The sequence below is a fragment of the Candidatus Accumulibacter sp. ACC003 genome, from assembly GCF_907163085.1.
Classification (GTDB): domain Bacteria; phylum Pseudomonadota; class Gammaproteobacteria; order Burkholderiales; family Rhodocyclaceae; genus Accumulibacter.
Genome location: NZ_CAJQTX010000002.1, coordinates 172657 through 228483, shown reverse-complemented (window position 1 = coordinate 228483; position 55827 = coordinate 172657). Strand labels below are relative to the sequence as shown.

The 55827-nt window shown below is 64.2% G+C and carries 55 protein-coding genes and 1 CRISPR repeat array (2 of these 56 cut by a window edge); of the genes, 42 read left to right on the top strand and 13 right to left on the bottom strand.

The window, feature by feature from the left end; translation table 11 throughout:
- From QZ656_RS04755 to ribD, 4 genes are all read left to right on the top strand, one after another.
- Nucleotides 1-460 carry the final stretch of a cation diffusion facilitator family transporter gene (locus QZ656_RS04755; protein WP_291992308.1) on the top strand. Its footprint begins 731 nt before the window's first position, so 460 of the gene's 1191 nt are visible here — the last part of the coding sequence; its start codon lies off the left edge, out of view; the stop codon is at nt 458-460.
- An 84-nt stretch (nt 461-544) separates the two neighbouring features.
- Complete coding sequence (gene glyA / locus QZ656_RS04750; protein WP_291992307.1) at nt 545-1804, top strand: serine hydroxymethyltransferase; 1260 nt, start codon at nt 545-547, stop codon at nt 1802-1804.
- Nucleotides 1801-2271 (top strand): transcriptional regulator NrdR, encoded by a 471-nt coding sequence (gene nrdR, locus QZ656_RS04745; protein WP_291992306.1) that lies wholly within the window; start codon nt 1801-1803, stop codon nt 2269-2271. Before glyA ends, nrdR begins: the two co-directional genes overlap by 4 nt.
- Nucleotides 2271-3395 (top strand): bifunctional diaminohydroxyphosphoribosylaminopyrimidine deaminase/5-amino-6-(5-phosphoribosylamino)uracil reductase RibD, encoded by a 1125-nt coding sequence (ribD, locus tag QZ656_RS04740; RefSeq protein ID WP_291992305.1) that lies wholly within the window; start codon nt 2271-2273, stop codon nt 3393-3395. The genes nrdR and ribD overlap by 1 nt, the downstream gene beginning before the upstream one ends.
- Here the strand turns inward: ribD and moeB are convergent.
- The 4 genes from moeB to QZ656_RS04720 are packed head-to-tail and all read right to left on the bottom strand — an operon-like array spanning nt 3388 to nt 7687.
- On the bottom strand, nt 3388-4146 hold the full coding sequence (gene moeB / locus QZ656_RS04735; RefSeq protein WP_291992304.1) for a molybdopterin-synthase adenylyltransferase MoeB: 759 nt from the start codon (nt 4144-4146) through the stop codon (nt 3388-3390). The genes ribD and moeB overlap by 8 nt on opposite strands.
- 10 nt (nt 4147-4156) lie before the next feature.
- On the bottom strand, nt 4157-4582 hold the full coding sequence (locus tag QZ656_RS04730; protein ID WP_291992303.1) for a hypothetical protein: 426 nt from the start codon (nt 4580-4582) through the stop codon (nt 4157-4159).
- A 26-nt stretch (nt 4583-4608) separates the two neighbouring features.
- Nucleotides 4609-6036: a S41 family peptidase gene (locus QZ656_RS04725; protein ID WP_291992302.1), complete on the bottom strand. Its 1428-nt coding sequence runs from the start codon at nt 6034-6036 to the stop codon at nt 4609-4611.
- 22 nt (nt 6037-6058) lie between these two features.
- Nucleotides 6059-7687 (bottom strand): peptidoglycan DD-metalloendopeptidase family protein, encoded by a 1629-nt coding sequence (locus QZ656_RS04720; protein WP_291992301.1) that lies wholly within the window; start codon nt 7685-7687, stop codon nt 6059-6061.
- A 156-nt stretch (nt 7688-7843) separates the two neighbouring features.
- On the opposite strand from QZ656_RS04720, the gene QZ656_RS04715 reads away from it, so the two are divergent.
- From QZ656_RS04715 to QZ656_RS04675, 9 genes are all read left to right on the top strand, one after another.
- Entirely contained in the window at nt 7844-8152 is a 309-nt protein-coding gene (locus QZ656_RS04715; protein ID WP_291992300.1) for a metalloregulator ArsR/SmtB family transcription factor, read from the top strand.
- A 91-nt stretch (nt 8153-8243) separates the two neighbouring features.
- On the top strand, nt 8244-8663 hold the full coding sequence (locus tag QZ656_RS04710; protein ID WP_291992299.1) for a rhodanese-like domain-containing protein: 420 nt from the start codon (nt 8244-8246) through the stop codon (nt 8661-8663).
- A gap of 32 nt (nt 8664-8695) precedes the next feature.
- Nucleotides 8696-8947, top strand: coding sequence for a glutaredoxin 3 (grxC, locus tag QZ656_RS04705; RefSeq protein ID WP_291992628.1), 252 nt, complete (start codon nt 8696-8698; stop codon nt 8945-8947).
- Between the two features lie 49 nt (nt 8948-8996).
- Nucleotides 8997-9482, top strand: a complete 486-nt coding sequence (gene secB / locus QZ656_RS04700) for a protein-export chaperone SecB (RefSeq protein ID WP_291992298.1) — start codon at nt 8997-8999, stop codon at nt 9480-9482.
- Between the two features lie 22 nt (nt 9483-9504).
- Nucleotides 9505-9939, top strand: a complete 435-nt coding sequence (locus QZ656_RS04695; RefSeq protein WP_291992297.1) for an SH3 domain-containing protein — start codon at nt 9505-9507, stop codon at nt 9937-9939.
- Between the two features lie 6 nt (nt 9940-9945).
- Nucleotides 9946-10935, top strand: coding sequence for an NAD(P)H-dependent glycerol-3-phosphate dehydrogenase (locus QZ656_RS04690; protein WP_291992296.1), 990 nt, complete (start codon nt 9946-9948; stop codon nt 10933-10935).
- 40 nt (nt 10936-10975) lie between these two features.
- Complete coding sequence (locus QZ656_RS04685) at nt 10976-11332, top strand: hypothetical protein (protein ID WP_291992295.1); 357 nt, start codon at nt 10976-10978, stop codon at nt 11330-11332.
- A gap of 68 nt (nt 11333-11400) precedes the next feature.
- On the top strand, nt 11401-12525 hold the full coding sequence (locus tag QZ656_RS04680; protein WP_291992294.1) for an alkene reductase: 1125 nt from the start codon (nt 11401-11403) through the stop codon (nt 12523-12525).
- Nucleotides 12526-12733: 208 nt separating this feature from the next.
- The gene (locus QZ656_RS04675; protein ID WP_291992293.1) at nt 12734-13558 is read left to right on the top strand and encodes a glycosyltransferase family 2 protein; all 825 of its coding nucleotides are present in this window, start codon (nt 12734-12736) and stop codon (nt 13556-13558) included.
- A 9-nt stretch (nt 13559-13567) separates the two neighbouring features.
- Here QZ656_RS04675 and QZ656_RS04670 read toward each other — a convergent pair whose 3' ends face one another.
- Both QZ656_RS04670 and QZ656_RS04665 read right to left on the bottom strand, forming a co-directional pair.
- Complete coding sequence (locus QZ656_RS04670) at nt 13568-14986, bottom strand: hypothetical protein (protein WP_291992292.1); 1419 nt, start codon at nt 14984-14986, stop codon at nt 13568-13570.
- Nucleotides 14987-15051: 65 nt separating this feature from the next.
- Nucleotides 15052-15969 (bottom strand): glycosyltransferase family 2 protein, encoded by a 918-nt coding sequence (locus QZ656_RS04665; protein ID WP_291992291.1) that lies wholly within the window; start codon nt 15967-15969, stop codon nt 15052-15054.
- Nucleotides 15970-16523: 554 nt separating this feature from the next.
- Here QZ656_RS04665 and QZ656_RS04660 point away from each other — a divergent pair.
- The 3 genes from QZ656_RS04660 to QZ656_RS04650 all read left to right on the top strand — a co-directional run bounded on the left by QZ656_RS04660 (nt 16524) and on the right by QZ656_RS04650 (nt 19743).
- Entirely contained in the window at nt 16524-17420 is an 897-nt protein-coding gene (locus tag QZ656_RS04660; protein WP_291992290.1) for a GNAT family N-acetyltransferase, read from the top strand.
- A gap of 79 nt (nt 17421-17499) precedes the next feature.
- Complete coding sequence (locus QZ656_RS04655) at nt 17500-18900, top strand: PIG-L family deacetylase (RefSeq protein WP_291992289.1); 1401 nt, start codon at nt 17500-17502, stop codon at nt 18898-18900.
- Between the two features lie 96 nt (nt 18901-18996).
- Nucleotides 18997-19743, top strand: coding sequence for a zf-TFIIB domain-containing protein (locus tag QZ656_RS04650; protein WP_291992288.1), 747 nt, complete (start codon nt 18997-18999; stop codon nt 19741-19743).
- Nucleotides 19744-19855: 112 nt separating this feature from the next.
- On the opposite strand, the gene QZ656_RS04645 is transcribed toward QZ656_RS04650, so the two are convergent.
- The gene (locus QZ656_RS04645; RefSeq protein WP_291992287.1) at nt 19856-20308 is read right to left on the bottom strand and encodes a DUF2501 domain-containing protein; all 453 of its coding nucleotides are present in this window, start codon (nt 20306-20308) and stop codon (nt 19856-19858) included.
- A 136-nt stretch (nt 20309-20444) separates the two neighbouring features.
- On the opposite strand from QZ656_RS04645, the gene QZ656_RS04640 reads away from it, so the two are divergent.
- From QZ656_RS04640 to trmB, 13 genes are all read left to right on the top strand, one after another.
- On the top strand, nt 20445-21140 hold the full coding sequence (locus QZ656_RS04640; RefSeq protein WP_291992286.1) for a hypothetical protein: 696 nt from the start codon (nt 20445-20447) through the stop codon (nt 21138-21140).
- A 276-nt stretch (nt 21141-21416) separates the two neighbouring features.
- Nucleotides 21417-22592, top strand: coding sequence for an aspartate aminotransferase family protein (locus QZ656_RS04635; protein ID WP_291992285.1), 1176 nt, complete (start codon nt 21417-21419; stop codon nt 22590-22592).
- A 9-nt stretch (nt 22593-22601) separates the two neighbouring features.
- Complete coding sequence (argF, locus tag QZ656_RS04630; RefSeq protein WP_291992284.1) at nt 22602-23528, top strand: ornithine carbamoyltransferase; 927 nt, start codon at nt 22602-22604, stop codon at nt 23526-23528.
- 39 nt (nt 23529-23567) lie between these two features.
- Entirely contained in the window at nt 23568-24797 is a 1230-nt protein-coding gene (locus QZ656_RS04625) for an argininosuccinate synthase (protein ID WP_291992283.1), read from the top strand.
- A gap of 18 nt (nt 24798-24815) precedes the next feature.
- A complete protein-coding gene (locus QZ656_RS04620) occupies nt 24816-25025 on the top strand; it encodes a DUF2788 domain-containing protein (RefSeq protein ID WP_291992282.1) in 210 nt (69 codons plus the stop codon).
- 2 nt (nt 25026-25027) lie between these two features.
- The gene (locus QZ656_RS04615; RefSeq protein WP_291992281.1) at nt 25028-25339 is read left to right on the top strand and encodes a pyrimidine/purine nucleoside phosphorylase; all 312 of its coding nucleotides are present in this window, start codon (nt 25028-25030) and stop codon (nt 25337-25339) included.
- A gap of 229 nt (nt 25340-25568) precedes the next feature.
- Nucleotides 25569-27551, top strand: coding sequence for an acyltransferase family protein (locus QZ656_RS04610; protein WP_291992280.1), 1983 nt, complete (start codon nt 25569-25571; stop codon nt 27549-27551).
- A 160-nt stretch (nt 27552-27711) separates the two neighbouring features.
- On the top strand, nt 27712-28206 hold the full coding sequence (locus QZ656_RS04605) for a YajQ family cyclic di-GMP-binding protein (RefSeq protein ID WP_291992279.1): 495 nt from the start codon (nt 27712-27714) through the stop codon (nt 28204-28206).
- Between the two features lie 227 nt (nt 28207-28433).
- Nucleotides 28434-30158, top strand: coding sequence for a carbamoyltransferase C-terminal domain-containing protein (locus QZ656_RS04600; protein ID WP_291992278.1), 1725 nt, complete (start codon nt 28434-28436; stop codon nt 30156-30158).
- A 367-nt stretch (nt 30159-30525) separates the two neighbouring features.
- Nucleotides 30526-33534 (top strand): DEAD/DEAH box helicase, encoded by a 3009-nt coding sequence (locus QZ656_RS04595; protein ID WP_291992277.1) that lies wholly within the window; start codon nt 30526-30528, stop codon nt 33532-33534.
- Nucleotides 33535-33613: 79 nt separating this feature from the next.
- On the top strand, nt 33614-33814 hold the full coding sequence (thiS, locus tag QZ656_RS04590) for a sulfur carrier protein ThiS (RefSeq protein ID WP_291992276.1): 201 nt from the start codon (nt 33614-33616) through the stop codon (nt 33812-33814).
- 30 nt (nt 33815-33844) lie between these two features.
- Nucleotides 33845-34639, top strand: coding sequence for a thiazole synthase (locus QZ656_RS04585; RefSeq protein ID WP_291992275.1), 795 nt, complete (start codon nt 33845-33847; stop codon nt 34637-34639).
- A 2-nt stretch (nt 34640-34641) separates the two neighbouring features.
- Nucleotides 34642-35385: a tRNA (guanosine(46)-N7)-methyltransferase TrmB gene (trmB, locus tag QZ656_RS04580; RefSeq protein ID WP_291992274.1), complete on the top strand. Its 744-nt coding sequence runs from the start codon at nt 34642-34644 to the stop codon at nt 35383-35385.
- On the opposite strand, the gene QZ656_RS04575 is transcribed toward trmB, so the two are convergent.
- Nucleotides 35344-35889: an energy transducer TonB gene (locus QZ656_RS04575; RefSeq protein ID WP_291992273.1), complete on the bottom strand. Its 546-nt coding sequence runs from the start codon at nt 35887-35889 to the stop codon at nt 35344-35346. The two genes, trmB and QZ656_RS04575, sit on opposite strands and share 42 nt — an antisense overlap.
- A 104-nt stretch (nt 35890-35993) precedes the next feature.
- Here QZ656_RS04575 and QZ656_RS04570 point away from each other — a divergent pair, with 104 nt between their 5' ends.
- On the top strand, nt 35994-36737 hold the full coding sequence (locus QZ656_RS04570) for an ankyrin repeat domain-containing protein (RefSeq protein WP_291992272.1): 744 nt from the start codon (nt 35994-35996) through the stop codon (nt 36735-36737).
- Nucleotides 36738-36741: 4 nt separating this feature from the next.
- Entirely contained in the window at nt 36742-37161 is a 420-nt protein-coding gene (locus tag QZ656_RS04565) for a hypothetical protein (RefSeq protein ID WP_291992271.1), read from the top strand.
- Nucleotides 37162-37181: 20 nt separating this feature from the next.
- Here QZ656_RS04565 and hemW read toward each other — a convergent pair whose 3' ends face one another.
- From hemW to QZ656_RS04540, 5 genes are read right to left on the bottom strand one after another with little or no spacing between them, the layout of a single operon-like run.
- Nucleotides 37182-38432: a radical SAM family heme chaperone HemW gene (gene hemW / locus QZ656_RS04560; protein WP_291992270.1), complete on the bottom strand. Its 1251-nt coding sequence runs from the start codon at nt 38430-38432 to the stop codon at nt 37182-37184.
- Complete coding sequence (rdgB, locus tag QZ656_RS04555; RefSeq protein ID WP_291992269.1) at nt 38432-39019, bottom strand: RdgB/HAM1 family non-canonical purine NTP pyrophosphatase; 588 nt, start codon at nt 39017-39019, stop codon at nt 38432-38434. The genes hemW and rdgB overlap by 1 nt, the downstream gene beginning before the upstream one ends.
- Nucleotides 39016-39732: a ribonuclease PH gene (gene rph / locus QZ656_RS04550; RefSeq protein WP_291992268.1), complete on the bottom strand. Its 717-nt coding sequence runs from the start codon at nt 39730-39732 to the stop codon at nt 39016-39018. The genes rdgB and rph overlap by 4 nt, the downstream gene beginning before the upstream one ends.
- An 8-nt stretch (nt 39733-39740) precedes the next feature.
- The gene (locus QZ656_RS04545) at nt 39741-40664 is read right to left on the bottom strand and encodes a PP2C family serine/threonine-protein phosphatase (RefSeq protein WP_291992267.1); all 924 of its coding nucleotides are present in this window, start codon (nt 40662-40664) and stop codon (nt 39741-39743) included.
- Nucleotides 40661-41617: a serine/threonine-protein kinase gene (locus tag QZ656_RS04540; protein WP_291992627.1), complete on the bottom strand. Its 957-nt coding sequence runs from the start codon at nt 41615-41617 to the stop codon at nt 40661-40663. Before QZ656_RS04540 ends, QZ656_RS04545 begins: the two co-directional genes overlap by 4 nt.
- Nucleotides 41618-41720: 103 nt before the next feature.
- Here QZ656_RS04540 and QZ656_RS04535 point away from each other — a divergent pair, with 103 nt between their 5' ends.
- The 11 genes from QZ656_RS04535 (at nt 41721) to cas6 (ending at nt 55782) form a co-directional block, all read left to right on the top strand.
- The gene (locus QZ656_RS04535) at nt 41721-42587 is read left to right on the top strand and encodes a YicC/YloC family endoribonuclease (RefSeq protein WP_291992266.1); all 867 of its coding nucleotides are present in this window, start codon (nt 41721-41723) and stop codon (nt 42585-42587) included.
- A gap of 432 nt (nt 42588-43019) precedes the next feature.
- Nucleotides 43020-43757, top strand: coding sequence for a DUF4124 domain-containing protein (locus QZ656_RS04530; RefSeq protein ID WP_291992265.1), 738 nt, complete (start codon nt 43020-43022; stop codon nt 43755-43757).
- Nucleotides 43758-44286: 529 nt separating this feature from the next.
- A complete protein-coding gene (csm6, locus tag QZ656_RS04525; RefSeq protein ID WP_291992264.1) occupies nt 44287-45438 on the top strand; it encodes a CRISPR-associated ring nuclease Csm6 in 1152 nt (383 codons plus the stop codon).
- A 181-nt stretch (nt 45439-45619) separates the two neighbouring features.
- Nucleotides 45620-46738: an RAMP superfamily CRISPR-associated protein gene (locus tag QZ656_RS04520; RefSeq protein WP_366522100.1), complete on the top strand. Its 1119-nt coding sequence runs from the start codon at nt 45620-45622 to the stop codon at nt 46736-46738.
- A complete protein-coding gene (cas10, locus tag QZ656_RS04515; RefSeq protein ID WP_291992262.1) occupies nt 46735-49635 on the top strand; it encodes a type III-B CRISPR-associated protein Cas10/Cmr2 in 2901 nt (966 codons plus the stop codon). The genes QZ656_RS04520 and cas10 overlap by 4 nt, the downstream gene beginning before the upstream one ends.
- Entirely contained in the window at nt 49632-50852 is a 1221-nt protein-coding gene (locus QZ656_RS04510; RefSeq protein ID WP_291992261.1) for a type III-B CRISPR module-associated Cmr3 family protein, read from the top strand. The genes cas10 and QZ656_RS04510 overlap by 4 nt, the downstream gene beginning before the upstream one ends.
- A 70-nt stretch (nt 50853-50922) precedes the next feature.
- Nucleotides 50923-51843: a type III-B CRISPR module RAMP protein Cmr4 gene (gene cmr4 / locus QZ656_RS04505; RefSeq protein ID WP_291992260.1), complete on the top strand. Its 921-nt coding sequence runs from the start codon at nt 50923-50925 to the stop codon at nt 51841-51843.
- Nucleotides 51840-52220 carry a type III-B CRISPR module-associated protein Cmr5 gene (cmr5, locus tag QZ656_RS04500; RefSeq protein ID WP_291992259.1) on the top strand — a complete coding sequence of 127 codons (381 nt, stop codon included), beginning with the start codon at nt 51840-51842 and terminating at the stop codon, nt 52218-52220. Before cmr4 ends, cmr5 begins: the two co-directional genes overlap by 4 nt.
- Nucleotides 52217-53383 (top strand): type III-B CRISPR module RAMP protein Cmr6, encoded by a 1167-nt coding sequence (gene cmr6 / locus QZ656_RS04495; protein ID WP_291992258.1) that lies wholly within the window; start codon nt 52217-52219, stop codon nt 53381-53383. The genes cmr5 and cmr6 overlap by 4 nt, the downstream gene beginning before the upstream one ends.
- Nucleotides 53384-53468: 85 nt before the next feature.
- Entirely contained in the window at nt 53469-54647 is a 1179-nt protein-coding gene (gene csx2 / locus QZ656_RS04490) for a TIGR02221 family CRISPR-associated protein (RefSeq protein WP_291992257.1), read from the top strand.
- Between the two features lie 4 nt (nt 54648-54651).
- Nucleotides 54652-55782 carry a CRISPR system precrRNA processing endoribonuclease RAMP protein Cas6 gene (gene cas6, locus QZ656_RS04485; protein WP_291992256.1) on the top strand — a complete coding sequence of 377 codons (1131 nt, stop codon included), beginning with the start codon at nt 54652-54654 and terminating at the stop codon, nt 55780-55782.
- 5 nt (nt 55783-55787) lie between these two features.
- Nucleotides 55788-55827: direct repeats of the CRISPR family, unit length 36 nt; unit sequence GTCAGTAACCAGCCCTGAAATCAAAGGGATTGAGAC; it runs 1114 nt beyond the window's last position.

Sequence of the window (55827 nt, the reverse complement as noted above, 5' to 3'; positions counted from 1 at the left end):
GCACGAGTTGCGGACTCGCCGCATGGCGCATCGTTCGCTGGTTGATGCACACATCTGCGTCAACCCGCGGATCAGTGTTTCGGAAGGCCATCGCATCGCCGAGGTGACCCGCAAGCGAGTCCTCGACAGTCACCCGACGGTGTCCGATGTGCTGGTGCATGTCGACGTCGAAGACGATCTGGACCACGACAGCAAGAGTCAGAGCCTGCCCGAGCGCAGCGAGCTGGTACGCCATCTGGCGCCGGCACTCGCCGGCTTGCCCGAGCCGCATCGCGTCGTCCTGCACTATCTCAATGGCCGGGTCGAGGCCGAGGTTTTCCTGGCCGCCGAAGTGCTCGCCGATAGGGCCGTTGCCGGCCGCCTTGAACACGACTTCGCGGGCTGCCTGCGCGCCTGCCCATTGCTCGCTTCGCTGTCGATCAACTACCGCCAGCGCGTGCTGCCGCTGCGCGGCGACTGAGCTTTCCCTGGCGCCGCGCGAACTCTGTCGGCGCCTCGGCGCATGCTATAATCCCCTTCTTTTTCAAGGCTTGAGAGGCGCGCGATGTTTTCGGCTAACGACACACTGGCAAAGGTGGATCCCGAGATCTGGCAGGCGATCGAGAACGAGAATCGGCGGCAGGAAGAACATATCGAGTTGATTGCTTCCGAGAACTACGTCAGCCATGCGGTAATGGCCGCGCAAGGCTCGCAGTTGACCAACAAGTACGCCGAGGGCTATCCGGGCAAGCGCTACTATGGCGGTTGCGAGCATGTCGATGTCGCCGAGCAGCTGGCCATCACTCGTCTCAAGAAATTGTTTTCGGCCGAGGCTGCCAACGTCCAGGCGAATTCCGGATCACAGGCCAATCAGGCGGTTCTGATGGCCTTCGCCAAGCCGGGCGACACGATCATGGGGATGAGTCTGGCCGAAGGTGGTCACCTGACGCATGGCATGCCGCTGAACATGTCCGGCAAGTGGTTCAATGTCGTCGCCTACGGTCTCGACCGGCATGAAGCGATCGATTACGCGAAAATGGAAGCACTGGCTCGCGAACACAAGCCGCGGATCCTGATCGCCGGTGCGTCAGCGTACTCGCTGCGCATCGACTTTGAGCGCTTCGCGGGTGTGGCCAGGGAAGTCGGCGCCATTTTCATGGTCGACATGGCGCACTACGCCGGCCTGATTGCCGCCGACTGCTACCCGAACCCGGTACCGCACGCCGACGTCGTGACCTCGACGACGCACAAGACACTGCGCGGTCCGCGCGGCGGCGTCATCCTGATGAAGGCCGAGCACGAGAAAGCAATCAACTCGGCGGTTTTTCCCGGTTTGCAGGGCGGCCCGCTGATGCACGTGATCGCCGCCAAGGCGGTGGCTTTCAAGGAGGCCTTGAAGCCGAGCTTCGCCAAGTACCAGGAGCAGGTCGTCGCCAACGCGCGGGTGCTGTCGCGGGTGCTGTCGGAGGAGCGTGGCATGCGCATCGTTTCCGGCCGTACCGAATCGCACGTCTTTCTGGTTGATCTGCGGGCCAAGAACATTACCGGCAAGGAAGCCGAGGCAGCGCTGGGCGCCGCGCACATCACGGTGAACAAGAACGCCATTCCCAACGACCCGCAGAAGCCTTTCGTCACGTCCGGGATCCGCATCGGTTCGCCGGCGATGACCACGCGTGGCTTCACCGAGATCGAATCCGAACTCGTTGGCCACCTGATCGCCGACGTGCTCGACGCACCCGGCGACGAGAAGGTCCTGGCCCGAGTGCGGGCCGACGGCGCGGCGCTGTGCAAGAAATTCCCGGTTTACGGCGGCCGGGCGGGATGAAGTGCCCGTTCTGCGGCGCCGACGAAACAACCGTCGCTGACACCCGGATCAACGAAGACGGCGACATCGTCCGCCGCAGGCGGCGTTGCCTGAAATGCGACAAGCGGTTCACTACATACGAGCGCGCCGAACTGCGCATGCCGCAGGTGATCAAGAAGAACGGCTCGCGCGTTGACTTCGATCCCGAGAAGCTCGCCGCCAGTCTCTGGCTGGCGCTGCGCAAGCGGCCGGTAGGGATTGCCGCCGTCGAGGCGGCGATCGCCGGCATCGAAGAAAAGCTGCTGGCGCTTGGCGAGCGCGAGCTGGCGTCTGAAAAGATTGGCGAAATGGTCATGCTGGAGTTGAAGAAACTCGACAAGGTGGCCTACGTGCGCTTCGCCTCGGTCTATCGCAACTTCGAAGACGTCGACGAGTTCTCCAAGCTGATTCGCGAAGTCTCTCGCCCGCCCGAAAAAATCGGTCGCTGATGTCGCCGGAGTTCAGTGCCGCCGACCACCAATCGATGGCGCGGGCGCTGTCTCTGGCCGAGCTCGGTCTGCATACCACGACGCCCAATCCACGCGTCGGCTGCGTCATTGTCAAAGATCGGCAAATCGTCGGCGAAGGCTGGCATCGCCGCGCCGGTGAGCCGCACGCTGAAGTGCGCGCTCTGCAGTTTGCCGGCGACCAGGCACGCGGGGCGACCGTTTACGTCACGCTCGAACCCTGCAGTCATCACGGCCGCACGCCGCCGTGCGCCGCAGCACTGCTGAGCGCCGGCGTCGGGCGAGTCGTCGCCGCCATGCAGGATCCCAATCCGCTGGTCTCCGGGCAGGGGCTGGCGTTTCTGCGAGACGCCGGCGTGCGCGTGCAGTGCGGGCTGATGGAGGACGAAGCGCGCGAAATCAATATCGGCTTTGTCGCGCGCATGACCCGCGCCAGGCCCTGGCTGCGCCTGAAAATGGCCGCCAGCCTCGACGGTAAGACGGCGCTGAAAAATGGCGCCAGCCAGTGGCTGACCGGCCCGGCGGCCCGCCATGACGGGCACCGCTGGCGCGCCCGCGCCTGCGCCATCCTGACCGGCATCGGCACCGTTCGCGATGACGACCCGCAGCTCAACGTGCGCGGCGTCGAAGCGCTGGACGGGGCGGACGGTGTTTCGCGCCAGCCTTTGAAGGTTGTCGTTGATAGTCGGCTGGAACTCGCCGCCGGCGCCCGAATTTTCGCCGACGCGGCAAAGGGCCGGGTGCTGGTCGCCGCCGCCGTCGCCGATGGCGACCGCCGCGCCGCACTTGAGCGGCGTGGCGCCGAAGTGCTGTTGCTGCCGGGCGCCGCTGGGCGGGTCGATTTGTCGGCACTGCTCGGCGAGTTGGCGCGTCGTGGCATCAACGAAGTGCATGGCGAGGCGGGTTTCCGACTCAGCGGTTCCTTGCTCGCCGCGGGCCTGGTCGACGAGCTGCTGCTCTACCTGGCGCCGTGCCTGCTCGGTGATGTAGCACAAGGAATGTTCGACCTGCCGGCGCTCGAGTCGCTGGCCGGCAAGCGCCAGCTGCTGATTCGCGACCTGCGCTGCGTCGGCCCCGACCTGCGCTTGTTGGTTCGTTTCAGCTGACGCGGCCGAGTGCGCAGACCGGGCAGCCGGGGTCCTGGCCGAACTTGACGCTGCGCCATTCCATCGACAGGCCGTCGAGTAGCCACAGCCGGCCGAGCGCGACTTCGCCGGCGCCAGCGATCAGTTTCAGTGCTTCGGCGGCCTGCATCGCGCCGATGATCCCGGTCAGCGGCGCGAATACCCCCATCACGGCGCAGCGCAACTCGTCGACGTCGTCGCCTTCCGGAAACAGGCAGTGGTAACACGGTGCTTCGTCGCGCCGGCTGTCAAATACCGCCAGCTGCCCGGCAAAACGGATCGCCGCTCCCGAAACCAGGGGCGTCCGGTGGCTGACGCACGCGCGATTGACCGCATGCCGGGTGGCAAAGTTATCGCTGCAATCGAGAACCACGTCGGCGTTGGCCACCAGCGCGGCGAGTTCTTCGCCCGCCAGGCGGCTGCTGATCGCTTCGACACGCACTTCGGGATTGATTTCGTGCAGCGCCAGCTGACCCGAGCGGGCCTTCAGCTGGCCGATGCGCTGCTGGGTATGCAGGATCTGGCGCTGCAGATTGGTCAGGTCTACGGTGTCGCCGTCGGCCAGGGCGATTTGCCCGACGCCGGCCGACGCCAGATAGAGCGCGGCTGGCGAGCCGAGGCCGCCGGCGCCGATGATCAGCGCCCGGGCGTTGACGATCCGCTGCTGCCCTTCGATACCGATCTCGTCGAGCAGGATATGGCGACTGTAGCGCAGTAGCTGGTCGTCGTTCATCGACGTCACGCTACTTGTATTCGCGCCACTCCGGCGGCGTGTCGTCGTGGTCGCCGTGCGGATGGCGTTCCCAGGCATGCGTGTAGGCTTCGGATTGCGAGCGTTTCATGGGTTTGACCGGTGCGTCCAGGTTGTGCAACTGCGTTTCCTCGACGTAGTAGATCAGCGCCCGCAGCATCTTGCTCATCAGCGTATTGTCGAGGTGGTAGCCTTTGTCCTCGAGTGTGCCTTCGAGTTCTTCGAGGCTATGCTGATGGAGATCGTAGGCGACGCCGAGTGCTCGCGCCTGATCACGCCGTTCGACCTCGAGTTGTTCGATCTGGCCAAGGCAGGCCGCGGCTTCGGGCACCTGATCCGGCGGGAACTTGGCGAACAGAATGCTCCGTTCTTTGCGGATCGGTGCGGTTTGCGGTGTTGCCGGAGAGGCTCGCTTCATTCACTTTCCTCCCTCCGTGAGAAAGGTCAACGGCTGCTACGCATGATCTGCATCCCCTTGAGCAGGTTCAGCGCCTGGTTCAGCTGATAGTCGTTCTTCGAAGCCAGTTCGCGGCTCGGCAATTCAACGGACTCGTCGCCTTCCTCTTTGGGCGGGCTGCTCTTCGGCTTGGCCGGTAGCGGGGCCTTGCTCGATGGCTTGACGACTTCCTCTTTGGCCGGCGTCGCGCCATCCTTGGCAGTGTCGGTGTTGTTTTCGAGGTGGTGATCGAGGTTGGCCTCGCGCAAACGCTGCGTCGAACTGCCGTTGGCGCTTTCCTCGGCGATGATGTCCGGAACAATCCCCTTGGCCTGGATCGAACGGCCCGACGGCGTGAAATAGCGGGCGGTTGTCAGCTTGATCGCGGTATTTCCGGGCAATGGCAGAACGGTCTGCACCGAGCCCTTGCCAAACGTCGTCGTGCCGAGGACGACAGCACGTTTGTGGTCCTGCAGCGCACCGGCGACGATTTCCGACGCCGACGCCGAACCGCCATTGACGACCACCACCATTGGCACCGTGCGCGCCTGCGGCGGCAGGCGCTTGAGGTAATCGTCCCTGGTGCCACGCAGGTAGTCTGCCGGCGTGGCATTGAACTCGTGCTTGGAATCGGGGGCGCGTCCATCGGTCGAGGTCACCAGCGCGTCGGCCGGCAAGAACGCAGCGGCAACGCCGACGGCGCTATTCAGCAGGCCGCCCGGGTCGTTACGCAGATCGAGCACCAGGCCTTTCAGCGGTCCCGGCTTCATCAGGTCGTTGAGATGCTTGACCACCGCCGCACCGGTGTTCTCCTGGAAAGACGTGATGCGCAGGTAGCCGTAGCCGTCTTCGACCAGTTTCGACTTGACGCTCTGAACCTTGATCACTTCGCGCGTCAGCGTGAAATCGAGAGGCTTGGCTTCGCCTTTGCGGAGGATCGACAGGCGGATCTGCGACTTCGGTTTGCCGCGCATTCGCTTGACGGCTTCGCTCAGGGTCAGGCCCTTGACCAGCGTGTCGTCAATCTTGAAGATCAGGTCGCCCGGCTTGACGCCGGCGCGGTCGGCGGGGGTGTCCTCGATTGGCGAAACCACCTTGACCAGCCCGTCTTCCATACCCACTTCGATGCCGATGCCGCCAAACTCGCCCTGCGTGCCAACCTGCAAGTCCTTGAACGCGTCGGCATCGAGGTAAGTCGAGTGGGGATCCAGGTTGGAGAGCATGCCGCTGATGGCGTGCGTGATCAACTTCTTGTCGTCGACGGGCTCGACGTAGCCCTTCTTGATCGCGTTGAACACTTCGGCGAAGGTGCGCAGCTCTTCAACGGGCAGACCGGCGCGCGGTTCCTTGTCGGCCAGAGCCGAAAACTGCAGGCTGAGGAGAACGCCACCAAGCAATCCGGCGCAAACCAGCCCGGCCTGTTTCAACTTACCCATCTGCTTCACTCTATGCGCACCCCTATTTCGCGTTGACCCACGCCAATGGGTCAAGCGGTTTGCCATCATGACGAATTTCGAAGTATAAACCGGATTCCGGATTGCCACCGGTGTTGCCAACGGTGGCAATGTTTTCACCGCCGCGCACGTCGTCACCGACCTGTTTTAGCAGCGAATCGTTGTTGGCGTAGATCGACAGGTAGTCGTTGCCGTGGTCTACGATCAACAGATTGCCGAAACCGCGCATCCATTCGGCAAAGACCACGCGGCCGGCGGCGATACTCCTGACTTCGCTACCGGCGCCGGCGCGGATGAACAGCCCTTTCCAGGTGCTGCCTTCCTGGCGCGCCGTGCCGAATCTGTTGGTCACCGATCCCCGCGCCGGCAGGCGCAGCGAGCCTTTCATGGTGGCCAGATTGCCCATCACTGGCGCCGCCGGCGGCGCTTCTCTACGCACTGCCGGGGTTGGCGGTCTGGCTTTTGGCTCTTCTTCGACCGGCGTTGGCGGCGGTGATGGCGGCGACGGTTGTTGGCGAGCCTGCTCGCGGGCGGCCTGCCGCGTTTCCTGTCGTGCTTCCTGGCGGGCTCGCTCTTGCTGCGCCTGCTCGCGGGCGGCCTGTCGCGTTTCTTGCTGTGCCTGCTCGCGGGCGGCCTGTCGTGTTTCCTGTCGTGCTTCCTGGCGGAGCCGCTCTTGCTGCGCCAATTCTTTCTGCGCGCGTTCCTTCTGCAGCTGCTCCTGTCGCGCGAGCTCTTGCCGCTGTGCTTCCCGGCGCGCTTCGCGGGCTTCGGCCGCTTTGGCAGCGATGATTTTCGCCAAGCGGTCGACCAGTTCGCTCAGGCGCTTTTCGTCACGTTGCAGGCCGCCGATTTCGCGGCGCTGCGCGGCGATCTGTTCCGATATTTTGTCGATCGTTGCCTGGCGTTGGGCGCGCTGGGCAAGCAAGCTGGCGTGCTCTTCCTTCTGTTTGCTTTCGGCGGCAGCGAGTTGCGCCGCTTGTTGCCGGCTGGCGGTGGTCAGCGCTTTCTGCTGCTGCAAGCTCGATTCGATGCCGAGCAGGAGTTTGCTGCGCGCCCGCCCGACGGCCTCCATGTAATACAGATCGCGCGCCACCTGGTGCGCGTCGTCGCCATTGAGAAAGAGCTGCAGCGGGTCCGGATTGCCGCGCAGATATTGTCGATAGAGGAGCTTTGCCAGCTGTTCCTGCTGCGCATGCAGCCGCTGTTCAAGCGTCTGTGACTGCTGTTCGAGGTCCGCGAGCGTCGCTTGCAGGGCGTCGATCTGCGTCGTCAGCTGGTGCAACTCGCGCTGCGTAGCCGATATCGTCCGGTCGGCGTCCTTCAGCTGATCCAGCGAATCCTTGCGCGAGCCTTCGGCGGTCGCCATCTCGCGGCGCAGCGTCTCAATCTGTGAGCGCAGCGATTGCAGGTCGCCCTGCTTCCCGGTGGCATCGCCGGGCGACGCGCCGTCGGCGTCCTGACGATTCTGCCGACCGTTGGCAGCGAAGATTGGTGCCAGCAGCGCTGCGGTGAGCAGCGCGACGAGCAGCGGCCGCACGTTTTTGCGGCGCTGCCTGGCCGGCGGCGGTTTCAGCGGGTTTTCGGCGCCTGCCGGTGGGGCGTTGCGGCAGGGTTTTGCGGTGTTTTTGGTCAAGGTGCGGCACAAGCCTCGCAGAAACGTGAGTTGCCTGGCCGGACTGGCACGCGCGGTGGCTTGCGGCCGGCTCGCAGGCGTGTGTGGCACACACTGTCACTCGGGGTTTTGCTCTATAATGGTGGATTATATGATAAACGACGAGTCTGGCGTATCGTGCCAATCCGGACCAGCATCATCGACAAGCAGGAGCATATCGAGCAGGCCGCACGAGCGCTGAAGTCGATATCGCATCCCTTGCGACTGAAGATCCTCTGTGTGATCGGCGATCAGGATGCCTGTGTACAAGAGATCGTCGACGCCGTCGGTACCTCGCAAAGCAACATCTCTCAGCATCTGGCAATCCTTCGCGAAAAAGGTGTCTTGCTTGCCCGCAAGGACGCCAACCGGGTTTACTATCGCGTTGGCGACGCCCGCACGCTACAGTTGATCAGCATGATGCGTGAGGTCTTCTGCGGCGACTAGCGGCTTCGCATCGCCGTCTTGCGGCGCTTATATGGCAGCGGGGGCGTCGAGGCCTTGCTCTCGCTTGCCAAGTCAATTTCTGGAGTTTCGATTGGAATTCATACAGCAGAACCTTCTTCTGGTGGCCGTCGCCGTGGTCAGTGGCACGCTGTTACTGGGTCTTTCGGTCCGTCGCCCCGGGGGCTCGCGGGGGCTGACGCCGGCGCAGGCAACGCTGCTGATCAACCGCGAGAACGCGCTGTTACTCGATATTCGTGAGCCGAACGAGTATGTCGCCGGGCATCCCTGCGATTCGCGCAACATTCCGTCGGGATCGCTCGAAGAGCGCGCCGACGAACTGGGGCAGTTCAAGGACACGCCGCTGATCCTCGTTTGTCAGTCGGGCGCTCGTTCATCTGCCGCCTGCGCCAAGCTGGCCAAGCTGGGCTTCGCCAAGCTGCATACCCTGGACGGCGGGGTCACGGCGTGGGCCGAGGCGGGTCTGCCGCTGAAGAAGGGCGCGCGCAAGTGAGTGCCGAAGCGAGCGCCGCGCCGCGGGTGCTGATGTACTCGACTGGCTCCTGCCCCTTCTGCATTCGCGCCGAGCAGCTGCTGCACGCCCGTGGTGTCACGGCAATCGAGAAAGTCCGCATCGATCTCGATCCACAGCGTCGCACCGAGATGGTCGCCAAGACCACCAGGCGTACGGTGCCGCAGATCTATATCGGCGAGACGCACGTCGGCGGTTTCGACGATCTGCAGGCCTTCGATCGCGCCGGCAAGTTGTTACCCCTGCTCGCGGGCGACGGTGTCTGAGAACTGTGCTCCGAGCTCCATTGATCATCCCCTTAGCCGAGAAATTGCCATGAGCGAACAAGAGAAAGCCGCAGCAGAAAATCCCGTTTTTGCAATCGAGAAGATCTACGTCAAGGATCTGTCGGTGGAAGTGCCGAATGCCCCGCAGATCTTTCTCGACCGTGAGACGCCGAACATCAACATCCAGTTGCAGACCAAAGCTCAGGGTATCGGAGAAGGTATTTTCGAGGTGACTCTGACGGCTACCGTCACGTCAAAGATCGAAGAAAAGACCGTTTTTCTTGTCGAAGTCGGTCAGGCCGGAATCTTCCGCGTCCAGAATGTGCCGAGCGAGAACATGGAACCCTTGCTGTCGATCGCCTGCCCGAACATTCTTTACCCCTACGCCCGTGAAGTCGTTTCCGACGCGGTGACGCGTGCCGGTTTTGCGCCGGTGATGCTGCAGCCGGTCAATTTCGAAGCGCTCTACATGTCACGTCTGCAACAGCAGCAAGAGGCAGCCAAAGATGCGCCAGGCGAGGCGACGATCCAGTAGGACGCCTCGCACCGGTCGGCAGATGATGCGACTACCCGCTTTGCTGCTCGCCACGGTCCTGGCCGTGCCGGCGCTGGCCGTCGAGTACCGCAGTGTCGATACCGCGACGATTCTCTACGATGCGCCTTCGCCAAAGGGCCGCAAGCTCTTTGTCATCAAGCGCGGCACGCCGGTTGAACTGGTCGTCCATCTCGACGGCTGGGCAAAAGTGCGTGATGCCGAGGGCGGAATGGCGTGGCTGGAGAACGCGTCTCTCGGCATGAACCGGGCGGTGATCGTAACCGTCGCGCGGGCGATGGTCCGGGCCAGCGGCGACGAGTCGGCGCCGCTGGTCTTCGAAGCGGAAAAGGACGTCGTCCTGGACTACCTCGGGATGGCGCCAGGCGGCTGGGTACAGGTGCGTCATCGTGACGGACAGACGGGCTTCGTACGCGCCGATCAAGTCTGGGGCATCTGAGCAGCAATGAAACTGACGGTGTTGGGAGCTGGCGCCTGGGGTAGCGCGTTGGCTATCGCTTTCAGCGCCAGGCATTCGGTCACGCTGTGGGCACGCCAACCCGAGATCCGGCGCGTTCTGCGCGAAAACCGTGAAAATGCGCGTTTTCTGCCCGGCCATCGCTTTCCAGAGACGCTGCGGGTCGCCGAAGATTTCACGTCGGCGCTGGCCGACGCCGAGTTGCTGCTGATTGCCACACCGCTGGCTGGCCTGCGACCGACACTTTGTCTGTTGCGCGATGCCGGCCTGGTGCGCCCGTTGATCTGGGCGTGCAAGGGTCTGGAGGCGGAAACCGCCAAGCTGCCGCACCAGATCGTCGCCGAAGAACTCGGCGCGCAAGCCCTGTGTGGCGCACTGTCGGGTCCGAGCTTCGCCGAAGAAGTCGCCCGCGGTCTGCCGGCGGCGGTGACGCTGGCGGCCAACGACACCCCTTTCGCGCAGCGGATGGCGCTTGCCCTGCACAGCCCGCTCTTGCGCATCTATGCCAACGACGATTTGCCTGGTGTCGAGGTCGGCGGTGCTGTGAAGAACGTCATGGCCATCGCCACCGGCGTCAGCGACGGTCTTGGTCTCGGCCTCAATGCGCGGGCGGCTCTAATTACCCGCGGTCTGGCCGAAATGGCGCGTTTCGGCGTGGCGCTCGGTGGCCAGCCGCAAACCTTCATGGGGCTGGCCGGCATGGGTGATCTGATTCTCACCTGCACCGGTGATCTGTCGCGAAATCGGCGTGTCGGACTTGGCCTTGCCGCCGGCAAGACGCTCGCGCAGATTCTTCTCGACCTCGGGCATGTCGCCGAGGGCGTCAGCACGACGCGTGCAGTCGCCGGCCTGGCCAGCCGGATGGCGATAGAAATGCCGATCACGCAGGCGGTCTGCGCCATCCTCTACGACGACGAGCCGGCCGCGTCGGCGGTCGACAAGCTGCTGCGCCGCGAGCCGAAAAGCGAGGCAAGATAGCCCTCCGAGCGAGGCGCCGTAGTGACCGGAACGACAGGCGATGCTGGCGATTTTTGTCGGCAGGAAGCGCGATCAGGCCGATCGCATCGGTCGCGGCAGCCGCTGCGTCGCGCCGGTCTTATTGAACCTTATCGCCAAATGGGCGTCTGATGACCCTCGACAGGCCCGGAGCGACTCTTCTGGAAGCCCGTGTGGCTTCTTTGAACGCAGATTGCCAGGCCAGGCTCGCCGCAGTCATCGGATCGACACCCGCCACCGTTATGTTTTCAGCGTTGTCGGAACCGACAGCGGTTATAGGGGCAGCCACATCGGTGCGCTTCATCGCCCGCCCGCAGAGCATGTGCTCGCGGACGCGCTGAGCTGGCCGGCGATCTGTACCCACACATTTCAGATTTGATTGATGGCGATCAGGCATGAACATTGCTCAGCTTGCTGACAGGTCAAGCCACCATCGGAGGTAGGCAAATGGTATCCAGGAAATTGTTTTCTCGTCACTCGCTCGGCGGTCAGTTGTTGCCGAACCGCGTCGTCATGGCGCCAATGAATCGCAACCGCGCCACCGACTGGCAGCTTGCGCCGCGGGCGATTACGGCCAAGTACTATGCGCAGCGCGCGTCGGCTGGGCTGATCGTCGCCGAGGGTACGCCGGTCTCGCCGCAGGCTCGCGGTTGCGCTCGTACGCCCGGCATTTACAGCGTCGCGCAGGTCGCCGGCTGGCGGAAGGTGACCAAAGCGGTGCATCACGCGGGCGGGCGCATTTATCTGCAGCTCTGGCACGTCGGCCGCGTGGGACATTGCAGCCTGCGCGTCGATGGCTCACCGCCGGTGGGTCCAACGGGGATCGGCGTGCGCCATGACCGGGTACCGATCCTCAACGGCGGCAGCGAGCCGGTGATGGCGCCCTGCGACGCGCCGCGCGGACTGGCGACCGAGGAAGTGCGGCTGATCGTCGACGATTTCGTCCGGGCTGCTCGCAATGCCATGGCGGCTGGCTTCGACGGCGTCGAGATCCATGCGGCGAATGGCTATTTGTTCGATCAGTTCCGCTGCCCCTACATCAACGACCGTGCCGACGAGTACGGTGGCAGCATCGCCAATCGTTGGCGCTTCCTGCTGGAGACCGTGCAAGCCGTGGCGGCAGCGATTGGCGGCGCACGCGTCGGCGTTCGCATCTCGCCGCTGGGAACGGCGCACGAGATGCTGCCGGATCCGGACCCGCTGGTTAACTACGGCTATCTTGCCAGTCGGCTGCAGCGGCTGGGGATCGGCCATCTGCACGTCTATGACCAGGAAGGGAGCTGGATCCACGATCGCCAGGGCGAGTTGCTGCCGCACCTGCGGGGCTGCTTCTCGGGAACGATCATTCTTTGTGGTGGTTTCGACCGTGAGCGCGCGGAAGCCGCGCTGCGCGCCGGCCACGGCGACCTGATCGCCTTCGGCAAGCACTTCATCGCCAATCCCGATCTGGTGCAGCGGCTGCGCAGCGGCGCGCCGCTGGCGCGCTGGAACTCGACGACCATCTACAAGGGCGGCGCCAAGGGTTATATCGATTACCCGGCACTGGACGAGGCCGACGCCAAAGTGGCGTGACGCCCCCGGTGCTTAATGGCGGGTGGAGCTATGGCGACGTATGCGGTTCGCTAGCTGCCGGCAAGCCGCGGTCAGGCGCCGTTGCGGGTGCCTGGCGTATAATGCGGGTTGTGGTTGCCGCCCGCGATAGCCTCTCGCACACGTCGCGAAGGAGATTGGCCGGCAAGGCAAAAAGCAATGCCCGCATTGAACGATTGCAGAGTTTTCGATGAGTAGTTCTGCAGGTCCCGAAGTCTCGATTCTGATTCCGCACTTCAGAACTTTGCAACTTACGCAGTTCTGTTTACGATCGCTGCGGAAGTTCACGGAGCTTGGCCGTATCCAGGTCATCGTGATTGACAACGGCTCAAAGGACGCCTCAACCGAATATCTGCGCGGGCTATCCTGGATAACCCTGCTGGAGCGCGAATTGGCAGCGGGCGAAGGCGTCGCTGACGCGCATTCCAGGGCGCTCGATCTTGGCCTGACGCAGGCGACCGCGCCCTATGTGCTGTCGATGCACACCGACACCATCGTCACGTCAGACAAGTGGCTGGACTATCTGCTGGAGCACATCGAGGGTGATCCGCAGGTAGCCGGGGTGGGTAGCTGGAAGCTTGAATTCAAGCCTTGGTACAGAAGAATGGCCAAGAAACTGGAGCCGGCGTGGCTGATGATGCGTGCTGGATTGCCCAGGCGTTTTCGCCACCACGGGTCCGCGAAGACCGACAACCATTACTTGTACCTTCGCAGCCACTGTGCCTTGTATCGCAGCGACCTCCTGCGCCGATTCGGCCTAAGTTTTGGTGACAACGAGGTCGCCGGCAAGGTTATCCACAAGGAACTCCTGGCGCAGGGGTTCGCCATGAAATTCCTGGACATCCATGGTCTGGCAATGCATCTGCGACACATCAATCACGCCACGATGGTTCTCAATCCCGAGATTGCGGGTCGTAAGACAGGCAGCGAGGCGGAAAGACGGCGAGTGCGCCGCGAGTTGGAAACCCTGAATTACAGAGGTATCTTGCAGGACGCCAGCCTTGACCGCGTCTGACGATACGCCTCAATCGCCGACGATCAGAAGCGTCTCGCCCTTTCGATTAGCGAACTTGCTCAGCACTCGTTTCCCTTGACTGGTCAGCCAGCGCTCAAGCAGTGGGTCGTTCTCCTTTGCGCTGATCACGAAATAGCGAAATCGCTTCGCAGACTTTCCTTCCTCGGCTAACAGTTGTTCGCGAGTCGGCATGGTCGTCGGATATCCTCGGCCCGCATAATAGGCGACCCGCGAATCGTCGTAGTAAATGGCGTCGGAAGGCTGCGTGTTGTGCGAAAGCCAGGCGCTCGCCTCAAGATAATGCGTCTTCTTGGCGCCCAGCGAGACGACGTTGGCCATCATGATTACCAGAGCCAGGGCGACGAAGATCTTCGAGTAGCGTGGAAAGCGCCTGAAAAAAGATACCAGCATCATCGTCAGTAAAGGCACGGAGAGCAGATTCAGGAAACTGATATAGCGCGAATTGATAAAACCAAGTTGTACGACAAAGAGCAGCAAGATGCAGAAATACAACAGCCAGGCGTAGGCAAAAGGCCTGAGTCTCCGCCAGTAATCGCCCACCGCGAGCCAGCTGGCAGGGTACAGAAACGGTAGCGCGAAGGGTCCGCACAGGTAGAGGAACTTGCTCACGATGAGCGCCACCAGGCCGAAGAAGACCATCACGTAGGCATCACCCCGGGCGTATTCCTGCAGTGCCGCCTGGGTAAAAGCACCGGCTATCGCGTCAAAGCGTGCCAGTAGACTGTGTGGGGTAAGCAGAGACGCGTAGTACGCGATGCGGGCCGCGTGCGCCTCGCCACCCGACATGGCACGGATCAGCACCGTCAGGATGCCGACCATCGGCAGGATGTTGATCTGCAGTAGCCTGCCCCAAGCCTCTCGGGTGTTCAGCTTTGGTAGCAGGCAAAGGCTGACAACGGGCAGCAGGAAAACGGCTTCGAGGCGAAACAGCGCGGCCGCAATAATCGCTGCTTGCAGCCAGGCGGCCGATCGCCAGTCCCCCCGTTCCAACCACCTGAGCGCCAGGCCGAGAGCCAAGATGGAGAAGAACCAGAAGCCGAACTCGCGGATGATGTCGTAGCGAAACTGGTTGAAAGCCGGCACCGAGAGCACTACCAGACAGGCCCAGTAGCCGCTGACCGCCAAGCGGCGTTCGATAATCGCTACCATCAGCGCGCAAGTGCCAGCCATCAACAAGGCACACCACAGGTAAGCGGCTTGCTCCAGCGGTAGCCCAAGGAGCCAGTTTGTGGCGGCTAGCAGTATCGCAAACCAGGGCCAATCAAACTGCGCTTGCGCAACTCCGGGTCCGTGTTCAACGACTTGTTCGGCGATATTCAGATAGAATGCCGCGTCTCGGCCAACGATCACCGAGCCGGAGATCGCCACCATCGACAACAACAAACTTCCCAGGAAGGCAAGGGGCACCGGCCGAATCCGCTGCGCGAATCTACAGAGTACACGAGCAAGGCCCTGGAGATGAGCGAGGGCTGTCAAGGTCGTGACCCGGCCAGCAAGCGAAGAGCCTTGCTCAGATATCGCCAGCGCAAGGCCTGCAAGGGGCTCAATCGCCAGGCGCAGCCATAAAAACGCTTGGCGGCGGACTTGTCGCCAGCCAGCAGCGTCTTGCGAAACAGCGACAAATAGCGCCGCGCCGTGTAGCTGCCGCGCAAGGATTGACATTCGGCTGGCAGGCCGGCAAACACCTCCTCGACGATCGTCGCCGCTCGTTCCTCCTCGTGCTGCCGGTCGTGCCGCAGACTATCGGCGTGTTTGTGGATGCGCGCCAGCGGTTCGGCGGTCACGGCGACTGGCGCGCTGACCAGCAGGTAGGCGAAGACCGGGAGGTCCTCGCCGCCCCTGAGATTTTCCGGATAGGGGCGCTGCAACAGCAGATCACGGCGAAACAGCGAGCAGCTATGCGAGACCGAAATGTCCTTGCGCAGCAGGAAGCGTTCGGCCAGTTGCCGTGGCGAGGCGACGGGCACCGCCGTTGGCAGCCGTAGCCGCTGGCGGCCATCGGCGTAAACGGAAATCTGCGCGCCAAGGATCATGCCGGCTGCCGGATACCTGGCGACCAGTACGCGCAGTTTGGCCAGGGCGCCCGGCAAGAGCTCGTCGTCAGCGTCCAGCAGCAGTGCATAGGGCGCACGCGCGACGCGGATGCCGTGATTGCGCGCCGCCGCCGCACCCGCATTGGCCTGCCGCAGCAGCAGTAGCTGCGGATGGCGCGCTACATACGGCGCGAGGACCGCGAGCGAATTGTCGGTCGAGCCGTCGTCGACGACGATCACTTCGACGTCCGCGGCGGCTGGCGTCAGTGCCGAATCAAGGGCGCGCGGCAGCAGATGGGCGTAGTTGTAGTTCGGGATGATGACGCTGATCAGCGGTTCGATTGACTGAGTCATCATGGTCCAGATGGTGGTCGACGCGCCGAGCAGGAGCCGCAACGCGGGGAGGCTGGTACAAAGACGCCACTGAACTCTGGCCGGCAAAATCCGCAGGCTGGCGATCGTAGCCAGGGAGCCATTTTGAGGCGACCCAGGGCGGCCCGCGCATTTTCCTCGATCTACATCCCGATGTATAGCGCTCGCTGGTTGTCTGGGGCTTTTCCGCGTTGTCGCCTGCGGGCAAGTGCCCGCAGTGAATTTCAGAGGGTGTCAGGCCATGACAAACGCGGTACATTCCCTTTTTTTCTGGAGTCGGCGCGAATGGATCGGAGCCTTTTGCAGAGCGCTCGGCAAGCGCCTGCCGTTGCTGGTGGTAAAAGCCACGTTGGCGACTCACGAATCGTCCTCCGCGCGCATGCGGCAGATGCGTCGTCGGTGCGACGGGCAGGCGCCTGCGCCCTGCCCGTCGAACGCTGTCGGCGTGCCCGCCGGAAGGCGCACGGCAATTGCCAGGAAAGAGTCACGACTCTGCTGATTGGGCGTGTCTCGAATACTCATTTCGGTCGCGCCGACGCATGTTGAATCGTCTGCGAATCTGGCGCGAACGTGGTTGGAGCGAGGTCGACGCGGCGACCTACGCCGCCGCCTGGCAGCGCTTCGGCGGCAGCGTCTTTACGCATCCGCAGGTCGTCGAGCGCTTGGCCGGCCTGGCGGCGATCCCGGTGCGCTACCTCGGTTGTTTTGCCGGCGAGCAGTTGCAGGCGGCGATTCCCTGCTGGGGTTCCTCTCTGGCGCTGTCAAAAGACGTTCTCAAAAAGCACCGTCGGCGCGGCGTCTTCGACCTCGGCAACGCCGAGGTGATCCTGCCGATCGCGGCGAACGCCTGCGTGCCGGTACGCCAGCGCTTGCGCTACGTTTCCGAGCTCAATTCCCGACAGATCAGCGGCTTGAAGGTGCAGCCCGAGGGCCTGGCGCTGGCTCGCGAACCCGAGCAGTACTCGAAGAAGTTTCGCTACAACCAGCGCCGCGAGTTGCGTCTGCTCGAAGACGCGGGCGGCAGCGTTCGGCAAATGCTCGACTTTTCGCCGGCAGAACAAGCCCGGATGTATGTCGATCTCTTCCAGCGTCGCTGGGGATTCGCCGCCAAGGGCGGCGATCGCCTGCCCGAGGTATTCGCGCTACTGCGCGAATTCATGACCGGTGCCGTGCTGCTCCGCAACGACCAGGCGATCGCCGTGCAGATCGTCTATCGCGTCGAAGCGCCGTGCTGGATTTCACAGGAGTACATTAACGGCGGCGTCGATCCGCAAGCGCAGGAGTTCAGCCCGGGCAGCGTCCTGAGTTACCTCAACACGCGCGACGCCTGGCAGCATGCGCGCGCACTCGGCAAGCCATTGCGCTATTCCTTTGGGCGCGCCGATCGCGAATACAAGGATCGCTGGTGCCACCGCGTGCCGGTCTATCAGACCTAGAACGGCCGGCCTTGCCGTCACGCGCTCGCCAGCCTGATTAGCACCCGATTACTGCCCGATCACAGCCCAAATTCAGCCCATGAGTTCACGCAAACAACAACTGCTGCAGCGTCATCGTCGTCACAAGCGTTTCCTGCTGCTCGCCGCCGTCCTGCTGCTCGCCGCGGTCGGCGTCCTGATCGCCTGGTGGCTGCCGCCGATCTTGCTGCTCGTCGGCTGGCTGGCGCACGAAGCGTGGTTCGCCGACCACCTGTTCTATTCGCCGCACGACGACTACCGCTACGCCTTTCCCGCCGAGACCGCGCAACAAAGCGTCGCGCTGGTCGATGGCCGCGTGCGCTTGAGCGCGCCGCTGGCCGTCGGCGAGACGCTGATCCTCGAACTCGATTTGCGCGTCAGCGCGCTCGGTCGCTGGCTCGACCCGCAGGTGATCGTCGGCGACGACCGTCAGGAATTCGAGCGCGGCGTGCGCGGCCGCCGCTACCTGAATCTATCGGGGCAGGCGACGGCGCTGGCCAGCGGCAGCCTGGCGATCAGCGGCCGCTTTTGCCGCCTGCCAGCGACCGCCATTGTGCACGTATTCGACAACCCCGATTACGCCGAACGCCGGCTGCTGCTGCTAGCCCCGCACGCCGACGACGCCGAGCTGGCGGCCTTTGGCCTCTACAGCCGCGCTGCCGAAGCCTTCATCGTCACCCTCACGCAAGGCGAGATCGAGGCCGACGACTATCGCCGCCTGGGCCTCGACGCTGGCCAAGCGGCACGGCTCAAAGGGCGCTTGCGAAGCTGGGACAGCGTCGCCATTCCGCTCTGGGGCGGTGTGCCGCAGGAGCGCTGCGTCCAACTCGCTTACTACTGCCTGCAGTTGCCGGCGATGCTCGCCGAGCCGACGCAGGCGTTTGCCTCGCGCGAATCGGGCGAGGCCGACGTGCGCCGCGCCCGCCGGAACAATCCAATGTTCTTGCCGGCCGACGGCGACGGCCAGCCGACGGGCAACAACCTGCACGCCGACCTGGTCGCGCTGCTCGAACTCTGGCGGCCCGAGGTCGTCGTCATGCCGCACCCCGAGCTCGATCCGCACGCCGACCACGTCGCCGCCACGCAGGCCTTGTATCGAGCCGTTAGCGCTTCGCGCTGGCAGCCCGAAGTCGCCCTGCTTTACGCCAATCACCTGCACGACAACGACCGCTGGCCGATGGGTGGCGCCGGCTGCGGCATCGCCTTGCCGCCGGCGCTGCAGCCGCTGCCCGCCGATGCCTTGTGGAGCCCGTGCCTGGACGCTGCCGGGCAGCTCGACAAGGCCATGGCGCTGGCCATGCAGCACGATCTGCAAGGCGCCTTGCCGTTCAAGAAGCGCCTGCGACGGCGCATTCAACAGCTGCTCGCCGGCCGCCGTTGGCCGGTCACTGGCGACAACGAGTTTTTCCGCAAAGCCGTTCGTCGCCACGAGCTGTTCTGGGTTCGCCGCTTTGAGCATTGAGCGAGGGCAGGGCGCGCGGCTATACTCGCTGGCGTCTGCTTGAGCCGAACTCGGACACCCCCCCGCCGATTTGCCACCACTTACGCCGCCACTTCGATGACCGAAACCCCCACTTCCCAGTCAGCGCACGCCGGCAACGGCGCTCCCTGCCCCAGCTGCCAGGCGCCGATGGCGGTCCAGCGCTTCCAGCGCCAGCTCAATGGCGTCGTTTCGCTGGACATCTGCTTTGCCTGCCAGGGAATCTGGTTCGACGAATTCGAGAGCGCCCAGCTGGCGCCGGCCGGCGTCCTCGAACTGTTCCGCTTGCTGCACGAACACCACACCGACCTGCGGCAACCCTGGCGCGACGTCCTGCACTGCCCGCGCTGTCGCGAACGCTTGATGCACCGACTCGACAGCACGCGCAACGGCCGCTTTGCCTATAGCCGCTGCCCGCAGCACCACGGTCGCTTCAGCGCCTTCGCGTCGTTCATGATCGAAAAGGGCTTCGTTCGCCAGCTCAACGGCGCCGAAGTCGCCGAGCTGGCGCGGCAGGTGCAGACCATCCGTTGTTCAGGCTGCGGCGCGCCGGTCGACATTCGGCGCGATCACGTGTGCACGCACTGCCGTTCGCCGATCGTCATCCTCGACCCCGACGCGGTGCAGGACGCGCTCGACAACTTCGGCGAAAAAGCCAGCCGGCAGGAGCACATCAACCCGCACGCCATGGCCGACGCGCTGCTCGCCAACGAGCGCGCCAGGTCGCTGTTGGTCCGCGAAAAGCGCCCGAGCCTGCTCGAAAGCGACATCTCGGATCTCGTCATCGGCGGTATCGAAACCGTCTGGAAGCTGTTGCGGCGCTAGGCTGTCGAAGGTGGCTGTGTCGCCAACTATTCTGCGACTCCTGGAACTATCGGCGCTGCTACGACGCCCCTGCGCTGCGGGCGCACGCCTTGAAGTCCATCACCGCGCCGCCTCACAACATCGACTTGCCTTGCGCGAGGACCTGGTCGCAGACCTGCCTGGTGACCTTGTCCTTGAGGCCGCCGCCGCTGAGGTCGAGCTGCTGGCCGTCGCTGCTGCTCAGGATGCCCTTGCTGCCGCTGCCGTAGCCGCTGTCGGAGGTCGATGAGCCGCCGGGCAGCTTGCCGATCAGCGAGTTCTTGACCGAAGCCGCCTTGTTGCCGCCGAGGTAGTTGTTCTTGATGCAGAATTCCAGCAGGCCGGCGACGTTGCCCAGGCTGCCCGAGGTCAGCGACTGGCCGGGCAGCGCGCCGCCCAGGCCACCGAGGCTGCCGAGGGCTCCGGATGCGCTGCTGCCGCCTCCCTTGAGCATGTCGCCGAGCTGCGCGTGCGCGGCCGGGAAAGGAAGTAAAGCGGCACTCAATATTCCTGCGGCGACGATCGTATGACGGTTACCTGCGTTCATGGTCGAACTCCTGTGGTTGGCTGGAACAGGCTCTTACTGTAGTGCATTGTCCGGCTTTAGGGAGCCGCCACCCGCAGTTTCCGGCGAGCTTCGCGTCGGCGGCGACTCTTCGTAAGCTCATTCTGTGAGCCTTGCGGTGGACGGATCGATCGACGCCGGAGATACAAGGCGCCATGCCGACGATCGATCATTCCATGAAAAAGATGGAACGATCGATCTCGGCGATAGAACGCTCCATGAAAAAGATGGAACGATCGATCTCGGCGATGGAACGATCCATGAAAAAGATGGAACGATCGATCTCGGCAATAGAACGATCCATGAAAAAGATGGAACGATCGATCTCGGCGATAGAACGCTCCATGAAAAAGATGGAACGATCGATCTCGGCGATGGAACGCTCCATCAAAAAGTTGGAGTGATCCATCTCGGCGATAGAACGATCCATGAAAAAGGTGGAACGTTCCATCTCGGCGATAGAACGATCCATGAAAAAGGTGGAACGATCGATCTCGGCGATGGAACGATCCATGAAAAAGATGGAATGATCCATCTCCCGGATCGAAGCTTCCACCGCCACGGTCGAGCTTTCGCAGGAACCGCCTGGCCAGCGCTCCCCCACGCTACACCGTTGAGCTCCGTGCTCGGAGCACCGTCACTGCGAGGAGCGCAGCGACGCGGCAGTCCAGTAGTCGCCTCCGAATTGAGTACGATCACCGCGCCGGCTCCGCCGCGCCGGCTTGGCAAAGCGCCGCGCGGCCAATCGTTCCCGGTCGCCGTTCGCAACGCCCGCGACGCCAGACGCACGGGTTCTCGCCGAGGGCCGGCGTGATCGTCGGCGCGGCCGTCAATCGCGGCTTTCCAGCGGCTCGTCGCGGTGCTCGCCGCGCCAGCGCGCGCTGCCCGGAGCGAGCCGATCAGGACGCCCGAAAAGGCCGCGTTTCCTATACATCAGGCTGTTTTTCCCGTAGAATTCGTGCCCTTGTAAGCTGCTCAGTGGATGCTGTTGACGTACACCGGAACGGGCCCGGTTGGTCCGTATGCAGCTATCGTTGTCCGGCGGCGCGAGCCGCCGTTTCAGTTTCAAATGCTCCGCAATGGATGGTCCATGTCGCACCTGATGAATACCTACGCGCGCCTGCCGATCGCTTTCAGCCACGGTGACGGCAGCTGGGTGACCGATACCGAGGGTAAGTGCTACCTCGACGCCCTGGCCGGAATTGCCGTGTCCACGCTCGGGCACAACCATCCGGTGCTGGTCGCGGCGATCGCTGCGCAGGCCGGGCGCCTGCTGCACTGCTCGAATCTGTACCGCATTCCGCAACAGGAACAGCTCGCCGACAAGCTGGCCGAGTTGGCCGGTATGGACGAAGTCTTCTTCTGCAACTCGGGTTGTGAAGCGAACGAGGCGGCGATCAAGCTGGCACGCTTCTACGGCCACCAGCAGGGCGTCGAGCGGCCGGCGATCGTGGTCATGGAGAAGGCTTTCCACGGGCGGACCATGGCGACGCTGTCGGCAACCGCCAACCGCAAGGCGCAGGCCGGTTTCGAGCCGCTGGTCTCGGGTTTTGTCCGCGTTCCGTATAACGACCTCGAAGCGATTCGGGCGATTGCCAGGAGCAATCAAAACGTCGTCGCGGTGATGCTGGAAATCGTCCAGGGCGAGGGCGGCGTCAATATTGCCGACGTCGATTTTCAGCGCGGCCTGCAGGCCTTGTGCGACGAGAAAAGCTGGTTGCTGATCTGCGACGAGGTGCAGTGCGGCACCGGCCGGACCGGCACCTGGTTTGGCTTCCAGCACGCGGCTATACGCCCCGACGTGGTGACGCTGGCCAAGGGACTCGGCGGCGGCGTGCCGATCGGCGCCTGCCTGGCCGCCGGTAAAGCGGCCGGGCTGTTCAAGCCCGGCAAGCACGGTTCAACTTTCGGCGGTAACCCGCTGGCGACTACCGCGGCACTGACGACCATCGCGGTGATCGAAGACGAGGGCTTGCTCGACAAGGCCGTCGTCGTCGGTGACCTGATTCGCGAGGGTCTGGCGCAGGCCCTGGTCGGGCAGAGCGGCGTCGTCGACATTCGTGGCCAGGGTCTGATGATCGGCGTCGAGCTTGATCGCCCCTGCGGCGAACTCGTCAATCAGGCGCTGGCGCTTGGCCTGTTGATCAATGTGACCGACGACAAGGTCGTTCGCCTGTTGCCGCCGCTGACCTTCAGTGCCGACGAGGCGCGCGAACTGGTGTCGCGTCTGGGCGCGCTGATCGGCGATTTTCTCGCCACCCGATAGAGAGCTACCATGGACGGCGTCAAACATTTCCTCCAGTTCAAGGACTTCTCGCGCGCCGAGTTCGACCACCTGTTCGAGCGCTCGCGCTGGATCAAGGGGCAGTTCAAGTCCTACCAGAAATACTGGCCGCTCAGCGACCGCACGCTGGTGATGATCTTCGAGAAAGCGAGCACGCGTACGCGCCTGTCGTTCGAGGCCGGGATGCAGCAGCTCGGCGGTACGGCGATCTACCTGAACAGTCGCGATTCGCAGCTGCAGCGTGGCGAGTCGGTCGAGGATGCGGCGCAGGTGATCTCGCGGATGAGCGACGTGGTGATGATCAGAACCTTCGAGCAGGCGATGATCGAGTCCTTTGCCGCCAATTCGCGGGTGCCGGTGATCAACGGCCTGACCAACGAGTATCACCCTTGCCAGATCGTCGCCGACATCTTTACCTTCATCGAGCATCGCGGCCCGATCCAGGGCAAGACGGTGGCCTGGATCGGCGATTCGAACAACGTCTGCAACACCTGGTTGCAGGCCGCCGAAGTGCTTGACTTCAACGTCCATGTGTCGACGCCGCCGGGCTACGAGGTCGAGCCGGCACGCGCCGGGCTGTATGGCACCGATCACTTCGAGAGCTACGCCGACCCGATGGAAGCCGCGCGCGGCGCCGACCTGGTGACCACCGATGTGTGGACGTCGATGGGCTTCGAAGCCGAGAACGACGAGCGTCGGCGTGACTTTGCCGACTGGCAGGTCGACCTCGAGATGATGCGCGCCGCGGGTGCCGAGTCGCTGTTCATGCACTGCTTGCCGGTGCATCGCGGCGAGGAGGTCGAGGCGGCGGTGATCGACGGGCGCCAGAGCGTCGTCTGGGACGAGGCCGAGAACCGCATGCACACCCAGAAAGCGCTGCTCGAATACCTCCTGCTTGGCAGGGTCGTCGCCGGGTAGTCGCTTACACCAATCCAGAACCAGCAGGAAAACAACAACATGAGTGACATCAAGAAAGCCGTCCTGGCCTATTCCGGCGGTCTCGACACGTCGGTAATCCTGAAGTGGTTGCAGGACAGCTATCAATGCGAAGTGGTGACCTTCACCGCTGACGTCGGCCAGGGCGATGAGCTCGAGGCGGCGCGTCCGAAAGCCCTGCAGTTCGGCATCAAACCGGAAAACATCTACATCGACGACCTGCGCGAGGAGTTCGTTCGCGACTTCGTCTTCCCGATGTTCCGCGCCAATACCGTGTACGAAGGCGAGTATCTCCTCGGTACGTCGATCGCCAGGCCCCTGATCGCCAAGCGGATGATCGAGATCGTCGAGATGACCGGTGCCGACGCGGTGGTGCATGGCGCGACTGGCAAGGGTAACGACCAGGTCCGCTTTGAACTCGGCGCTTACGCGCTCAAGCCGGATATCCGCATCGTCGCGCCGTGGCGCGAGTGGGACCTGCTGTCGCGCGAGAAGCTGGTCGCCTATGCCGAGCAGCACGGCATTCCGGTCGAAATGAAGCACAAGCAGGGTGGCTCGCCGTATTCGATGGACGCCAACCTGCTGCACATCAGTTACGAAGGTCGTCACCTCGAAGACCCGGCTGCCGAGGCCGAAGAATCGATGTGGCGGTGGACGGTGTCGCCCGAGGCGGCGCCCGACGCGGCCGAGTACCTCGATCTCGAATTCGAGCGCGGTGACCTGGTTTCGATCAACGGCCAGCGGCTGCCGGCGCACGAACTGCTGGCGCTGCTCAACCAGCTCGGTGGCAAGCACGGCGTGGGTCGCATCGATCTCGTCGAGAACCGCTACGTCGGCATGAAGTCCCGCGGTTGCTACGAGACGCCCGGCGGAACGATCCTGCTGCGCGCGCACCGGGCGATCGAGTCGATCACCGTCGATCGCGAAGTCGCGCACCTCAAGGATGACCTGATGCCGCGCTACGCCAGCCTGATCTACAACGGCTACTGGTGGAGCCCCGAGCGCCGCGTGCTGCAGACGCTGATCGACGACACCCAGAAAACGGTGAATGGCGGCGTCCGCATCAAGCTCTACAAAGGCAACGTGATCGTCGTTGGCCGCGATTCGAAAACCGATTCGCTGTTCGACTCGACGATCGCCAGCTTCGAAGACGATGCCGGCGCCTACGACCAGAAGGACGCGGGTGGCTTCATCAAGCTCAACGCGCTGCGCCTGCGCATCGCGGCAAAACTGGCGAATCGCCCACACTGACCTGGAGATGAGCCCGCCATGTTTGGGCTGACGGAAGAGCAGATTTCTGGTTTCGGCATGACCTTCGGGATCGGTGCCTTCATGCTCTTCATGCTCTTCATCATCGGCGAGATCGCCTGGAAGGCGAAGGCCGGGAAGACCGGAACGGTCATCCTTTTCTTTGTCCTGTCGTTCGGCATGATCGGTTTCATCGCCAAGACGCTGATGGAAAAATTCTGGGGCTTATAAAGATGTCGCAATTCACCAGTGTCAACGTTCTCAAGCGCGCCAACGTCTATTTCGACGGCAAATGTGTCAGCCACACGCTCGAACTCGCCGACGGCAGCCGCAAGACGCTCGGCGTCATCCTGCCGTCGTCGCTGACCTTCAACACCGCGGCGCCGGAAGTGATGGAGGGCGTTGGCGGTTCGTGTCGTGTGCGCCTGCAGGGCGAGAGTGAGTGGACGGTCTACGGCGAAGGCGAGTCGTTCGCGGTGCCGGGCGACTGGTCGTTCGAGATCGCTTGCGATGAGCCGTATCACTACGTTTGCCATTTCGGCTAGGCGGTTGCCAGCCGACCGCCAAACCCGGACTGACCGGATTGGCGGCTTGGTCATGCTCTGTGCCGGCGCGCGTTGAGCAGGGAGCAGGAACGGCGCCGCCGCATTCCCCGGCTTCGCGTGGCTTTGCTGCTGCGCAAGCTCCTTTGCGGCTTGCCGTAGCGCCGCAACGACGATTGGCTGGCGGCGGTCAGCTCGGTTTCATCGCCGGCCAGGCGCCTGTGGATTGCGCATGAGCGACCTCGCCGTCAGCCCGGCCGGGACGGCCTCGGCAGCGGTGGCAGTGCTCGCCGCCAACGGCTCGCGGCAGCTCGCGCATCCAGCGTATCGCGCTGACATCGACGGCTTGCGCGCGCTGGGGGTACTGCTGGTCCTGATCTTTCACGCCTTTCCGAGAACGCTCCCCGGCGGCTTCATTGGCGTAGACATTTTCTTCGTCGTCTCTGGCTACCTGATCAGTACCATCGTCTTTGGTAACCTGGAAAACAATAGATTCAGTCTGGCCGAGTTCTATGCGCGCCGGATTCGCAGGATATTTCCGGCATTGGTGATCGTCCTGGCGAGCGGTATGGCGCTCGCCTGGTTCGTCCTGTTGGTGGACGAACAGCGGCAATTGGGCCTGCATATTGCGGCCGGCGCCGGCTTTGTTGCAAACCTGGTCCTCTGGAGTGAGGCGGGCTACTTCGACAGCGACGCCGCCGCCAAGCCCTTTCTGCACCTGTGGTCGCTGGGAATTGAAGAGCAGTTCTATATCTTCTGGCCCTTGCTGCTGGCGCTGGTATGGAACCGAAAGTACAACTTTCTGACGATCACCGTGGTCATTGCCGTCGCCTCATTTGCGGCCAATGTTCTGACCATCCGGTCCGACCCGGTGGCGGCGTTCTATTCGCCCTGGTCACGCTTCTGGGAATTGATGAGCGGCTGCATCCTGGCCTACCTGGCGCTGCATCGGCCGCGTGCCTGGCGAATCAATGCCAACTGGCAATCGGCTAGCGGCCTGCTGATGATCGTCATTGCCCTGGCGCTACTGAACAAGAAAGCGGCGTTCCCGGGTTGGTGGGCCTTGCTGCCGACCATCGGCACCTGCCTGATCATCGCCGCCGGCAGTGGCGCCTGGCTGAACAGGAAACTCCTGAGCAGCCGGCTGATGGTTGGCATCGGGCTGATCAGCTATCCGCTCTATCTGTGGCATTGGCTGCTGTTGTCGTTCGCCTGGATCGTGCGCGGAAAAATGCCAGCGACCGAGGTCAGGTGGGCGATGCTGATCGCCAGCTTCGTGCTCGCCTATCTGACTTATCATTTCGTCGAAAAACGCATCAGGTCGGCCGGAAATGCGGCGGCAATTGCCCTGCTTGGAGTCGTGGCGGCGCTGGGCTTGCTCGGCCTGGTCACCTACTCTGGCTTGATTCCTCCCAGAAACAACAGCCCTGAACTTCAACCGATTCTGGAAGCGCTCGACGATCGGGATTACCCTGCTGGTTTTCAGCGGACGAGTCTGGACGGCGTGTCGGTCAAATCGATAAAGGCCGGCGAAAAGACGGTATTGTTCGTCGGCGATTCTCATCTCGAGCAATACGGCCCAAGAGTCGTAAAATTACTGCGAAGCGATGCAGATAAACACGCCTCTGCCATTTTTCTTACTGAGTCGGGCTGTGCGCCGGTGCCGGGAAGTGGGCAGACCAATGTTTTTCACGCGCAAGAATGCGCACGCTTCAGGGCGCAGATTTCGCAACTGGCTCGCCGCCCGGAAATAAGCGCCGTGGTCATCGCTGCCGCCTGGAATTTGTATTTTCTGGGGCCCAGCCCGCAAGCGCCGGAGAAGCTTGATATCGACCATGAATTCAGGAACCTTGAGAAGCTCATCAAGTCGATTTCCAGTGACAAAAAGGTTTATGTTATCCTCGACAATCCAAGCGGGCAGGCCTTCGCGCCGAGGGGTTTCTTCGCAGGCAGCAGATTGACCGGCTTGACGGTCAAGCCATTTCAAGAGCGCGTGCTCCTCGACAAGGATCAGGATGCCTTGCGTCGCCGCCTCGCCGACGTGGCGCTGGCGGCCGGGGCGGTGCTTATCGATCCGGTTGCTGCTCTTTGCGTCAATCACTACTGCCCGGTGCTTGCTGCCGATGGCAAGCCAATTTACACCGATGATAATCACTACCGACCTTTTTACGTCACGGAAAATGCTGACTTCATCGATGTAACGCTGCAGGACTGACGCGCTACCGCTGCGGCTGTCCGCGACGAAGTAAGAGATTAGCCGGCGAATACGTAGCTGCGCGATCTGGCCGCTGCTCGACGCTACCCAGGGCTGCTGACGCCGACGGGCTGTTGGCCGACACGCTCTCTCATCACAACCACTCACGACTGGAGTTCACATGCCTTCATTTGATTTTTCTTCAGAAGCCGACATGGCGGCATTGCACAATGCGATAGACGTTACCAAACGGGCTATCGACAATCGTTACGATTTCAAGGCGACGACCGCCAAGGTCGAGTTGAACGAGAAAGAAAAACTGATCACCATTCATGGCGACTCGGATTTCCAGCTTGACCAGATCAAGGACCTGCTCTTCCCCGCGATGGAGAAGAAAGAGAAAGAAAGCACCAAGCGACTGGATAGCCAACCGGTACAGCGGATCTCCGGCAACAAGGTCAAGCAGGAGTTGAAAATAAAGGTCGGTATCGAGTCGGAACTGGCGAAGAAAATCGTCAAGCTGATCAAGGATTCGAAGCTCAAGGTGCAGGCGTCGATTCAAGGCGATGCGGTGCGCGTCAGCGGCGCCAAGCGCGACGAGTTGCAGGCGTGCATCGCGGCGGTGACCAAGGCGATTAGTGATTTTCCGATCAAGTCCGGCAATTTCCGCGACTGAGCCGATCTTCATTTCGTCGCCCGTTTTTCTTGCGGCCAACTGCCGCGCCAAGCTATCATCCGCAGCTTTCCTGCGCGGCACGTGCCTCGTCCGTCCGCAGCGCTCGCCGGCAAGGTCCGCGGCAGCGGGCGCCTGCAGGCGCCGCGCTGGCTGGCGGCAAGGCCGGGCGAGCTTCGATGGCAGCGGGAAAAGGCCAAGCGACAAGCGACAAGGGATTAGCGCCTGATATGTACATCTTGGGGATTCACACCGGACACGACGCGGGCGCCTGCCTGTTCGCCGACAATACGCTGCTGGCTTTTTGCAAGGAAGAGCGGCTGAATCGGGTCAAGAACGATGGCGGGTTTTTTGACCTGCAGTCGGTCGACGAAGTCCTGCAGATTGCCGGCATCACCCGTTCGCAGGTGGACGCCGTCGCTTTTACGCGCATGAAGTTTCCGGTGTCGTGTTTCAAGATCGGCGCCGTGCCGTTCAGGGACGTCCGTCGCAAGCTCTTGGGTCAGCGTCGTGACCGCTCGCTGGGCAGTCTGATGATCCGCCAGCGAAATCTCGACGCCAGCGCCTTCCTCGACCTGGCGAAGCTGCGCCGGCACATGGACTTGCGCGCCGACGTCGCGCTGCACTTCTGCAATCACCACCGCGCGCACGTCCTGTCGTCACTGCGCTACTGCGACTGGACCGACGACGTCCTGCTGGTCAGCTGCGATGGCGGTGGTGATGCCGCGCACTACTCGGCGTACCACTACGCCGGGCAGCAGTTGCACGCTATCTGGGGTGGCGAGGAGACCTTGCTTGGCGATCCGCAGAACGGCGGCGCCTCGATCGGTCTGGCCTATGCCTTCGCCACCACGGCCTGTGGCTTCAGACCGAATCGTCATGAAGGCAAGCTGACCGGCCTGGCTGCTTTCGGTCAGCCGATCGTCGCCGCGCCGATCGTCGCTCTGTTCCCGGTAGACGAGAACGGTCACATCCATAGCGAACTCGCCGATAGCAAGGCGCTGCAGCGGACCCTGCAGCAGCTCTTCGAGGGACTGTCGAAAGAAGACATTGCTGCCTCGATCCAGGTCGCTACCGAGCAGGTCGTCGTCGGCTGGCTGCAAGCGCTGCTGAAAAAGCATCCGGCCAAATACATAGCGATGAGTGGCGGCGTCTTCTCGAACGTGCGCCTCAATCAGTTGGTCGCCGCCCTGCCGGATATTGACGAGGTGTTCGTCTTCCCGGCGATGGGCGACGAAGGCTTGCCGGTCGGCGCTTGTGTCGACTACTGGGTGGCCACGCAGGGTATGGCGCGCTTGACCCGCGACCGCCTGCAGCATCTCTACTACGGTCGTCCCTACAGCGGTGAAGACCTGCTGAGCGCTGGTGAGCGGCGGCTTTTTCGCGTCGAGCGGAGCGCTGACCATATCGAGAAGACCGCGCAGCTGCTCGCCGACAACCGTATCGGAGCGATTTTCTGGGGGGCTATGGAAATGGGGCCACGCGCTCTCGGCGCGCGCTCAATTCTGGCCAGCCCGGCACGGCGCGAAGTGAACGATAGCGTCAACCAGCGCCTGCAACGCACCGAGTTCATGCCCTTTGCGCCGTATGTCCTCGACGTCGATGCCGAACGCGTGTACGACATTGACGCACGCAATCGCTATGCCTGTCGTTTCATGACCATCACCACGCGCGTCAAGCCGGAATGGTTGGCGCGGATCCCGGCTGTCGTGCATGTCGACGGCACGGCGCGCCCGCAAATCATCGAGCGCGCGAGTAACCCCTTGTATTACGACATCCTCGATGCTTTCAAGCGCCTTACCGGCCTGCCGACGCTGGTCAACACCAGCTTCAACGCCCACGAGGAGCCGATCATCAACACCCCGGAAGAGGCGCTGCAGGCATTGGCCGACGATCGCATCGACTTTCTTGTCTGCGAGGGTGGCCTGGTTTTTCCGGCGATCGAGAAGAAGTAGAAATGCCGACGCTGGCCTCGCCGGCTACCGCGGGCGGTCTTCGGCGAGACCGTGCTCGTGCCGGCGATGACCGCTTTCTCGAGCAGTTACGACATTTTGGCGACCGACGGTAAGCTCGCCCTGCGGCACTATCCGGGCTGGCCAGTCCTCTATCGAGCGTCGTTCCAGCGGCATCTGGAGGCGCTGTTGTGCTACCCTATGCGGTTCTTGTTCGCTGCCCCAGCACTCTCCCGTGCCTTGCCGGATGGCGGACAACCGATGAAGTTCGTCTTGCGAGGCCAGGTCTTGAGCGTTTCCCCGATCATTTCGCCGCCCCTGTTGGCGCGCCGGCTGTGCCGGGCTGCGTCGTGCTCCAAGGGGGTGCCGCTTGGATAAGCCGGGCGACGCGGTCAAACCCGAGAAGCGGCTCGCGCTTGGTGTCCTTTCGTGGACCGAGGAACTGCGGCGGGTGGCGGTCGCCGTCAGCAAGAAGGACCGTGGTCCGTCAGCCAATCGCCAGCGCTTGTTCTACCTCCTGCAGTGGACCGCCGACCTGCGGGGCTTTGGCGTGACGGTGAACAAGGGTCGCGATCCGGAAGGTGCCGAAGAGCTCTGGAGCCTCGATCGCGTGCTTGGCAAACCGCCACGTTTCGTCAGCGACGAGGATCGCGACATCTTGCGCCTGCTGTGGGCCGAGCGCTCGTTTGACACCGGCCTGCGCGTCTTTGGTCTCGGGCCGCTGCACGGTGGCGAGGTGCTGCAATTGATGGCGCAGAGTGGCCGCCTGTGTCGCAAGGATGACTACTCGACCTTGACCCTGGCGGTGGCGCGGCCGGCGACGCTCGGCTGGCGGCTCAACGGTGACGGGCGTCGGATTCCCGTCCTCACTCCCGAGCCGGCAGCCGCTCTGGTGATTCCCTTGCCGGTGCCCTGGTATATCGATTCCGATCGGCGCCTGATTGGCCCGCTGCAGGTTTCGGGCAACCAGGCAGTGGTTGCCCGCCTGTTTTCGCTGCCGCCGCTCTCGGCGACCGCGGCGGCGCTGGTCGGCGAAGCCTTGAGCGAACCCACCGGTGACATGCCGGCGGACGCCGAAGACGTCGGCAGCAGCGTGCGCAGTATCGTCGCCGAGCCGCTGCCGGTGCTCCGCCTGCAGACCCTGCACACGCACGGCAACCGCAGCTGGCGAGAGTACCTGAGCAACTTCGGCGGCGGCCCCTTCGACGTCGCCTTGCCGGTTTTTCGCTACGCCGAAGTCGAAGTGCGGCCCGACGACACGCGCGATTTCACGATTCTGGCGACCGGCGAGACGGTGCGCGTCGAGCGGCAGCGCGCGCGCGAAGACGAGTTCATGGACGAGTCGGCGGGTTCCGGTCTCGAGAAAGTCCCCGGCTACGTGCTGCAGACCTTTGGCCGGCCGCCGGACAACGCCTACGGCCTGGCCTTCGAGGCGATGTGGCCGGCGTTCATGAGCGAAGAGTTGCCGCGTTTGCGCGCGGCGGGCTGGCAGATTGAGTTCAGCGACGACTTTCGCCATCGTCAGCTCGAGGTCGAGGCCTGGGATGCCGACCTCGTCGAGTCCGAGAATGGCTGGTTCGACCTCGACATGGGAGTCATCGTCGAAGGCCAGCGGCTGCCCCTGGCGCCACTGCTCGCGGCGCTCTTCCGCCGCGACGGACGCTGGCTCGACGCCGGCCTACTGGCGGAGATTCCCGACGGCGAGACGATCGAGCTGGTGACGCCGACCGGCCAGCGCGTGCGCGCGCCGGCGTGGCGTCTGAAGCCGCTGGCGGCAACGCTAATTGACCTTTTCGACGGCTTTCCCGGCGGCAATACGCTGCGCCTGTCGCGCTTCGACGCGCCACGGCTGGCGGAACTCAACGACGTCAGTCGCTGGCAGTTCAGGGGCCAACGCGACGTGCTGGCGCTGGCCGAGAAGTTGCGCCAGGCGCAGGGTATTACGCACATCGAACCGCCGGCTGGCCTGGGGCTCGAACTGCGCCACTACCAGATCGAAGGCGTCGCCTGGCTGCAGTTTCTGCGCGCGCAGAAGTTGGCAGGGATCCTCGCCGACGACATGGGTCTGGGCAAGACCGCGCAAACGCTGGCGCACCTGCTGATCGAGAAAGAGGCTGGCCGGCTCGATCGGCCGGCGCTGATCGTTCTGCCGACCTCGCTGATCTTCAACTGGAAGAACGAGGCCGCGCGCTTCGCCCCCGGCCTGTCGATCCTGTCGCTGCACGGGCCCGAGCGCAAGAGCCGCTTTGCCGAGATCGCGCTACACGACGTCGTGCTGACCACCTACCCCTTGCTCTGGCGCGACGCCGCCGAACTGACCCGGCACCGCTACCACCTGCTGATTCTTGACGAAGCGCAGACCGTCAAGAACGCCCGCAGCCAGGGTGCCGAGGTGGTCCGCAAGCTGACCGCCCGGCACCGCTTGTGCCTGACCGGGACGCCGCTGGAAAACCACCTGGGCGAACTGTGGAGCCAGTTTGACTTTCTGTTGCCCGGCTTCCTCGGCAGCAATCAGAACTTCACCAAGCACTGGCGCACGCCGATCGAAAAGCAGGACGACACCAAACGCCGTGACCTGCTGGCGCGGCGCGTTCGCCCGTTCATCCTGCGCCGCAAGAAGGAAGAGGTGGCGCGCGAGTTGCCACCGAAAACGGTCATCGTGCGCAAGGTCGAACTCACCGGCAGTCAGCGTGACCTGTACGAAACGGTGCGCGTCGCGATGGACGAAAAGGTCCGCGTCGAAATCGCCAGCAAGGGCTTCAACCGCAGTCAGATCGTCATTCTCGACGCGCTGCTGAAGCTCCGTCAGGTCTGCTGCGACCCGCGCCTGGTCAAGGCCAAGGCGGCGCTGAAGGTCAGGGAGCGCGCCAAGCTCGATTTGTTGATGACCATGCTCCCCGAGCAGGTCGAGGAGGGGCGGCGGATTCTCCTGTTCTCGCAGTTCACCAGCATGTTGGCCTTGATCGAAAAGGAACTGAAGCTGGCCGGCATCGGCTACGTCATGCTCACCGGCGATACCAGTGATCGCGAAGGCGTCGTTCGCCACTTTCAGACCGGCGAGGTGCCGGTCTTCCTGATCAGCCTCAAGACCGGCGGTATCGGCCTCAACCTGACCGCTGCCGACACCGTCATCCACTATGATCCGTGGTGGAACCCGGCGGCTGAAAACCAGGCCACCGATCGCGCGCACCGGCTCGGTCAGGACAAACCCGTTTTCGTCTACAAGTTGATCGTCGCCGGCAGCATCGAGGAGAAGATCCTCGCCTTGCAGGAGCGCAAGGCCGAACTGGCGGCGAGCATTCTGTCGGCGGACAGTGGCGTGCGCGCCAAGTTCGGCAGCGACGACATCGCCGCGCTGTTCGCGCCGCTGCCCGGCTGAATCGTCGGCGCCGCAGCCGCAGGGCCGCGTGCCGGCGGCGGCCGGTTATGCGCTGGCGGCGTGATAAAATCGGCCCACCATGGAACTCCTGATCAACGGTGAAAGCCGCCAATTCCCCTCGCCGCTGACCGTTGGCGCTCTGGTCGAGGCGCTGCACCACGCCGGCAAGCGGATTGCCGTCGAACGTAATGGTGAAATCGTTCCGCGTGGTCGTCATGGCGAAACGCTACTGGCCGACGGCGACCGGATCGAGATCGTCGTCGCGGTCGGTGGCGGCTGAGCCTGCGCCACTCTCGGAAGAAAAAAACGCATGCACGCTTCTCCTCACAGCCTGACGATCGGCGGCCGGACGTATCGTTCGCGGCTGCTCGTTGGTACCGGCAAGTACCGCGATTTCGCGCAGACGCGGGCGGCGATCGACGCCTCCGGCGCCGAGATCGTCACCGTCGCCATCCGGCGCACGAACATTGGCCAGAATGCCGACGAGCCGAATCTGCTCGATGCGCTGCCGCCGTCGCAGTTCACCATTCTGCCGAACACCGCCGGCTGCTACAGCGCCGTTGACGCGGTCCGCACGCTGCGTCTGGCGCGCGAACTGCTCGACGGCCATCGGCTCTGCAAGCTGGAGGTGCTGGGCGACCCGAGCAACCTCTTCCCGAACATGCCGGAGACGCTCAAGGCCGCCGAAACACTCGTCAAGGAAGGTTTCGAGGTGATGGTTTACTGCGCCGACGACCCAATCCAGGCGAAGATGCTCGAGGAGCTCGGCTGCGTCGCGGTGATGCCGCTGGCGTCGCTGATCGGTTCCGGGATGGGCATCGTCAATCCCTGGAATCTGCGCCTGATCATCGACAACGCCAAGGTGCCGGTGCTGGTAGACGCCGGCGTCGGCACTGCCTCCGACGCAGCGATCGCCATGGAACTCGGTTGCGACGGCGTGCTGATGAACACCGCCATCGCGCACGCCGGCGATCCACTGCTGATGGCCAGCGCCATGAAGAAGGCCGTCGAGGCCGGCCGCGAGGCTTTTCTCGCCGGCCGCATGGCGCGCAAATTCTATTCGGCCGATCCCTCGTCGCCGAGCAGCGGCTTGATCGGTTCGTAGGCATGGCGACGCCGGAGACCGAGAGCGCTGCCGCGCGCTCTGAACACATCCGTAGCTTCGTTCGTCGCCAGGGCCGCGTCTCGAACGCGCAGCAGCGCTACCGGGAGGCGATGATGGGCAGCATCGGCGTCCCCTACGTCGCCGCGCGCCTCGATCTCGATGCCTTGTTCGGGCGCCGCGCGCCGCAGATTCTTGAAATTGGCTTCGGCATGGGCGAGACGTCGGCGGCGATCGCCGCCGCGCACCCCGACAACGACTACCTTGGCATCGAAGTGCATACGCCGGGCGTCGGCAGCCTGTGCAAGCTGGTTGCCGAAATGGGGCTGGCCAATCAGCGCATCGTCCAGCACGACGCCGTCGAGGTCTTGCGCGAGATGATCGCGCCGGCGACGCTGGCCGGCGTACATATCTTCTTTCCCGACCCCTGGCCGAAAAATCGCCACCACAAGCGGCGCCTGTTGCAGCCGCCGCTGGTCAGCCTGCTGGCCAGTCGCTTGCAGCCCGGTGGCTACGTGCACTGCGCGACCGACTGGGAAGAGTATGCGCAGCAGATGCTGGCCGTGCTGTCGTCGGAAGCGCTGCTCGAGAATACCGCGGCCGATTTCGCGCCGCGCCCGGAGCATCGTCCGCAGACCAAGTTCGAGCAGCGCGGCCTGCGTCTCGGGCACGGCGTCTGGGATCTGCTCTTTCGGCGCCGCCGCGACTCACTCCAGGCGGAAGACGACCGGCAGGATCAACTCGCGTGAATGCGCCCAACTCAGCTTGCCCATCGACCACGCGGCCTTTACCGCAGCCTTGTCGAGGATCGCGTGGCCGCTGCTGAGGCCGACGCTGACGGCGGTGATTCGGCCGTCGTCGGCGACCATCAGGAGCAGGCGAACCTCGCCCTCGAGTCCCCGCTCAACGGCTTCCGGCGGGTAGTAGATGTGTTCGGAGAGCTTGCGCTGCGCGGCCTCGACGTCGCGTCTGGCTGCGGCCTTGGCCGGGCGCTGGGGCGGCGTGTCGCGACTGGCGTTCGGGCGCGGCGGCGGTGGCGGAGGCGGCTTGGCGACAGCAGGCGCTTCGGCGGTCGCCAGGGTGTCCTTGAACACGGGGTCGTCGCTGAGCGCCGCCGGCTTGAGCGGCAGGCGCAAGGTCGCCTGCAGTGCGGGTGGCGGCGTCGGCGTGCGGCGCCAGAAGGCCGCCGGAGCGAGCAGGCCGGCGTGCAGGGCGAGCGACAGCGCCAGGGCGAGAATCAGGCGGGACGGCATGAGCCCGACATTGTGAACCAAAAGCGTGCCGCTAGACAGTGCGCGCCTGGATCGTTCGACACGCTGTCTGGCGGTCGGCAAGGGAGGATGCTGTGAGAGATTTCGTGAGCGATGTACTTGGCGGAGCGGGTCGGTGGCTGCTACTGGCGATGTGCCTGCTTGCCGGACCGCTGGCGGCGCAGATGCCGACGGCGGCGCCCGATCCGATCACCTTCGGTTATGCCGTCGAGCGCGGTGACCTGCGCACGGTGACGCGCTGGCTCGACGAGGGGCTGAACCCGGATTACGAGGCGGCGCAGGTCGGTACCGGCGTGATGGTCGCCGCGTGGTACGGCCAGGTCGAGATGATGGCGCTGTTCGTCGCGCGCGGCGCCGACCTGCGACGGAGCAACCGCAACGGCGAGCAGGCGCTGCAACTGGCCGCCTGGGGCGGCCATCTCGACGCGGTCAGATGGCTGCTCGAGCACGGTGTGCCGCTCGAGCGTCAGGGCAACAACTGGGGGGCGCTGCACTACGCGGTGTTCAACGGTCACCAGAAGCTGGTCGAGGAACTGATCGCCCGCGGCGCCAACGTCAACGCGCGTTCGCCGAACCTGTCGACGCCGCTGATCCTGGCGGCACGCGAAGGTCGCGACGATCTGGCGCGACTGCTGCTTGAATCGGGCGCCAATCCGAAGGCGCAGAACGACTGGGGCGATACGCCGCTGACGATGGCCATGCGCTACGACCATCTCCATCTGGCGAAGATGATTTCGTCGCCCGAGGAATTCGAAATTGCCGTCAAGGCGCCGAAGGAGAGCTTCGGCGAGGCGCTGCGCTCGGCCGGGGTGGCCGAGCGAGATCGATGAGATCATGCGGCAGATCCGTGCCGCCGAAGCCGAGGGTAAGCCGAGCGACGCCTTGCACAAGAAGCTCCTGGCGACGGTCAATAACCTGCGCCGCAGCAGCCCGCGGCCGCCAGCGCAAGCGCAGATGCCGCGCCCCTACATGCCGCCGTCGATGGTCATTACCGCGCGCCGCGGTCGGCCCGGTGCCGAGCGGGCGCAGATGATGGTCGGCGACAAGCCGCTTGCAGCAGTTGGCGCGGCAACGGCGCCGAGCGCTCGGCCTGCCGGCGCCGGCAAGGCGGCGACCTCGAGCAGCCCGGCGCAAAGCGCCGCTGCCGCGCAGGTCGCCGACCTGCTGCGCCAGATTCGTCTCGCCGAGGCGCAAGGGCAGCCAGCCGAAGAACTCCGTCAACAGCTTTATCAGGCCGTCGCCGGCATGCAGTAGTCGCGGCCGCGACGCGGCGCTCAGCCGCGTTCGACGAGAAAGCGTTCGAGCAAGCGGTTGAGAAAGCGCCGCCCGCGATCGCTCGGTGCGATGCGCTGCCCGTGCCGCTCGAGCAGGCCGTCGTCCTCGGCCTGGCGCAGTTCGGCGTCGATCTTGAGTAGCGACAAGGAAGTTCGTAGTTCGAACAAGGGGGCATCGAAACCCTGCAGCAGGCGCAGCGCGTTGAGCATGAACTCGAACGGCAGGTCGGCGGCGGCGACGGCGAATTCTTCCTGCAGCGGCGTTCCGGCGCTGACCCTGGCGAGATACTCGGCGGGACGTTTCCAGCGCATCTGACGGAGCACGCGGTCGTGCAGCGTCAGCTTGCTGTGCGCGCCGGCGCCGATTCCCAGGTAGTCGCCGAATTGCCAGTAGTTGAGGTTGTGCTGGCAGTGATGACCGGGGCGCGCGAAAGCCGAGGTCTCATAATGGTCGTAGCCGGCGGCCGCCAGCCTGGCCTCGATGGCGTCCTGCATGTCGGCGCAGGTGTCGGGGTCGGGCAGCGGCGGCGGATTGGCGGCAAAAGCGGTGTTCGCTTCGATCGTCAGCTGATAGCACGACAGGTGCGGTGGTGCGAACGACAGCGCGCTGTCGACGTCGGCGAGTGCTTCGTCGACGCTTTGTCCGGGCAGGCCGTAGATCAGGTCGAGGTTGAAGTTATCGAAATGGCGGGCGGCGACGGCGATGGCCTGGCGCGCTTGCTGGTCGTCGTGCACGCGGCCGAGCGCCTTGAGGTGGCGCGGCGAGAAGCTCTGGATGCCGATCGACAGGCGATTGACGCCAGCGGCTCGAAAAGCGGCGAATTTGCCGGCTTCAGCGCTGGCCGGATTGGCCTCCAGGGTGATTTCGGCGTTTGGCAGCAAAGGCACGCGACTACGCACGGCGGCGAGCAGTTGCTCGACGCCGTCGCCGGAGAGCAGGCTCGGCGTGCCACCGCCAAAGAAGACGCTGTCGACGCGCCGCCCCCAGATCATCGGCAAGGCCGATTCGAGGTCGGCGATCAGCGCCGCCAGGTAGTCACTCTCGGGGATCGGCGCCGCTTCGCCGTCACCGGCTACCGGCAGCGCGTGCGAGTTGAAGTCGCAGTACGGGCACTTGCGAACGCACCAGGGAATGTGGATGTACAGCGACAGCGGTGGCGGCGTGCGGAACTGCAGTTCCTTGCGCGCCGCCGTCGCGAGCTGCTGAACCGACAGCAGCGGGATGATCTTGCGCCGCGGCGGCTCCGGCATCAGCGACGCGCCTGCAGACGTTCGACGAGCCGGGCCAGCGCCTGGCCGCGATGCGAGCGGCGGTTTTTTTCGGCGGCGTCGAGTTCGGCCGAGCTCTTGTCGAGTTCGCGGATATAGAACAGCGGATCGTAGCCAAAACCGTCGTCACCGCGCGGCGCCGGCAGGATCTCGCCGTGCCATTCGCCCTCGGCGATGATCGGCTGCGGGTCGTCGGCGTGGCGAACAAAAACGATCAGCGAAACGAAGTGCGCGCTGCGCTGGCAATTCTCGCCGAGTTCATCGATCAGCTTCTGGTTGTTGCGGGCGTCCGATTTCGGTTCGCCGGCGTAGCGCGCCGACAGCACGCCAGGCGCGCCGGCGAAAGCGTCTACGCACAGCCCCGAGTCGTCGGCGAGCGCTGGCAGGCCGGTCAGCCGCGACGCGTGGCGGGCCTTGGTCAGGGCGTTTTCGACGAAGGTGCAGTACGGTTCTTCGACCTCGGGGACGCCGAGTTGGCCCTGCGGAACGAGTTCCCAGCCGAGCGGCGCGAGGATCGCGTCGAGTTCTTTGAGTTTTTTGGCGTTGTTCGAAGCGAGGACCAGTTTCATAGCGCCAGCGACGCTTTCTGGTGGCTGATCAGGCGGCCGATGCCGGCGTCGGCGAGGTCGAGCAATTCGCCCATCTGGCTACGTGTAAAGGGCTCGCCTTCGGCTGTCCCCTGCACTTCGACGATGCCGCCGCTGCCGGTCATCACGACGTTCATGTCGGTATCGCAGTTGGCGTCTTCGGCGTAGTCGAGGTCGAGTACGGCGAGACCCTGGTACATCCCCACCGAGACCGCGGCGACGTGATCACGCAAGGGGTTGGCGGCGATCTTGCCCTTGCTCAACAAGTGTTCGCAGGCGTCGTTGAGCGCCAGCCAGGCGCCGGTGATCGCCGCGCAACGCGTGCCGCCGTCGGCCTGCAGGACGTCACAATCGAGGGTGATCTGGCGTTCGCCGAGCGCCTTGAGGTCGGTCACGGCGCGCAGCGCGCGGCCGATCAGGCGCTGGATTTCCTGCGTCCGGCCGCTCTGCTTGCCTTTCGCCGCTTCGCGGCCGGTACGCGTATGCGTCGAGCGCGGCAGCATGCCGTATTCGGCGGTGACCCAGCCCTGACCGGCGCCGCGCAGGAAGGGCGGTAGCGATTCTTCGATGCTGGCGGTGCACAGGACGCGCGTGTCGCCCATTTCGATGAGCACCGAGCCCTCGGCGTGACGGGTGAAGTGGCGGGCAATCCGCACGTTGCGGAGCTGCGACGGTTGACGATGGCTGGGGCGCATGCAAATTCCTATTTTGAGTACTTCTGGATGGTCGAGCGGATTTCTTCGATGGCCAGTTCGATTTCCTCCTCGGTGAGTTCGTTCTTGTGGCCCGGCTGGCGTCCAAACTCGGTCATGCGCGTCGTGACCGTGTCGCGCGACATCGATTTCGTCGAGATCAGACTGCTGCTGCCGCCGGTGCTTTCGTCGACGTAGCTGTCGTCCCAGCGTACGGCGATCATCGACAGGTTGTCGGCGTGCGCGCCGCCGTGTTCTTCGGCCTGCGTCATGAGCGTCGGTATGGCCTGCATCAGATTGGCGCTTTTCAATGCCGTCGCCAGGATGCCGGCGGGCAGCTCGCTCCAGACGCCGTCGGTGCACAGCACCAGGACGTCTTCGGCTTCGAGCGTCGTCTTGCGTGAAAACTCGATTTCCGGCGTCTGCTGGCCACCCAGGCAGCCGTAGATCTTGTTGCGGTCGGGGTGGGTCAGAGCCTGCTCTTCGCTGATCATTCCCTGGTCGAGCAGCAGGCGGACGCGCGAGTGGTCCCGGGTCTGCGCCAGGACTTTGCCTTTGCGCAGCAGGTACAGGCGGGAATCGCCCGAGTGCGCCCAGTAAGCGATGTTTTTCTGGACGATGCAGGCGACGCAGGTGGTGCGCGGCGAGTCCGGCAGATGGTGTTTGCCGGCATAGTCGACGATGCCGCGGTGCGCGTTGAGCATCCCTTCCTGCAGAAACAGGAAGGGGTCTCGGATGCGCCTCTTGACCTCGCGCTGGAAGGCCTCGCTGAGCGTCTGGACGGCGATCTGCGCGGCCACTTCGCCGTAGTAGTGCCCGCCCATGCCGTCGGCGACGACCAGCAGCAGGCTGTCACGCGAATAACAGTGGGCCAACCGGTCTTCGTTATTGGCGCGCTTGCCGGTACGGCTTTCCTGGTAGATGGTGAATTTCATGAGTTCCTGGTTTTTTTCAGTTTGCCGACCATCTGGTCGAGCCAGCTTTCCTTGGGCGGCGGCCGCGGTTGCGGCGCGATGACCGGTTCAGTGAGCGCCTTCTGCAGGGCGAAGACGCTTTGCGGTCGGTAGCGATGGTTCAGGCACAGGCACCAGTCGATGGTCTCGAGCAACTGGTCGGAGTAGTCACCTTCCCAGCGCACCATTGCCGGCACCAGGCGATCCTTTTCCAGGCGGCTGTCGGCGGCTTGCGGCGTGCTCCCCGAGATGCACGCATACATCGACGCGCCGACGCTGTAGATGTCGCTCCACGGGCCGAGCAAGGCGCGCTGGTTGTAGTGTTCCGGCGAGGCAAAGCCCGGCGTGTACATCGGCTTGAGCATGGGCGTGTCGCAAGCCAGCGTCTGGCGCGCGGCACCAAAGTCGATCAGTACCGGGATGTGGTTGTTGCGCATATAGATGTTCGACGGCTTGAGGTCGAGGTGCAGCAGGCGGTGCGAGTGCACCTCGCGCAGACCATTGAGCATCTTGGTAAATACATTGCGGATGAAGTTTTCGGTAACGCCGGCCCGGTTCTTCTGGATCAGCTCCTGCAGGGTGCGGCCGTGTTCGTACTCCATCACCATATAAACCGTATCGTTGGCGCGAAAGAAGTTCAAGACGCGGATTACGTTCGGGTGCGACAGGCCGGCCAGCGCCCGCCCTTCCTCGAAAAAACACTTCATGCCGTAGCGGAAAGCGGGCAGATGATCCTCGGAAATGACCGGTGCGGTTCGCCCCTCGCCGCGCAGCGCCAGCGTGTTCGGCAGATACTCCTTGATCGCCACGCGCGTGCCCTTGCTGTCGACGGCGACGTAGACGATCGAAAAGCCACCCAAGGACAGCTGATGCTCGATGCAATACTCATCAAGTTGAAAAGCGGGGGGAAGGGGGTGGTTCGCTTGTTGCACCATCGCGGTCGAGGCTATCATCCAGAGTGTCGGCCATTGTCCGGTCTTTGGGGGTGGGCTGTAAAGCCGGCTGCAGAACCGCCTCCGCCAAAACGTCAGGATTCCAATGATTTACAGCATGACCGGCTACGCCGCGATGACGCACGCGGTCAAGGGTGGCGAACTGCACATCGAGCTGAAAAGCGTCAATTCCCGTTATCTCGACTGCCAGTTTCGCGTTGGCGACGAATTGCGTCTCGTCGAACCCGCGCTGCGCGAGTTGATCGGCAAGCGGCTCGGCCGCGGCAAGCTCGAATGCCGGCTCGCTTTCGTCGCCGCCAGCGGCGTCGCCGGACCGGCCGGCCTGAACCCCGAGCTGCTCGATCGCCTCAGGCTGCTCGACGAGCAGGTCAGGAAGGCCTTGCCGCTGGCCGCGCCGCTGAGCGTCAGCGAGGTCCTGCGCTGGCCGGGAATCCTGGCTGACGATGGTCTGGATCGCGAAGCGCTGCTGCCGGCGTGTCTGGCGCTGGCCAGTGCGGCGCTCGACGACTTTACCGCCAGTCGCGCCCGCGAAGGCGAGAAGCTGGCCGCCGTGATCATCGACAAGATCGCCCGCATGCGCGCCATGCTGCGCGACATCGAGCCGCGCGTCCCGGCCGCGCTGGCGGCGTTCAGCCACAAGTTGCAGCAGCGTCTGGTCGATGCCGTCGCCACCGTTGACGACGATCGCCTGCGCCAGGAAGTGGCAATCTTTGCCGCCCGCATCGACGTCGCCGAAGAACTGGAGCGGCTGGCGACGCACCTCGACGAGGTCGAGCGCGTCCTCAAGGCCGGCGGCGCCAGCGGCAAACGCCTCGATTTTCTGATGCAGGAACTCAATCGCGAAGCCAACACCTTCGGTTCCAAGTCACTGGTCGCCGAACTGTCGCAACTGGCAATCGAGTTCAAGATCCTGATCGAGCAGATGCGCGAGCAGGTGCAGAACATCGAGTAGTCGACCGTGTCGCGGCGGCAAGCGCTGGCGCTTGCCGCCGCGGCTCCGGACGTGCTCGAGCGCCTCGCTGCCTGGCTGCGGACGCCCATTCGCGCCGTGGTCGGAGCAGGGGCGTGCTGGACTGCCGCGTCGCTGCGCGCGCTGACCGCCGTCATTGCGAACGTAGTGAAGCAATCCAGAGGGAGCGGCAGTGAGCAAGGACCATGATTGGGAGCCTCGGCAAGGGGCCAGTTCGGGCGCACCCGATGCGGCGGGCGATGATTGCCATGGAGCGGGACTTGATGACGCTGCTGCCTGGCACAAGAAGGTCACGCGATGACCGTTCGTCGTGAAGGGAAATGTGGTCTGATGGCGGTATGTGAAAGGCATCCGCGGCTGCGGTGCGACAGATCACGCGCGTTGGCCCTTTTTCCGACTCAATGGAGGTTCAGAATGCTCAAGTATCTGCTCATTCTGGCGGCGGCAGCCGCAGGCGGTGCCGCTGCTGCTCAGGTCTACAAGTGCAAAGGCCCAGACGGCAAGGTGCAGTTTTCCGACACGCTGTGCAAGGCAGCACACACCTCGGAAGCGGTGCCTGATCGGATGCCTGTTACTCGGCAGCAACAGTCCGAGGCTCAGCAAAGGGCACGGCAAATGCAGGACGAAGCGGCGGCCCTGGATCAACAACCGGCCGCCACTCTGAACGCCGGGCAAGACGCCAGTCGTTCAAGCGCTCGACAAGCGGAGCCACAGCTCACTTCGCCAACGCCTGTCGCCAACAACGAAGGGGCGGACGCGGAAAGAGTTCGCTTATGTATCCGCGACGTAGAGCGTCAGGCAGGGTCCCAGAAGCTGAAAGCCGAAATGATCACCGCCTGCCGTACTGCCGGCCCTGTCCAGCGAGCCACCGGCACATCCGAAAGCGCGGTGAGCGACTGCGTAAAGAACGTCGAAAGAACGGGAGCCGCCGGCAAAGTGAAGGCACGTCAGATCGCCATCTGTCACGGTGGCGATGTGCCACCCGAACCGTTACCACCACCGCGCCCTCGGCCGACAAGCATTACCTCGTGTGACCGCGGCGGCTGTTGGGATGACGTGGGAAATCGCTACAACAGCGGCGGCGGGGGAACGATGTTCCGAAACGACGGTAAAGCCTGCCAGAAGATCGGCGACATGTTGCAATGCAACTAGCCTAGCGCTGCGATCCCGTAGCGCTGGCTTGCTGTTAAGAGGACGCTCCATGCGCGAGTAGGCCAAAGCGGGGGCATCCCACGAGATAACGCCGCCTTCACTGCCGGACAGGCAGCTCAGAAAGACCAGCGCGCCTGCCCGCGTGCCAATGACGGTGTCGCCGCTGGCGGCCTGCTGCGGGTCAAGGCGCTCGATTTGGCGATCGAAGGCGATCCCTGGCTGAGTACGCCAATTTGCGCTGCGGTCGCACCGGTGGCGTTCTGAACTGCCGCGTCGCGGCGCTCCTCTCAGTGACGGGGTGCGTCGCGACCCCCTCCGTCATTGCGAACGTAGTGAAGGAATCCAGAGGGAGCGGCAGTGCGCAAGGACCATGATTGGGAGCCTCGGCACGCGGCCAGCATCCCCTCTCGGCCGGCGAGCAACAAGGCCGCGGCGGTCTGCTCGACCGGCATCGCAAGCTTGCCATCCGCCACTGCTGGTTCATCACGATGGACAATGATCGCCAGTCCAACAGCCGAGCAGCAGAACCATGTCGAACAACACCGAAAACCCGAATGACTACCCGCGACGCATTCTCGTCGCGGTCACTGGCCTGTCGCCGCAGATCGTCACCGAGACCTTGTACGCGCTGGCAGTCGCCCCGTCGGGAGCGGCGTTCGTGCCCACCGAGATCCATCTGATCACCACCCGCAGCGGTGCCGAAAAAGCGCGCCTGGCGCTGCTCTCGGAAGAGCCGGGCTGGTTCCACCGGCTGCGCCAGGATTACGCGCTGCCGCCGATCCGTTTTGCTGCCGAGACCATCCACGTCCTCGAGGACGCCGATGGCAGACCGCTCGAAGACATCCGTTCGCCAGACGACAACCGCCGCGCCGCCGACGGCATCACCGCGCTCATTCGCCAGTTCACCGCCGACCCCGACTGCGCGCTGCACGTCTCGATCGCCGGCGGGCGCAAGACCATGGGTTTCTTTCTCGGCTACGCGCTGTCGCTCTACGGCCGCCCGCAGGACCAGTTGTCGCACGTCCTGGTCTCCGAGCCCTTCGAGTCGAGCATCGGCTTCTACTACCCGACGCCATCGAGCCGGGTGATCGAAATGCCCGGCGGCCGCCTGGTCGACAGTGCGCAGGCGCAGGTCACCCTCGCCGAACTGCCCTTCGTCAGCCTGCGCCACGGACTGCCGGAAGCGCTGCTCACCGGTCTCGCGAGCTATAACCAGACCGTCGCAGCCGCCCGCCGCGCGCTCGCTCCGGCACGCTTGCAGATCGACCTGGCGACGCGCCGGATCGAGGCCGCCGGGAAAGTGTTTGCCCTGCCGCCCGCCGAACTCGCGCTGCTCAGCGTCTTCGCCCGCCGGGCGCAGCACGGCGAAGCAGCCTTGCCGGCTCCGTCCAAGGAACTCCCGGACAGCGACTGGAAGCAGCGCTATCTGGTCGAGCTGCGCTGGATCGCCGGCCCGCTGAAAGACCTCGACGACACCGAACGTGCGCTCCGCAAGGGCATGGACGGCGGCTACTTCTCGGCGCACCTGTCGAAGCTCAGGAAGCTGCTTCGAGCCGAGCTCGGCCCGGCCGCCGAGCCTTACCTGGTCAGCGACGGCGGCAGCCGGCCGCGCCGCTACAGCCTCGGCCTGCGGCCGACGGCGGTCGGTTACGGTGACATCGAGACGGCTGCGCGCCAATAGAGGAAGAGCCGGTCGAGCACCGATCTTTTGATCCCGCACTGGCCGGCGACAAACCTCGACCGACAAGCTTGCCGCTGTACAACCCCTTCGGAAAAACAGCTATGCTCGATCCGACTCCAGGCGGTGCTCACCCAGTAGTCAAGCAGTCGACCCACTCTTCAGAACCGATGAGGAAAAAGCAATGACAAGAATGACCCTCTCGTACGACCTCAGCTTCGCCACGCCGGCGTTTGTCGGCGATGCCGCCCAGCAGGCGCAGTGGCGAACGCCACCATTCAAAGCGCTGATTCGACAGTGGTGGCGCGTAGTCAAGGCGCCGCAAGTCGGCTTCCAAGTCAACGGACCGGACGGACTCCGAGCTGCGGAGCATCGCCTCTTCGGCAGCGCCTCGGACAACTTCGGCGAGAGCTCACACCAGTCACTGGTGAGACTGCGTTTGAAGGACTGGGCCGTTGGCCAACTGGCAAACTCCGCTTGGCCGCGGCAGGAAATCAACAAGATCCCCGTCGGCAAGCCGGGACAAGGTATTCGTGCCGACCTCTACCTTGGTTTTGGCCCGATCACGCCAGAGAGCCGGGGAAAGGGACTGCCCGAGCGCGTACGGCTAGCCCTGGACCCGCAGAAGCAGCGCAACGAACTATCGATCTCCTTTGGCGGAACGATTACCGAGAGCCAGATCAATGAGGTTCGTCAAGCGATCAGCCTGGCTTCATGGTTTGGTGGAATCGGCAGCCGCTCCCGCAATGGCTGGGGGTCCATCACGCTGCAAGGCGACGGCATCCCACGACTACCCCGTGGCCGGGAAGACGTCGTCGCCTACTGCCAGCCTTTCCAGACTTGTTTCATGAGCGACCGCGACTGGCCACATGCTCTCGGAAGCGATGATCTCGGCCCACTGGCCTGGATCGGCAGGAAAGACGGCGCACCGTTCAGGAACTGGCGCGAAGCGGTGTTCTTCCTCGCCACCCTGCGGCGCGCCATCCGAGCGGCTGCCAAGTCTTTCGGCCGAAACCAGGACATTTCGGCGAACCAGCTGATTGCCTATCCAGTGACCAAGTCGGACAACCGAGCGTGGGGCAACGACGAGCGTATCGCGGGCTCGCTGCGACTGAAAGTGATTGAAACAGGGCAAGGGCTGGTGCCGGTTGCGGTGCACCTTCCTTGCGCAGTTCCCAGGGTCTTGTTCGAGAAACTGTCGCCGAACGATCAGCGCTGGATTGAAGCCAAGCAGGTCGACATCTGGGCTGCTGTTCACCAAGACATAGGCACAAAGATGAATCGACTGGGAAGCATGAAATGAGCAGCCTCTGGAAAACAAAACTCGCCGCCTGGCTGCACGATCCGGCCGAGAAGGCACTGGTGCTGATGCGCGACGAAGTCGGCCACGAACACGGTTCGGTCAAGGATCTGCGCGAACTGCTCGGCATCAGACGTGCCGACTTCGACAAGCGTGCCGACTGGTTCGCGGCAGCGGCCGACCGGCCGCAATGGCCATTCGAGCCCGGCCGGCCGCGGCCAGCCTGGGCCAATGTTCGCTTCGCCAGCCAGCCGTTGCTGATCCACCCGCTGTCCGGCGAAGAGATCGACCTTGGCAGCCTCGACGACATCGCCGCCGCGCATATCCGCAAGGTGAGCTTCGAACATTTCAGCGACCTGATCGAGCGCGACGGCAACGGCGAGCCTGACCTTCGGCTCACCCACCTGGCCTTCTGGCGATTCGGCCCGGAGCCTAGCCTGGTCGCGCCGGAAGTCGGCGATCTCTGGCGCGTTCTACCCGCCGACACACGCGTCCCCGACCACTCGATCTGGGAGCATCTGGACACTGTATCAGCGCTCGCCGGCGCGCTGGCCGACGACGAACCGGCGTTGCTGAGCATGAGCTTCGGACCTGTCCAGGGCTTTATCGCGCAGGCGCGCTCGACCTCGGACTTGTGGGCAGGCTCGCACCTGCTCTCGTCGCTGGCCTGGGAAGGTCTCAAGGTCATCTGCGACGCGCTCGGGCCGGACGCCGTGGTCTTTCCAAGTCTGCGCGGCGTCGCGGCGGTCGATCGCTGGTTGCTCGAAACCGCCGAAGCGGCCGGTCATGGCGAGCAGTGGCGCGAGCGCTTCGCCACCATCGACGCCGAATGGCTGCAACGGGCGACCGACGCCAATCCACTGTTCGCTGCCACGCTGCCCAACAAACTCATGGCCATCGTCCCTGCTCGCCAGGCTCAAAGCCTGGCGCGGCAGGTCGTCGACGCGGTGCGCAAGGCGGCCCGCGCCTGGGCCGCCGATGCCGCGCAGCGCGTTCTCGGCAACGGCGATGCACCGCAACACTGGCAAGCGCAAGTTGACGAGCAGTTCGCCGGTTTCCCGGAAGCGCAGTGGGCTGTCGCAAAATGGCCCATCGGCAAGCTTGCCGACGGTCTGCCCGATGCCGGAGAACTGCAGCAGGCTCTCACCGCCTATGGCTCTGAAGGGCTTTTCGGAGAAGAAATCTGGAAAATCCTCAACCACAAGCTGACCATCGAGGGCGCCGAGTTCTTCCGGCCCAACGCCGGCATCGTCTATCCGGCGGTGCACGAGCTTGCCGAACGTACGCTGGCGGCAAGCAAAAGCCTGCGTCCCTTCCCGCCGCTGCCGCAGCACGGCCATCGCTGCACGCTATGCGGTGAGCGCGAGTGGCTGACCGAGTGCCGCGAACAACTCGGCATCCCGGCTGGCGAGCGCCGCGAGACGCCCTGGCTGGCGGCAGCCGGCCAGTACGGGATCAAGAAAGGCGAGCACCTGTGCGGCGTGTGCACCCTCAAGCGCCTCTGGCCAGCCCTGTTTCTCGAAGGCCTCGGCGAATTGCTCGACGACCGGCCGGCGCGCTTCGTGGTCAGTACGCACACCATGGCCCTGGCAACCTCGCTCGACCGTCTGGCGGACGACTACGGACCCGAGAAAAGGGAAAAGCTGAGCGCCCTGTCGCGCGAGTTCGCCATTGCCGAAAAGCTGCCGGTGGCTCTGCCCATCTCGCTGCACAGTCGCCTGCGCAGACTGGACAAGGGCAGCTTCGAGATGCTCCGACGCCTGCCATCGGCTCTCGACGAAGCACGAAGCGACGACGCCGAAGGGCGTTTGCTGGCGGAGCGCATCGAAAAACTGCTCGGCAGCAAACCCGAGACCTACTACGCGCTCATCCAGATGGACGGCGACCACATGGGCGCCTGGCTGGCCGGCAACGAGCCAGACTACCAGTGTCGATTTCGAGCGACGTGGCACCCACAGGTACGAGCATCTCTTGATCGTTTCCGGGGCGATCCGGCCGTCGCCGCCTACCTCGACTCATCGCGGCCGGCGTCGCCGGCCCGCCATGCCGCCATTTCGGCTGCGCTCAATGACTTTTCGACGAATATTGCCCGTCACGTCGTCGAGAATATCTGCAAAGGCAAGTTGCTTTACGCCGGCGGCGACGATGTGCTGGCCATGGTCTCGGTCGACGATCTGATGCCGGCGATGCTCCTCCTGCGCACTGCCTGGAGCGGCAGTGCCGACTTGCGCGGCTTGCCCGGAGGCACCGACGTCAAGGGACTGCAACTTGCCAAGGGATATGCCCGCCTCAAGGGCCGGCTGATGCCGATGATGGGCAGCCGCGCCACCGCCAGTATTGGCGCCGTGGTTGCCCACCACCAAGCGCCGCTGTCGCCCGTGTTGCACGAGCTGCGACGGGCCGAGGCGGCCGCCAAGGCGCATGGCCGCAACGCTTTCTGCCTGCGCGTGATCAAGCGCGGCGGTGGCGAGGTCGGCGTCACGAGCCGTTTCTGGGAAATGGCGGCCGCGCGTGGCGCAGACCCTGACCCCGTAGCGCTCGCGGATACTGCGCTGGGGCTGCTGCTGCGCTTCGCCGACGCGCTGGCGCAGCCGGATGTGTCGCGAAAGGCCGTCTACAACACCCTCGAATGGCTATCGGGACTGCCGGAACGCGGCGAGCCTGGACTCGCTGACGACGAGTGGCGCCAGATGCTCGCCATCAATCTCGCTTTCCAACTCGATAAGCAGGGCTGTACGGTTCGCCACGCCAACGAGTTTGTCGATCTGGCGTGTCGAGAGAGCCCTTCGCCCACCGATACGACCCGTGTCCTCGGCAACCTGCTGGTCACCGCCGAGTTCTTCGCCCGCAATGGCCGTGCCTTTGGCCAGTCAGACACAGAGTCAGGAGCGCCGCGATGAGCCCACCAACGAACACCTATCACTTCGTCGAGCCAACCGACGTGCTGATGATTCGCGGCAACAAAGCGTTCGGTGGCGATGGCCAGCACGGCGACGCCGTGATGCCGCCATGGCCGTCGACCTTCGCCGGCGCCTTTCGCTCGGCACTGCTCGGCAAGGACGCCAGCCGGCTCGCCAGTTTTGCGCATGATGGCCAGCGCCTGCCCGGCGAACTGGGAGCCGTTCTCGGCACCCGCGACGAGCCGGGCAGCTTTGCGATCAGCTGGTTGTCGCTGGCCGTTCTCGACGAGCCGGCGTCGATCGGCGACGACCCGCTTGCGCGTACCGGTTTGCCCGAAGCCAAGTCCGGCGTGCCACTGGCAATCGTTCCGCTGCCAGCCGACCTCGTCGCGTTTGACGATCCTCGCGTCAAGCCGCTGATCGCGCTGCAGCCGGCACGACTGCCCGCGGTCACCCTGGCCGGCGGCGAGCTGCCACTGGTTGCCCGCCTGCACATCGCCACTCCGGTCAAGCCCCAATCCGGACGCTGGCTTGACGGAGCCGGACTGGCCGCACATCTGCGCGGCGAATTGCCGGCGCGAACACTGCCCACCGGCGACCTCTTCAAACGCGAAACGCGCCTGGGCATCGCGCTCAACCACGGCTCGCGAACCGCGGTCGAAGGTGCGCTCTACACCAGCGAAGCCATCACCCTCTGCGGTCAGACCGGCTTCCTGGCTGGCTGTGAGGGCGACAGCGGGCAGCTGGCGCGACATGGCCGCCTACGTTTGGGTGGCGACGGCAAGGGCGCGCGCTACCGTGCTGTTGCCTTCACACCACCCGGCGCGCCGCTGGACCAGATCGATACCAGTCGCCGCTTCCGGATCATCCTCGCCACTCCCGGCATCTTCGCCGGCGGCTGGCTGCCCGAAGGCGTCAGCCGCGACGCGTCAGGCGACTATCGGTTACAAGGCGAAGGCTTTTCGGCACGGCTGTCCTGCGCTGCGGTCCCGCGGTTCGACACCATCTCCGGCTGGGACCTGGCCCGGCAGCAGCCCAAAACGGCGCAGCGCGTCGCTCCGGCAGGCAGCGTGTACTGGTTCGACAAATTGGCCGGCGACGCCGGCAAGCTTGCCGAATGGGTGGCCCGCGGCCTGTGGGGCGATAATCCCGACCGACAACGCCGTGCCGAAGGCTTCAATCGTGCCTGGCTGGGGGCGTGGAGGGATTCGCCGTGAGCAAGCCATCGGTCTATCGCCCCTTGTCCGCGTTCGCCAAAAACTGATTTCCGACGAAAGGTCATCCACCATGTTCGAAGCCCAGAAACTCGTCTTCTACTCCTGCGTTAGCCCCGTGCACATGGGCGCTGGCCAGGCGATCGGCGTCATCGACAACCCGATTCAGCGAGAAGTCCACACCGGCCACCCACTGATCGCGGGCTCCGGCATCAAAGGTGCGGTGCGCCACCATTTGACGCGCATGTGGAAAGACAGGCGCCTGATCAGCCGCTTGTTCGGGCCCGAGAGCAACGCCTCCGACCACGCTGGCGCGATCGCCTTCACCGACGCCACCCTGGTCACTTTCCCGGTGCGCTCGTTGAGAAACACCTTCGTCCATGCCACCTGCCCGAGCGCCCTGGCACGGCTCAAGCGCCTCGCTGGAGGCGGCGTCCCATGGGTCGTGCCAGCGACTGTAGCCGACGGCAGTGCCTCGGTGGCCAGCGCCAGCTCGATCACCGGCAAGCGGCTGTTGCTTGAAGTGTTCGACTTCGAAGCTACGGATAGCAGCGATGTCAAGACCATCGGCGAGTGGCTGGCGACGAATGCCTTACCGCTGGGCGAAGAGCACGAGTTCTTCCGCAACAAACTGCGCAGTGACCTGGTCGTCCTCTCGGACACCGAGTTTGCACACTTCGTCCGCAATGCAACGGTTGTCGAGGCGCACGTCAGGATCGACGACAAGACGGGCGCAGCGGCGAAGGGCGCGCTGTTCTATACCGAGAACCTGCCGCCCGAAAGCCTGCTTGCCGGCCTCGTCATGGCCAGCGTCGAACGTCGCAAGAACTCCGACAGCGACGACCTCTTCGACGCCGACCGCGTCCTCTCCGCTGTGCTCAATGACGATGGAGAACGCCTGGGCCTGCTCGACCGCCTGCTGCAGGTTGGCGGCGACGCCACCACTGGCCGCGGCCTGATCGTCATCCACGCCGCCTCGGGAGATCTCCTGTGAACACCCTCGATCAGCAACGCGCGCAGTACGCCTGGGAGCGCGCAAGGCAGAACTCTGGCGCTTCTCGCGTCGACGGCTACCGCGAAATGGTCAAGGGAGCTCCGGCGCTGGTGATGGGCAACGGGCTGATGTCGACGCTTGCCTACTTCCAGTCGCGTACCGGCAGTACTGAGCGCGCGGCGCACGCGTTGCTCCAGGACATCCTCGGTTGGCTCGCATCGCGACAGGGCGATGGCGTCCCGCCGAGCTTTCCGGCAGCAATGCAACGATTGTTCACCGACAAGGCACCGGACGTGATGCGCGCCACCGACGAAACCCTGGCCATGCTGCGCTGGCTGCGGCAGTTCGCCGATGCCGTCGCCGAGGCTGAGAAATGAACGTCGCCGCCGTTCCCGAGTACGTACTCAAGGCTGCCGCAGGGTTCCGCAATTGCCCGCCCGGCCATCGCTTCAACCTTTATTTCGAGCTCTGGCAGGAACGCAACTGGCTGATCGACAGGAACGGCAAGGCCAACGCCCTGCGCCAGTGTCTCGCCCTTGGCGACGCGGCCCCGCTACTGCAAGCCGTGCGCCGCCGTCAGCATGCCCTCGCCAATGCTCTGCCCGACGAGCAGCGCCAGATCATTGACGCGCTGTCGACGGCGCCGTTCGCCACCGGGCTGGGGCTCGAACACCCGGTGGACAACGGCTTCGCCTTCCTCACGCCCTACGGCCTGCCCTACCTCGCCGGTAGCGGCGTCAAGGGCGTCTTGCGGCAGGCAGCGGCGGAGCTTCTCGACGACGGCGATGCCACGCTCACGCAGCCCTTGATCGACGCGCTCTTCGGCCAGGAGTCGCAGACGGCGGATGCGCTGCGGGGCGCACTGAGCTGCTGGGATGTCTTCCCGGTCCCGCCCGGCGGCGAACTGGTCGTCGAGATCATGACGCCACATTTCAACCACTACTATCAGGAGGAAGAGTCGCCGCACGATGCCGGCAAGCCCACCCCGATCCCCTTCCTGGCCGTCCCGGCGCGCTCCGAATTGCGCTTCATCGTCACCTGCAACCCGGCGCTGCTGCCGCCGGATTGCCCGGAATGGAAATCCGTACTCGACAGTGTTGTCGCGCACGCCTTCGACTGGATGGGATTCGGCGCCAAGACGGCGGTCGGCTACGGCGCGATGGCGCAAGATCCCGCTGCCGTGGAGGCGCGGCAACGGCAACAGGAGCAGCGCCACCGCCAGGCCGCAGCAGCGGCAGAAGCTGCACGCCTGGCGTCGCTGTCGCCCGAAGAGCAGGAACTCGAAGCCGCTCGCGCCAGCATCGCAGTCCTGCGCAACGCTTTCGAGACGGCGAAGGCACAGGGACCGTACAAAGCTGGCTCGTCGCCGATAGACGAGCCACGCAGAAAGCTCTTCCAGCAGGCGATCGAATGGCAATCCCCGGTAGCGCGCGGCGAAGCGGCGGCGCTACTGCGAGAAGTCATCAAGTGGACCGGCTGGCCAGGCAGGAAGGAACGCAAGCAGGAGTTCCAGGACTGGCTGAGAACGCTCGAATCATGAGCGACGCCCGGCAAACCGGCCCAACGACGGGGAAGCAGGCAAGCTTCGTCGGCGCCCTCGACCATTCGTAACGCGGACCACTATCATGACCACACTCATCAGTTTTCTCGGCAAGGGCGCGGGCAACGCCAAGCCTGGTAGCGGCTACCAAACGGCAACGTATCATTTCGACGATGGTTCGATGCGCACGGAAGCTTTTATTGGCCTGGCGCTGACCGACTATCTCCAGCCCCATCGCCTCATTCTGATCGGCACCGACGCCAGCATGTGGGATGTTTTTTTTGAGAGCCAGGGGGGCGACGACGAGAATATTCTGGAACTTATGGCGGCCGTGGAGAACGGGCAGGTCACCGAAAGCCTGCTGCAGGTTCCGCGCAGCCGCCTTGCCGAGCAACTGGGCATCCAGGTGGACTGCCTGCTGATCAGCTATGCGCGCAGCGCCACCGAACAGATCGAGGTCCTGCGCCAGCTGGCGGCGGTCGTTGAGCCGGGCGAACGTCTCTATATCGATATCACACACTCCTTTCGCCATCTGCCAATGCTCGCGCTGGTCGCTGCGCGATACCTGACGCGCGTCCGTGGTGTCAAGGTCGAAGAACTGTTTTACGGAGCACTCGAGATGACGCCGCGGGCTGAGCCAAAACCGGTACTCCGGCTACGAGGAATGCTCGATATGCTTGACTGGGTAGACGCGCTGGCCACCTACGAGAAGGACGGTGACTACAGCGTCTTCGCGCCGCTGCTGATTGCTGACCAAATGGCTGACAGTCGTGCGCGCTTGTTAGCGGACGCAGCGTACCTGGAGCGTACCAGCAACACCGACGAGGCTCGCAATCAGCTGAGAAAAGTGTTTCAGGCCGTGGCAGCTCATGACGGCGCGCTTGGCGGGTTGTTTTCCGAAACGCTTAAGGAGCGTATCAGCTGGTATCGCAACCCAACCCGCCACAGCCGCGAACTCTCGCTAGCTGACGCCTACCTTCAGCGTCGCGACTACCTGCGCGCCGCTACGTTCATGTACGAGTCGTTCGTGACCCGTGCCTGTTATGTCGAGAAAATCGACGACTGCGACGCGATGGTGCGTGACAAAGCGTACGAGAGGGCCAAAGACAAAGCGCCGCCAGTCAAGCTACTCAAAAAGATTCGCAACGCTCTTGCCCACGGCGTGCGGACCAGCGACGAACGGGCAACGGACGTGGGGGAGATTCTGGCCGACGAAACGCGCCTGCGCGGCGAACTCGAAGCGCTGCGCCGCAAGCTTTTCTAACCACATGACGACGTCAACGACCATAAAGCGCTTGCAGAGCCCCAGTTACGACCCGCATCGAAGCGCCGCCAACGACGGCGATCAGCCACCGGGTGCAGGCTCGGCCATCAGCGCGCCTGTGTTCTTCCCGGTCGCCCGCTATCGCTTCGAGTTCCGGGCCACGCAGCCGATCCGCTTGCCCGACTATGCCGGCTCGATGTTGCGTGGTGCCTTTGGTCACGCCTTGCGACAGCTTGCGTGCATGACCCGGCAAAAAGAGTGTGCCGGCTGTCCGTTGATCGCGGCGTGCCCGTATCCGGCGATCTTCGCGCCCGTGCCGCCGGCCAACCACAGCCTGCAGCGGTTTTCGCAGGTGCCCGCACCCTACGTCATCGAACCGCCGGCGTGGGGAAGCCGGGTGCTCGCCGCCGGCGAGACGCTGACTTTCCACCAGGTGCTGATCGGCCGCGCGCTGCACGAACTGGCGCTGGTCATCCTCGCCTGGCGACGCGCGCTGGCGCGTGGCGTCGGCGCCGGCGACGGCACGGCGGAGCTGCTCCGCGTCGTCCATTGCGGCGACACCGGCGAGCACGAGATTCACCGCCCCGAGCTCGGGAGCATCGCCGCGCATGCACAGACGATCGCCTTGCCGCGGCTGGGCGATGGCACGGCGGGCAGTGCCGCGACGCTTCGTTTCGAGACGCCGCTGCGTCTGCAACACAATGGCCGTGCGCTACCCCCCGAGAAGCTGCAGGCGCGAACGCTGCTCATGGCATTGACCCGGCGCGCCAGCCTACTCGCCGAATTTCATGCCGACGGCCCGCTGGTCGGCGACTTCGCAGCGCTCAGCGCGGCCGCTGCCGACATCCGCGAAGAGAAAAGCCTGAGCTGGCTCGACTGGACTCGCTTCTCGTCGCGCCAGCAACAAAAGATGAGTCTTGGCGGTGTCGTCGGCAGCTGGCGGCTGGAAGGGGCGCTGGCGCCCTTCGCGCCATTCCTGCAGCTTGGCGAATGGCTGCACGTCGGCAAGGAAGCCGCCTTCGGCCTCGGCCGCTACCGGCTGGCTGACGACCGCCAGGAAGACATCTCCGGCGCTCTCGACAAATGCCGCGACAGCCAGCTCCAAGTGCTTGAAAGGAAATCAGAAGGCGTGTAGGTGCGGTCAGTAACCAGCCCTGAAATCAAAGGGATTGAGACGTGC

Excerpts from the sequence above, each read along its gene's own strand:
- glyA (WP_291992307.1), top strand. The coding sequence starts at position 545 with ATGTTTTCGGCTAACGACACACTGGCAAAGGTGGATCCCGAGATCTGG.
- nrdR (WP_291992306.1), top strand. The coding sequence starts at position 1,801 with ATGAAGTGCCCGTTCTGCGGCGCCGACGAAACAACCGTCGCTGACACC.
- ribD (WP_291992305.1), top strand. The coding sequence starts at position 2,271 with ATGTCGCCGGAGTTCAGTGCCGCCGACCACCAATCGATGGCGCGGGCG.
- moeB (WP_291992304.1), bottom strand. The coding sequence starts at position 4,146 with ATGAACGACGACCAGCTACTGCGCTACAGTCGCCATATCCTGCTCGAC.
- QZ656_RS04730 (WP_291992303.1), bottom strand. The coding sequence starts at position 4,582 with ATGAAGCGAGCCTCTCCGGCAACACCGCAAACCGCACCGATCCGCAAA.
- QZ656_RS04725 (WP_291992302.1), bottom strand. The coding sequence starts at position 6,036 with ATGGGTAAGTTGAAACAGGCCGGGCTGGTTTGCGCCGGATTGCTTGGT.
- grxC (WP_291992628.1), top strand. The coding sequence starts at position 8,696 with ATGTACTCGACTGGCTCCTGCCCCTTCTGCATTCGCGCCGAGCAGCTG.
- secB (WP_291992298.1), top strand. The coding sequence starts at position 8,997 with ATGAGCGAACAAGAGAAAGCCGCAGCAGAAAATCCCGTTTTTGCAATC.
- QZ656_RS04695 (WP_291992297.1), top strand. The coding sequence starts at position 9,505 with ATGATGCGACTACCCGCTTTGCTGCTCGCCACGGTCCTGGCCGTGCCG.
- QZ656_RS04690 (WP_291992296.1), top strand. The coding sequence starts at position 9,946 with ATGAAACTGACGGTGTTGGGAGCTGGCGCCTGGGGTAGCGCGTTGGCT.
- QZ656_RS04685 (WP_291992295.1), top strand. The coding sequence starts at position 10,976 with ATGCTGGCGATTTTTGTCGGCAGGAAGCGCGATCAGGCCGATCGCATC.
- QZ656_RS04680 (WP_291992294.1), top strand. The coding sequence starts at position 11,401 with ATGGTATCCAGGAAATTGTTTTCTCGTCACTCGCTCGGCGGTCAGTTG.
- QZ656_RS04675 (WP_291992293.1), top strand. The coding sequence starts at position 12,734 with ATGAGTAGTTCTGCAGGTCCCGAAGTCTCGATTCTGATTCCGCACTTC.
- QZ656_RS04665 (WP_291992291.1), bottom strand. The coding sequence starts at position 15,969 with ATGATGACTCAGTCAATCGAACCGCTGATCAGCGTCATCATCCCGAAC.
- QZ656_RS04660 (WP_291992290.1), top strand. The coding sequence starts at position 16,524 with ATGTTGAATCGTCTGCGAATCTGGCGCGAACGTGGTTGGAGCGAGGTC.
- QZ656_RS04655 (WP_291992289.1), top strand. The coding sequence starts at position 17,500 with ATGAGTTCACGCAAACAACAACTGCTGCAGCGTCATCGTCGTCACAAG.
- QZ656_RS04650 (WP_291992288.1), top strand. The coding sequence starts at position 18,997 with ATGACCGAAACCCCCACTTCCCAGTCAGCGCACGCCGGCAACGGCGCT.
- QZ656_RS04645 (WP_291992287.1), bottom strand. The coding sequence starts at position 20,308 with ATGAACGCAGGTAACCGTCATACGATCGTCGCCGCAGGAATATTGAGT.
- QZ656_RS04635 (WP_291992285.1), top strand. The coding sequence starts at position 21,417 with ATGTCGCACCTGATGAATACCTACGCGCGCCTGCCGATCGCTTTCAGC.
- argF (WP_291992284.1), top strand. The coding sequence starts at position 22,602 with ATGGACGGCGTCAAACATTTCCTCCAGTTCAAGGACTTCTCGCGCGCC.
- QZ656_RS04625 (WP_291992283.1), top strand. The coding sequence starts at position 23,568 with ATGAGTGACATCAAGAAAGCCGTCCTGGCCTATTCCGGCGGTCTCGAC.
- QZ656_RS04620 (WP_291992282.1), top strand. The coding sequence starts at position 24,816 with ATGTTTGGGCTGACGGAAGAGCAGATTTCTGGTTTCGGCATGACCTTC.
- QZ656_RS04615 (WP_291992281.1), top strand. The coding sequence starts at position 25,028 with ATGTCGCAATTCACCAGTGTCAACGTTCTCAAGCGCGCCAACGTCTAT.
- QZ656_RS04610 (WP_291992280.1), top strand. The coding sequence starts at position 25,569 with ATGAGCGACCTCGCCGTCAGCCCGGCCGGGACGGCCTCGGCAGCGGTG.
- QZ656_RS04605 (WP_291992279.1), top strand. The coding sequence starts at position 27,712 with ATGCCTTCATTTGATTTTTCTTCAGAAGCCGACATGGCGGCATTGCAC.
- QZ656_RS04600 (WP_291992278.1), top strand. The coding sequence starts at position 28,434 with ATGTACATCTTGGGGATTCACACCGGACACGACGCGGGCGCCTGCCTG.
- thiS (WP_291992276.1), top strand. The coding sequence starts at position 33,614 with ATGGAACTCCTGATCAACGGTGAAAGCCGCCAATTCCCCTCGCCGCTG.
- QZ656_RS04585 (WP_291992275.1), top strand. The coding sequence starts at position 33,845 with ATGCACGCTTCTCCTCACAGCCTGACGATCGGCGGCCGGACGTATCGT.
- trmB (WP_291992274.1), top strand. The coding sequence starts at position 34,642 with ATGGCGACGCCGGAGACCGAGAGCGCTGCCGCGCGCTCTGAACACATC.
- QZ656_RS04575 (WP_291992273.1), bottom strand. The coding sequence starts at position 35,889 with ATGCCGTCCCGCCTGATTCTCGCCCTGGCGCTGTCGCTCGCCCTGCAC.
- QZ656_RS04565 (WP_291992271.1), top strand. The coding sequence starts at position 36,742 with ATGCGGCAGATCCGTGCCGCCGAAGCCGAGGGTAAGCCGAGCGACGCC.
- hemW (WP_291992270.1), bottom strand. The coding sequence starts at position 38,432 with ATGCCGGAGCCGCCGCGGCGCAAGATCATCCCGCTGCTGTCGGTTCAG.
- rdgB (WP_291992269.1), bottom strand. The coding sequence starts at position 39,019 with ATGAAACTGGTCCTCGCTTCGAACAACGCCAAAAAACTCAAAGAACTC.
- rph (WP_291992268.1), bottom strand. The coding sequence starts at position 39,732 with ATGCGCCCCAGCCATCGTCAACCGTCGCAGCTCCGCAACGTGCGGATT.
- QZ656_RS04545 (WP_291992267.1), bottom strand. The coding sequence starts at position 40,664 with ATGAAATTCACCATCTACCAGGAAAGCCGTACCGGCAAGCGCGCCAAT.
- QZ656_RS04540 (WP_291992627.1), bottom strand. The coding sequence starts at position 41,617 with ATGGTGCAACAAGCGAACCACCCCCTTCCCCCCGCTTTTCAACTTGAT.
- QZ656_RS04535 (WP_291992266.1), top strand. The coding sequence starts at position 41,721 with ATGATTTACAGCATGACCGGCTACGCCGCGATGACGCACGCGGTCAAG.
- QZ656_RS04530 (WP_291992265.1), top strand. The coding sequence starts at position 43,020 with ATGCTCAAGTATCTGCTCATTCTGGCGGCGGCAGCCGCAGGCGGTGCC.
- csm6 (WP_291992264.1), top strand. The coding sequence starts at position 44,287 with ATGTCGAACAACACCGAAAACCCGAATGACTACCCGCGACGCATTCTC.
- QZ656_RS04520 (WP_366522100.1), top strand. The coding sequence starts at position 45,620 with ATGACAAGAATGACCCTCTCGTACGACCTCAGCTTCGCCACGCCGGCG.
- cas10 (WP_291992262.1), top strand. The coding sequence starts at position 46,735 with ATGAGCAGCCTCTGGAAAACAAAACTCGCCGCCTGGCTGCACGATCCG.
- QZ656_RS04510 (WP_291992261.1), top strand. The coding sequence starts at position 49,632 with ATGAGCCCACCAACGAACACCTATCACTTCGTCGAGCCAACCGACGTG.
- cmr4 (WP_291992260.1), top strand. The coding sequence starts at position 50,923 with ATGTTCGAAGCCCAGAAACTCGTCTTCTACTCCTGCGTTAGCCCCGTG.
- cmr6 (WP_291992258.1), top strand. The coding sequence starts at position 52,217 with ATGAACGTCGCCGCCGTTCCCGAGTACGTACTCAAGGCTGCCGCAGGG.
- csx2 (WP_291992257.1), top strand. The coding sequence starts at position 53,469 with ATGACCACACTCATCAGTTTTCTCGGCAAGGGCGCGGGCAACGCCAAG.
- cas6 (WP_291992256.1), top strand. The coding sequence starts at position 54,652 with ATGACGACGTCAACGACCATAAAGCGCTTGCAGAGCCCCAGTTACGAC.